Source organism: Microbacterium sp. MM2322 (assembly GCF_964186585.1).
GTDB lineage: Bacteria > Actinomycetota > Actinomycetes > Actinomycetales > Microbacteriaceae > Microbacterium.
The window spans coordinates 848,477-906,147 of sequence record NZ_OZ075067.1; the positions used below are offsets into that span (position 1 = coordinate 848,477).

Annotated in this window: 49 protein-coding genes and 2 tRNA genes (2 of these 51 running past the window's edge); 36 read left to right on the plus strand and 15 right to left on the minus strand. The window is 69.9% G+C overall.

The window, feature by feature from the left end; all coding sequences use genetic code 11:
- Positions 1-610 carry the 3' portion of a FadR/GntR family transcriptional regulator gene (locus ABQ271_RS04105; protein ID WP_349310255.1) on the plus strand. It extends 80 nt beyond the left edge of the window, so the window shows 610 of its 690 coding nt (coding positions 81-690); its start codon lies off the left edge, out of view; it ends in the stop codon at positions 608-610.
- Here the strand turns inward: ABQ271_RS04105 and ABQ271_RS04110 are convergent.
- On the minus strand, positions 570-1,973 hold the full coding sequence (locus tag ABQ271_RS04110; RefSeq protein ID WP_349310256.1) for an aspartate ammonia-lyase: 1,404 nt from the start codon (positions 1,971-1,973) through the stop codon (positions 570-572). The genes ABQ271_RS04105 and ABQ271_RS04110 overlap by 41 nt on opposite strands.
- A gap of 187 nt (positions 1,974-2,160) precedes the next feature.
- On the opposite strand from ABQ271_RS04110, the gene ABQ271_RS04115 reads away from it, so the two are divergent.
- The 4 genes from ABQ271_RS04115 to recR are packed head-to-tail and all read left to right on the plus strand — an operon-like array spanning position 2,161 to position 7,312.
- The gene (locus ABQ271_RS04115; RefSeq protein ID WP_349310257.1) at positions 2,161-3,663 is read left to right on the plus strand and encodes an amino acid permease; all 1,503 of its coding nucleotides are present in this window, start codon (positions 2,161-2,163) and stop codon (positions 3,661-3,663) included.
- Complete coding sequence (locus ABQ271_RS04120) at positions 3,660-4,622, plus strand: asparaginase domain-containing protein (RefSeq protein ID WP_349310258.1); 963 nt, start codon at positions 3,660-3,662, stop codon at positions 4,620-4,622. Before ABQ271_RS04115 ends, ABQ271_RS04120 begins: the two co-directional genes overlap by 4 nt.
- Positions 4,619-6,715 carry a DNA polymerase III subunit gamma and tau gene (locus tag ABQ271_RS04125; RefSeq protein ID WP_349310259.1) on the plus strand — a complete coding sequence of 699 codons (2,097 nt, stop codon included), beginning with the start codon at positions 4,619-4,621 and terminating at the stop codon, positions 6,713-6,715. Before ABQ271_RS04120 ends, ABQ271_RS04125 begins: the two co-directional genes overlap by 4 nt.
- A gap of 3 nt (positions 6,716-6,718) precedes the next feature.
- Positions 6,719-7,312 carry a recombination mediator RecR gene (gene recR / locus ABQ271_RS04130; RefSeq protein WP_349310260.1) on the plus strand — a complete coding sequence of 198 codons (594 nt, stop codon included), beginning with the start codon at positions 6,719-6,721 and terminating at the stop codon, positions 7,310-7,312.
- 3 nt (positions 7,313-7,315) lie between these two features.
- Here the strand turns inward: recR and ABQ271_RS04135 are convergent, their stop codons facing one another.
- Both ABQ271_RS04135 and ABQ271_RS04140 read right to left on the minus strand, forming a co-directional pair.
- Positions 7,316-7,714: a hypothetical protein gene (locus tag ABQ271_RS04135; protein ID WP_349310261.1), complete on the minus strand. Its 399-nt coding sequence runs from the start codon at positions 7,712-7,714 to the stop codon at positions 7,316-7,318.
- A 37-nt stretch (positions 7,715-7,751) separates the two neighbouring features.
- Positions 7,752-9,143: a threonine/serine exporter family protein gene (locus tag ABQ271_RS04140; RefSeq protein WP_349310262.1), complete on the minus strand. Its 1,392-nt coding sequence runs from the start codon at positions 9,141-9,143 to the stop codon at positions 7,752-7,754.
- 143 nt (positions 9,144-9,286) lie between these two features.
- Here ABQ271_RS04140 and ABQ271_RS04145 point away from each other — a divergent pair, with 143 nt between their 5' ends.
- The 4 genes from ABQ271_RS04145 (at position 9,287) to ABQ271_RS04160 (ending at position 14,060) form a co-directional block, all read left to right on the plus strand.
- The gene (locus ABQ271_RS04145) at positions 9,287-10,573 is read left to right on the plus strand and encodes an aspartate kinase (RefSeq protein WP_349310843.1); all 1,287 of its coding nucleotides are present in this window, start codon (positions 9,287-9,289) and stop codon (positions 10,571-10,573) included.
- A gap of 84 nt (positions 10,574-10,657) precedes the next feature.
- Positions 10,658-11,728: an aspartate-semialdehyde dehydrogenase gene (locus ABQ271_RS04150; protein ID WP_349310263.1), complete on the plus strand. Its 1,071-nt coding sequence runs from the start codon at positions 10,658-10,660 to the stop codon at positions 11,726-11,728.
- Positions 11,729-11,861: 133 nt separating this feature from the next.
- Positions 11,862-13,412 (plus strand): malate:quinone oxidoreductase, encoded by a 1,551-nt coding sequence (locus ABQ271_RS04155; RefSeq protein ID WP_349310264.1) that lies wholly within the window; start codon positions 11,862-11,864, stop codon positions 13,410-13,412.
- A 9-nt stretch (positions 13,413-13,421) separates the two neighbouring features.
- Positions 13,422-14,060, plus strand: coding sequence for a thymidine kinase (locus tag ABQ271_RS04160; protein ID WP_349310265.1), 639 nt, complete (start codon positions 13,422-13,424; stop codon positions 14,058-14,060).
- A gap of 12 nt (positions 14,061-14,072) precedes the next feature.
- On the opposite strand, the gene ABQ271_RS04165 is transcribed toward ABQ271_RS04160, so the two are convergent.
- The 4 genes from ABQ271_RS04165 to ABQ271_RS04180 all read right to left on the minus strand — a co-directional run bounded on the left by ABQ271_RS04165 (position 14,073) and on the right by ABQ271_RS04180 (position 18,672).
- Complete coding sequence (locus tag ABQ271_RS04165) at positions 14,073-14,837, minus strand: HAD-IIB family hydrolase (RefSeq protein WP_349310266.1); 765 nt, start codon at positions 14,835-14,837, stop codon at positions 14,073-14,075.
- Positions 14,838-14,923: 86 nt separating this feature from the next.
- A tRNA-Pro gene (locus ABQ271_RS04170) sits at positions 14,924-14,997 on the minus strand.
- Positions 14,998-15,013: 16 nt separating this feature from the next.
- A complete protein-coding gene (locus ABQ271_RS04175) occupies positions 15,014-15,976 on the minus strand; it encodes a metallophosphoesterase (protein WP_349310267.1) in 963 nt (320 codons plus the stop codon).
- Complete coding sequence (locus ABQ271_RS04180) at positions 15,973-18,672, minus strand: transglycosylase domain-containing protein (protein WP_349310268.1); 2,700 nt, start codon at positions 18,670-18,672, stop codon at positions 15,973-15,975. The genes ABQ271_RS04175 and ABQ271_RS04180 overlap by 4 nt, the downstream gene beginning before the upstream one ends.
- 97 nt (positions 18,673-18,769) lie before the next feature.
- Between ABQ271_RS04180 and ABQ271_RS04185 the strand changes: the two genes are divergently transcribed.
- The 3 genes from ABQ271_RS04185 (at position 18,770) to ABQ271_RS04195 (ending at position 20,510) form a co-directional block, all read left to right on the plus strand.
- Positions 18,770-18,988: a DUF4177 domain-containing protein gene (locus ABQ271_RS04185; protein WP_036313401.1), complete on the plus strand. Its 219-nt coding sequence runs from the start codon at positions 18,770-18,772 to the stop codon at positions 18,986-18,988.
- On the plus strand, positions 18,988-19,455 hold the full coding sequence (locus tag ABQ271_RS04190; RefSeq protein WP_349310269.1) for a RidA family protein: 468 nt from the start codon (positions 18,988-18,990) through the stop codon (positions 19,453-19,455). Before ABQ271_RS04185 ends, ABQ271_RS04190 begins: the two co-directional genes overlap by 1 nt.
- Positions 19,456-19,529: 74 nt before the next feature.
- A complete protein-coding gene (locus tag ABQ271_RS04195) occupies positions 19,530-20,510 on the plus strand; it encodes a nuclear transport factor 2 family protein (RefSeq protein WP_349310270.1) in 981 nt (326 codons plus the stop codon).
- Positions 20,511-20,515: 5 nt separating this feature from the next.
- On the opposite strand, the gene acs is transcribed toward ABQ271_RS04195, so the two are convergent.
- Complete coding sequence (gene acs, locus ABQ271_RS04200; RefSeq protein WP_349310271.1) at positions 20,516-22,486, minus strand: acetate--CoA ligase; 1,971 nt, start codon at positions 22,484-22,486, stop codon at positions 20,516-20,518.
- Positions 22,487-22,850: 364 nt separating this feature from the next.
- Here acs and ABQ271_RS04205 point away from each other — a divergent pair, with 364 nt between their 5' ends.
- From ABQ271_RS04205 to ABQ271_RS04260, 12 genes are all read left to right on the plus strand, one after another.
- Positions 22,851-23,840: a TadA family conjugal transfer-associated ATPase gene (locus ABQ271_RS04205; RefSeq protein ID WP_349310272.1), complete on the plus strand. Its 990-nt coding sequence runs from the start codon at positions 22,851-22,853 to the stop codon at positions 23,838-23,840.
- Positions 23,837-24,730: a type II secretion system F family protein gene (locus ABQ271_RS04210; RefSeq protein ID WP_349310273.1), complete on the plus strand. Its 894-nt coding sequence runs from the start codon at positions 23,837-23,839 to the stop codon at positions 24,728-24,730. Before ABQ271_RS04205 ends, ABQ271_RS04210 begins: the two co-directional genes overlap by 4 nt.
- A gap of 41 nt (positions 24,731-24,771) precedes the next feature.
- Entirely contained in the window at positions 24,772-24,975 is a 204-nt protein-coding gene (locus tag ABQ271_RS04215) for a DUF4244 domain-containing protein (protein WP_307468277.1), read from the plus strand.
- On the plus strand, positions 24,972-25,310 hold the full coding sequence (locus ABQ271_RS04220; RefSeq protein WP_349310274.1) for a TadE family type IV pilus minor pilin: 339 nt from the start codon (positions 24,972-24,974) through the stop codon (positions 25,308-25,310). The genes ABQ271_RS04215 and ABQ271_RS04220 overlap by 4 nt, the downstream gene beginning before the upstream one ends.
- Positions 25,310-25,636 carry an Rv3654c family TadE-like protein gene (locus tag ABQ271_RS04225; RefSeq protein WP_349310275.1) on the plus strand — a complete coding sequence of 109 codons (327 nt, stop codon included), beginning with the start codon at positions 25,310-25,312 and terminating at the stop codon, positions 25,634-25,636. Before ABQ271_RS04220 ends, ABQ271_RS04225 begins: the two co-directional genes overlap by 1 nt.
- Before the next feature lie 77 nt (positions 25,637-25,713).
- Positions 25,714-28,377: a type I DNA topoisomerase gene (topA, locus tag ABQ271_RS04230; protein WP_349310276.1), complete on the plus strand. Its 2,664-nt coding sequence runs from the start codon at positions 25,714-25,716 to the stop codon at positions 28,375-28,377.
- Entirely contained in the window at positions 28,374-29,009 is a 636-nt protein-coding gene (tmk, locus tag ABQ271_RS04235) for a dTMP kinase (protein WP_349310277.1), read from the plus strand. Before topA ends, tmk begins: the two co-directional genes overlap by 4 nt.
- A gap of 30 nt (positions 29,010-29,039) precedes the next feature.
- Positions 29,040-30,194, plus strand: a complete 1,155-nt coding sequence (locus ABQ271_RS04240) for a DNA polymerase III subunit delta' (protein ID WP_349310278.1) — start codon at positions 29,040-29,042, stop codon at positions 30,192-30,194.
- Complete coding sequence (locus ABQ271_RS04245; protein WP_349310279.1) at positions 30,191-31,744, plus strand: alpha/beta hydrolase; 1,554 nt, start codon at positions 30,191-30,193, stop codon at positions 31,742-31,744. The genes ABQ271_RS04240 and ABQ271_RS04245 overlap by 4 nt, the downstream gene beginning before the upstream one ends.
- A gap of 68 nt (positions 31,745-31,812) precedes the next feature.
- Positions 31,813-31,888 (plus strand) — tRNA-Thr (locus tag ABQ271_RS04250).
- Positions 31,889-31,905: 17 nt separating this feature from the next.
- Positions 31,906-32,295, plus strand: coding sequence for a hypothetical protein (locus ABQ271_RS04255; RefSeq protein ID WP_349310280.1), 390 nt, complete (start codon positions 31,906-31,908; stop codon positions 32,293-32,295).
- A gap of 53 nt (positions 32,296-32,348) precedes the next feature.
- Positions 32,349-34,583: an efflux RND transporter permease subunit gene (locus tag ABQ271_RS04260; RefSeq protein ID WP_349310281.1), complete on the plus strand. Its 2,235-nt coding sequence runs from the start codon at positions 32,349-32,351 to the stop codon at positions 34,581-34,583.
- A 6-nt stretch (positions 34,584-34,589) separates the two neighbouring features.
- Here the strand turns inward: ABQ271_RS04260 and ABQ271_RS04265 are convergent, their stop codons facing one another.
- Complete coding sequence (locus tag ABQ271_RS04265; protein WP_349310282.1) at positions 34,590-34,976, minus strand: DUF3054 domain-containing protein; 387 nt, start codon at positions 34,974-34,976, stop codon at positions 34,590-34,592.
- Between the two features lie 72 nt (positions 34,977-35,048).
- On the opposite strand from ABQ271_RS04265, the gene ABQ271_RS04270 reads away from it, so the two are divergent.
- From ABQ271_RS04270 to ABQ271_RS04290, 5 genes are all read left to right on the plus strand, one after another.
- Positions 35,049-35,648 carry an isochorismatase family protein gene (locus ABQ271_RS04270; RefSeq protein ID WP_349310283.1) on the plus strand — a complete coding sequence of 200 codons (600 nt, stop codon included), beginning with the start codon at positions 35,049-35,051 and terminating at the stop codon, positions 35,646-35,648.
- Complete coding sequence (locus ABQ271_RS04275; protein ID WP_349310284.1) at positions 35,645-36,268, plus strand: DUF2510 domain-containing protein; 624 nt, start codon at positions 35,645-35,647, stop codon at positions 36,266-36,268. Before ABQ271_RS04270 ends, ABQ271_RS04275 begins: the two co-directional genes overlap by 4 nt.
- Positions 36,269-36,330: 62 nt before the next feature.
- Positions 36,331-37,518, plus strand: a complete 1,188-nt coding sequence (locus ABQ271_RS04280) for a glycosyltransferase (protein WP_349310285.1) — start codon at positions 36,331-36,333, stop codon at positions 37,516-37,518.
- A 105-nt stretch (positions 37,519-37,623) separates the two neighbouring features.
- Complete coding sequence (locus ABQ271_RS04285) at positions 37,624-41,502, plus strand: Pls/PosA family non-ribosomal peptide synthetase (RefSeq protein ID WP_349310286.1); 3,879 nt, start codon at positions 37,624-37,626, stop codon at positions 41,500-41,502.
- Complete coding sequence (locus ABQ271_RS04290; RefSeq protein ID WP_349310287.1) at positions 41,499-42,878, plus strand: M1 family metallopeptidase; 1,380 nt, start codon at positions 41,499-41,501, stop codon at positions 42,876-42,878. Before ABQ271_RS04285 ends, ABQ271_RS04290 begins: the two co-directional genes overlap by 4 nt.
- Here the strand turns inward: ABQ271_RS04290 and ABQ271_RS04295 are convergent.
- On the minus strand, positions 42,853-43,392 hold the full coding sequence (locus ABQ271_RS04295) for a hypothetical protein (protein WP_349310288.1): 540 nt from the start codon (positions 43,390-43,392) through the stop codon (positions 42,853-42,855). The two genes, ABQ271_RS04290 and ABQ271_RS04295, sit on opposite strands and share 26 nt — an antisense overlap.
- A 90-nt stretch (positions 43,393-43,482) precedes the next feature.
- On the opposite strand from ABQ271_RS04295, the gene ABQ271_RS04300 reads away from it, so the two are divergent.
- Together ABQ271_RS04300 and ABQ271_RS04305 are read left to right on the plus strand one after the other, a co-directional pair.
- Entirely contained in the window at positions 43,483-45,294 is a 1,812-nt protein-coding gene (locus ABQ271_RS04300; protein ID WP_349310289.1) for a glycoside hydrolase family 15 protein, read from the plus strand.
- Between the two features lie 37 nt (positions 45,295-45,331).
- The gene (locus ABQ271_RS04305; protein WP_349310290.1) at positions 45,332-46,228 is read left to right on the plus strand and encodes an SDR family oxidoreductase; all 897 of its coding nucleotides are present in this window, start codon (positions 45,332-45,334) and stop codon (positions 46,226-46,228) included.
- 57 nt (positions 46,229-46,285) lie between these two features.
- Here ABQ271_RS04305 and ABQ271_RS04310 read toward each other — a convergent pair whose 3' ends face one another.
- Genes ABQ271_RS04310 through ABQ271_RS04320 form a run of 3 tightly spaced genes read right to left on the minus strand, consistent with a single transcriptional unit; the run spans position 46,286 to position 49,375 of the window.
- A complete protein-coding gene (locus ABQ271_RS04310; RefSeq protein ID WP_349310291.1) occupies positions 46,286-47,815 on the minus strand; it encodes a tripartite tricarboxylate transporter permease in 1,530 nt (509 codons plus the stop codon).
- 1 nt (position 47,816) lies between these two features.
- Entirely contained in the window at positions 47,817-48,410 is a 594-nt protein-coding gene (locus ABQ271_RS04315) for a tripartite tricarboxylate transporter TctB family protein (protein WP_349310292.1), read from the minus strand.
- Positions 48,407-49,375 carry a tripartite tricarboxylate transporter substrate-binding protein gene (locus ABQ271_RS04320; RefSeq protein WP_349310293.1) on the minus strand — a complete coding sequence of 323 codons (969 nt, stop codon included), beginning with the start codon at positions 49,373-49,375 and terminating at the stop codon, positions 48,407-48,409. The genes ABQ271_RS04315 and ABQ271_RS04320 overlap by 4 nt, the downstream gene beginning before the upstream one ends.
- A 198-nt stretch (positions 49,376-49,573) precedes the next feature.
- On the opposite strand from ABQ271_RS04320, the gene ABQ271_RS04325 reads away from it, so the two are divergent.
- Together ABQ271_RS04325 and ABQ271_RS04330 are read left to right on the plus strand one after the other, a co-directional pair.
- On the plus strand, positions 49,574-50,839 hold the full coding sequence (locus tag ABQ271_RS04325) for an ATP-binding protein (protein ID WP_349310294.1): 1,266 nt from the start codon (positions 49,574-49,576) through the stop codon (positions 50,837-50,839).
- On the plus strand, positions 50,836-51,549 hold the full coding sequence (locus tag ABQ271_RS04330; RefSeq protein ID WP_349310295.1) for a response regulator: 714 nt from the start codon (positions 50,836-50,838) through the stop codon (positions 51,547-51,549). Before ABQ271_RS04325 ends, ABQ271_RS04330 begins: the two co-directional genes overlap by 4 nt.
- Before the next feature lie 45 nt (positions 51,550-51,594).
- Here the strand turns inward: ABQ271_RS04330 and ABQ271_RS04335 are convergent, their stop codons facing one another.
- On the minus strand, positions 51,595-52,239 hold the full coding sequence (locus tag ABQ271_RS04335; protein WP_349310296.1) for a TetR/AcrR family transcriptional regulator: 645 nt from the start codon (positions 52,237-52,239) through the stop codon (positions 51,595-51,597).
- A 125-nt stretch (positions 52,240-52,364) separates the two neighbouring features.
- Between ABQ271_RS04335 and ABQ271_RS04340 the strand changes: the two genes are divergently transcribed.
- The 3 genes from ABQ271_RS04340 to ABQ271_RS04350 are packed head-to-tail and all read left to right on the plus strand — an operon-like array spanning position 52,365 to position 55,472.
- A complete protein-coding gene (locus tag ABQ271_RS04340) occupies positions 52,365-53,645 on the plus strand; it encodes an extracellular solute-binding protein (RefSeq protein WP_349310844.1) in 1,281 nt (426 codons plus the stop codon).
- 5 nt (positions 53,646-53,650) lie between these two features.
- Positions 53,651-54,577, plus strand: a complete 927-nt coding sequence (locus ABQ271_RS04345; RefSeq protein ID WP_349310297.1) for a sugar ABC transporter permease — start codon at positions 53,651-53,653, stop codon at positions 54,575-54,577.
- 1 nt (position 54,578) lies between these two features.
- Positions 54,579-55,472 carry a carbohydrate ABC transporter permease gene (locus tag ABQ271_RS04350; protein ID WP_349310298.1) on the plus strand — a complete coding sequence of 298 codons (894 nt, stop codon included), beginning with the start codon at positions 54,579-54,581 and terminating at the stop codon, positions 55,470-55,472.
- On the opposite strand, the gene ABQ271_RS04355 is transcribed toward ABQ271_RS04350, so the two are convergent.
- Positions 55,473-57,671, minus strand: the 3' portion of a protein-coding gene (locus ABQ271_RS04355) for a glycoside hydrolase family 3 N-terminal domain-containing protein (protein ID WP_349310299.1). 45 nt of this gene lie beyond the right edge of the window; the window shows 2,199 of its 2,244 coding nt (coding positions 46-2,244); its start codon lies off the right edge, out of view; the stop codon is at positions 55,473-55,475.

Sequence of the window (57,671 nt, forward strand, 5' to 3'; positions counted from 1 at the left end):
CACGGTGGGGGAGCGGCTTCCCTCCGAAGCCGCTCTCGCCGAGCAGTACGGCGTGAGCCGTCCGAGTGTCCGCGAGGCGATCCGTTCCCTGCAGGCCCTCGGCCTCACCCGCACACGCACCGGGAGCGGGACCTACGTCGCCTCCGACCGGCCCGCGCTGTCGCTCGGCTACGGGGACTTCTCGGCGCGTGACCTCAGCGAGGCGCGTCCGCACATCGAAGTCCCGGCGGCGGGTCTCGCCGCGGAACGCCGCACCGACCAGCAGCGTGCCGATCTGGTCGACCTCTGCGATCGGATGGATGCCACGACCGATCCCGCGGAGTGGGTCGAGCTCGACTCCCGCTTCCACGTGCTCGTGGCCGAGGCATCCGGGAATGCGGTCTTCGCGCGCGCCGTCGGCGATATCCGCGATGCTCTCAGCCACCAATCCGGCGTCGTGAACCTCATCGCCCACCGGCGCGAACCGTCGTCGCGCGAGCACCGCGCCATCGCCGAGGCGATCGGCATCGGATCGGCGATCGAAGCACGCGAGGCGATGCGCGCACACCTCGGCGCCGTCGAGCGGGTCGTCAGCCCGCTGACGCCGTCGGAACCAGGTTCGCGGGACTGAGGGCCGCCGCCAGCGCCTCCGGCGACAGCAGCCCGCGCTCGAGCACGACCTCGGGGACGGTCCGCCCGGACAGGAGCGCTTCGCCCGCGACCTCGGTCGCCGCGCGGTAGCCGATCAGCGGGTTCAGCGCGGTAGCGAGACCGATCGAGTCGGTGACCCGCGCGGCCATGACGTCGGGACGGGCCTGGATGCCGCTGACGCACCGTTCCGCGAGAAGGTGGCACGCGGCGGTCAGGTGCGCGATGCTCTGCGACAGGGCGCGGACGATGACGGGCTCGAACGCGTTCAGCTGCAGTTGCCCGGCCTCGGCGGCGAGGGTCACGGCGAGGTCGTCGGCGATCACCGTGTAGGCGACCTGCGTGACCATCTCGGGGATGACGGGGTTCACCTTGCCCGGCATGATGCTCGACCCCGCTTGCAGGGCGGGGAGCGTGATCTCGCCGAGACCCGCCCGCGGGCCCGAGGACAGCAAGCGGAGGTCGTTGCACGTCTTGGAGAGCTTCACGGCGATGCGCTTGAGCATCCCCGACAGGTGTACGAACGCGCCGGGGTCCTGCGTGGCCTCGACGAGGTCGGTCGCAGACGTGAACGGGCGGCCGGTCAGCTCGGCGAGGTGTGCCACGGCGACCGGTCCGTACCCCGCGGGAGCGTTCAGGCCCGTGCCGATGGCGGTCGCGCCGAGGTTCACCTCGAGGAGCAGACGGGCGGATTCCCGCAGTCGGTGCCGGTCCTCGTCGAGCATGACCGCGAACGCGCCGAACTCCTGACCGAGCGTCATCGGCACGGCATCCTGCAACTGCGTGCGGCCGATCTTCACGTATCCCGAGAACTCCGCCGCCTTTGCGGCGAAGGCCTCGTGCAGAACGCCCATCGCGGCGTCCAGCCCGTCGACGCCTTCGATCAGCGCGACGTCGATCGCGGTCGGGTAGGCGTCGTTGGTCGGCTGGCTGAGGTTGACGTGGGCGTTGGGGTGCAGGTGCGCGTACTCGCCCTTGGCGTGGCCGAGGATCTCAAGCGCCCGGTTGGCGATGACCTCGTTCGCGTTCATGTTGGTCGAGGTGCCCGCACCGCCCTGGATGACGTCGACGACGAACTGGTCGGCGAGGGCGCCGCCCCGGATCTCGCGGCAGGCCGCGGCGATGGCGTCGGCCCGCGCGATGTCGAGGAGTCCGAGGTCGCGGTTGGCGAGCGCCGCAGCCTCCTTCACGTAGGCGAGGCCCCGCAAGAGGAACGGGTACGTGCCGATCGGCACACCGGTCACGGGGAAGTTCGCCCGGGCGCGGGCGGTGTGGACACCCCAGTAGGCGTCGGACGGGATCTCGGCCGGCCCCAGCAGGTCGTGTTCGATGCGCGTGGTCGTCATGTCGCTCTCTTCCTCGAGGTGGACGAACGGCGCAAACCTATCAGACAGATTTGCGGCAGGGGCGACCAACTTCCCGCTAAAACTTGACGGAAGCCGCACTTCGGGTGTTCAGTGTTCCCAAACCTGTAAGGCAGATACCACATCCCCTCACGGCGACGGTGCCGACGAGACGAGAAAGCGAGTTCCCATGACAACGGAGTCGACTCCGACGGAGACGGATGCCGCACTGCTCCGCACAGCCTCGATCGCGCAGGCCGAAGGTGCGGGGTTCCACAAGGGCCTCCGGCCCCGTCAGATCCAGATGATCGCCATCGGCGGTGCGATCGGCACCGGCCTGTTCATGGGCGCGGGCGGCCGGCTCGCCGAGGCGGGACCGGCCCTCGTTCTGGTCTACGCCGTCTGCGCCGTGTTCGCGTTCCTCGTGATGCGCGCCCTCGGCGAGCTCATCCTCCACCGTCCCTCGACGGGGTCGTTCGTCTCGTACGCCCGCGAGTTCTACGGCGAGAAGATGGCGTTCGCCGCGGGGTGGATGTACTGGCTCAACTGGGCCATGACCTCCGTTGCCGACGTCACCGCGGTCGCGCTGTACATGAACTTCTTCAAGCAGTACGTGCCCGCCTTCGCCGGCATCCCGCAGTGGGTCTTCGCGCTCGTCGCCCTCGTTCTCGTGCTGGCGATGAACCTCGTGTCCGTCAAGGTCTTCGGCGAGCTCGAGTTCTGGTTCGCGATCATCAAGGTCGCGGCCCTCGTGACCTTCCTCGTCGTCGGCATCTTCTTCGTCGTCACCGGCACCCCCGTCGCCGGGACGACGCCGGGCTTCCACCTGATCGCTGACAACGGCGGTGTGTTCCCCAACGGCATCCTGCCTGCGCTCATCGTCGTGCAGGGCGTCGTCTTCGCCTACGCGTCGATCGAACTCGTCGGCACCGCCGCGGGCGAGACCGAGAATGCCCGGACGATCATGCCCAAGGCGATCCGCGCCGTCGTCTTCCGTCTCGCGGTCTTCTACGTCGGATCGGTGCTGCTGTTCGCGCTCCTCATGCCGTACACGAGCTACGAGTCCGGCGTCAGCCCGTTCGTCACTTTCTTCGGCTCCATCGGAGTCCAGGGGGCCGACGTCATCATGAACCTCGTCGTTCTCACCGCCGTCGTGTCGTCGCTCAACGCGGGGCTCTACTCCACCGGCCGCATCCTCCACTCGATGGCCGTCACGGGCTCCGCTCCCGCACCGCTGATGCGCATGAACCGCGCCGGCGTTCCGTACATGGGCATCGCCGTCACGGCGGTCGTCACGGCCATGGGTGTCGTGCTCAACGCGCTCTACCCGTCGGACGCGTTCGAGATCGCCCTCAACGTCTCGGCGCTCGGCATCATCAGCGCGTGGGCCGTCATCATCCTCTGCCAGATCAAGCTGCAGCGACTGGCCCGGGCCGGCGTCATGGAACGCCCCTCGTTCCGGATGCCGGGAGCTCCCTACACGGGATGGGTGACCCTCGTGTTCCTCGCCTCGGTCATCGTCCTCATGGCGCTCGATTACCCGATCGGCTCCTTCACCGTCGGCTCCCTGATCGTGATCGTGCCCGCGCTCATCGGCGGCTGGTTCCTCATGCGCGACCGCATCCGGATGCTGGCCGCGCAGCAGACCGGCACGATCGCCGCCCTGCAGCGCAGCGGCGAGGGCGGCGCGTGACGAGGGGACACCTCGTCGTCATCGCGACCGGCGGCACCATCGCGAGCCGCCGGTCGCCGGACGGATCGAGCGCTCCCGTCCTCGGCGGGAATGCTCTGCTCCACGGCCTCGCGGCCGACGACGACGTCCGCGTCGTGGACGCGCTCGCGGCGGACTCGGCGACGTTCACCCTCGCCGACATGCAGCACATCGTCGACGCCGTGGCCGAGGCGGTGGCCGATGACGCCGTCCGCGGAGTGCTCGTCCTCCACGGCACGGACTCGCTCGAGGAAACCTCGCTGCTCGCCGCGATCCAGGTGGGTCCACCTCGCATCCCCGTGGTCTTCACGGGCGCGCAGTTCACCGCGGACGACCCGGCGTCGGACGGTCCCGACAACATCAGGGTCGCGCTCGCAGCCACCCGGGCCGCCGTCCCCGGCGTGTGGGTCGCGTTCGGCGGCCGCATCCTCTCGACGTGGGGGCTCTCGAAGGTGACGACCGACCGCGCCGACGCCTTCGGTCACTCGCGGCGGGATGCCGCCACGGTGCCGCACCTGCCCGGCGACGTGTCCCGCCTGCGGGTCGACGTCGTGGCCCTGCCCCCGGGCGCCGACGACGTGCATCTCCGGGCCAGCCTCGCCGCCGGTGCCGACGGTCTCGTCCTCGAGGCGCTCGGGTCGGGCAACACGACCCCCGCGGTCGTCGCGGCCGTCCGCGACGCGGTAGCCGCCGGCATCCCGGTCATCGTGTCGAGTCGGGTGCCGCGGGGGCTGCTCGTCCCCTCGTACGGCGGGGGAGGGGGCGGCGCGGACCTGGCCGCGGCGGGCGCCCTCCACTCGCCGACGCTCCGTCCGGGGCAGGCGCGGATCCTCCTGGCGGCGCTTCTGGTCGCGGGTGCCGACCGAGACGCGATCGCCGCAGCGGTCGAGGGACGAACGCCGGATCGGATGTCGGCCCCACGCCGTAGTCTGTTGTGGTGACCACCGCTCTGTACCGCCGCTATCGCCCGGAGACCTTCGGCGAGATGATCGGGCAGAGCCAGGTGACCGAGCCGCTGATGACGGCGCTCAGGAGCGACCGCGTGGGCCACGCCTACCTCTTCTCCGGTCCTCGCGGCTGCGGCAAGACGACCTCCGCGCGCATCCTCGCCCGCTGCCTCAACTGCGCACAGGGACCGACCGACACCCCGTGCGGCACGTGCGACTCGTGCGTCGAGCTCAGCCGCGGCGGCGGGGGTTCGCTCGACGTCGTCGAGATCGACGCGGCATCCCACAACGGTGTCGACGATGCCCGCGACCTCCGCGAGCGCGCCGTCTTCGCCCCCGCGCGCGACCGGTTCAAGATCTTCATCCTCGACGAGGCCCACATGGTCACGGCGCAGGGATTCAACGCGCTCCTCAAGCTCGTCGAGGAGCCGCCGGCGCACGTCAAGTTCATCTTCGCGACGACCGAGCCCGAGAAGGTCATCGGCACGATCCGCTCGCGCACCCACCACTATCCGTTCCGTCTCGTTGCGCCCGCCGCGATGCTCGAATACGTCGAGCAGCTCTGCACGACCGAGGGTGTGACGGTGCAGCCCGGCGTGCTCCCGCTCGTCGTGCGCGCCGGCGGCGGGTCGCCCCGTGACACGCTGTCGCTGCTCGACCAGCTGATCGCCGGTTCCGAAGACGGCGCCGTCGCCTACGAGCGCGCGGTCTCTCTCCTCGGCTACACGCACGCCGAGCTCCTCGACGAGGTCGTCGACGCGTTCTCCTCGCACGACGCGGCCGCCGCGTTCGGTGCTGTCGACCGCGTCGTGCAGACCGGCCAGGACCCGCGCCGCTTCGTCGACGACCTGCTCGAGCGTCTTCGCGACCTCATCATCGTCGCCGCGACCGGAGAGGGCGCGCGCGCCGTGCTCCGCGGCGTCCCGGTGGACGAGCTCGAGCGCATGGCGCGTCAGGCGGCCTCGTTCGGCACCGACCGCCTGTCGCGCATCGCCGACCTCGTCGTCACGGCTCTCGACGACATGACCGGCACGACCTCGCCGCGCCTGCAGCTCGAACTGCTCGTGGCCCGCGTCCTGGCCGCGACGACGGATGCCGGTGAATCCGCGCCGGCCGTCCCGGCCGCCGCTGCCCCCCGAACCGAGGCCCCCCGTACCGAGGCCCCCCGCACCGAGACGACGCGCGTCGCTCCTGCACCGGCTGCTCAGACGCCCGCTCCCGCGGTGCCGACTCCGGAGCCCGCTCCTGCGACCCCCATCGCGTCGTCCGAACCCGCCCCGGCCGCGTCGCCCGAACCGCCGCTTCCGACCGGCCCGGTGACGTTCGAGCAGATCCGCGACTCGTGGCCCGAGATCCTGCGCCGGCTCGAAGACCTCAGCCGCACCTCGTGGATGATCGCGACGGCGTCACGACCGGTGGCGTACGCCGAGGGCGACATCCTCACGCTGTCCTTCCAGAGTCACGCCGATGTGCAGTCGTTCAAGAAGCTGACGGCCGGCAAAGGCCCGAGCGAGGACCTGCGGACGGCGATCCTCGCCGTCCTGGGTGTGCGGGTGAAGTACCTGACCCGCCACGACACCGACCCCACCCCGCCGCCCCCGGGTGGTGTGGGCCCCGATGTCCCGCCCGAACCCGACGCTCCCGAGGGCGGTTACGGGCTTCCCGCCGCGGCATCCCCTCCCGCATCGGCGCCGCGTTCTGCGCCTGCTGCGGCAGCGCCCGTCACGGAGTGGGCGGTCGCGCCGATTCCTACGGACGATGCCGCGCCCGCGGCCCAATTCGCCGTGGACGACGAGCCGGAGGATGCCGCGCCCGCCCCTATCCGGACGCTGACCGTCCAGCGCGAAGGCGATGTGCTCCCCGCCGACGCGCCCGATGACGACGACGACGAAGACGACGTGCCGCCTCCGGTGGATGCCGACGCGCCGATTCCCGTGCGGACGGCCCCGCCCCGCCTCGCGCCCGAGCCGCAGCGAGGCCCCCGTCCCGGTGGGATCGAGCGCGTCGGCGAGGCCGCCGTCCGCCAGCTGCTGGGTGCGCGCTTCGTGCGGGAAGAGCCGTATACCCCTCCGACGAGGTTCAACTGACCCATGTATGACGGCATCGTCCAAGACCTGATCGACGAGTTCGGCCGCCTTCCCGGCATCGGTCCGAAGTCGGCCCAGCGCATCGCGTTCCACATCCTGCAGACCCCGTCGTTCGACGTGTCACGGCTCGCGGTCCTGCTCTCGGAGCTCCGCGAGCGCGTGCGGTTCTGCGAGATCTGCGGCAACGTGTCCGAGCAGGAGCAGTGCTCCATCTGCCGCGATCCTCGCCGCGACCGGACTCTCATCTGCGTGGTCGAGGATGCGAAGGACGTGTCGTCCATCGAGCGCACCCGCGAGTTCCACGGGCTCTATCACGTGCTCGGCGGGTCGATCAGCCCGATGGCGGGGATCGGCCCCGACGACCTCCGTATCACGCAGCTCATGCAGCGCCTCGCCGACGGCACGGTGACCGAGGTCATCCTCGCCACCAACCCCAACCTCGAAGGCGAAGCGACCGCGACCTACCTCAGCCGGTTGCTCCGCACTCTCGAGATCAGCGTCACCAGGCTCGCGTCCGGCCTGCCGGTCGGCGGCGACCTCGAGTACGCCGACGAGGTCACCCTCGGGCGCGCTTTCGAAGGCCGTCGCGCGATCTGACGGTCAGCTCGTTGGGGCGAACAGCTCCGGCTCCTGCGCGAGCGTCCGCTCGATCGCCGCAGCGATGTCTTCCTCTTCGATGCGGTAATCCTCGTTGACACGCTCTTCGGCTTCGCCCCATGCGTCGTCGTCGCCGATGCCGGCCGTCTGCTCGTATTCGGCCGCCGCGCGGTCGACGGCTTCTGCGGTGGCCTCCAGCCCGAGCGCGCGGTAGCCGTCGGCGATCGCGTCGAGGGGGAACTCCTCATCGGCGGCGTGGGTCTCGATCGCGTCCCAGAGCCCGGCGTTCTGAACCACGCCGTGGAAGGTCAGGACCCGGCGGACCGCGAGATCGCCCGGCTGGGTCACGGGAACGTCGTACTCGAGGGCGCGGTTCCAGATCTCGTCACCGGGGGAGCTCATACCGTGAGCCTATTGCGTGCGCGGCGCCGCCACCTGGTCAGGACCGCTCGCGGGCGCGGGCGCGGATGACCGTGCCGAGCGATGCGCGCAGGGGTTGCCCGACGTAGATGCCGAGCGACGCGCCGACTGCCAGCGCGATCCCGACGGTCGCCGCCGAGGCGAGGGTCGTGAAGCCCGTGAGCAGCGTGACCGTGCTCTGCCCGGACTCGACGACGCCGAGGAGACCGCGGAATACCGCCGCCCCCGGGACCATCGGCAAGATGGCGGCCGTCGTGATCGCGACGGAGGGCACGTGCAGGCGATACGCGGCGACGATCCCGACGAGGCTGCCGACGAACGCACCGACGCCGCTCGCTGCCGCCGTGTCGAATCCGAGAGTGGATGCCGCGGTGTACCCGGCCCACGCGACCACGCTCAACCCGACGCTGACCGCGACGACGCGGAGTCCCGCACCGTTGTAGATCGTCACGGAGACGGCGATGAGGGCGGCTCCCGCGAATTGGAGCGGAAGCGCTCCGAAGGGGAGGGAGTCGTTGGGGACGTCCATTCCCGCGCCGACGACCCGCGCCGTCTCGAGGCCGGCGAGGATGCCCAGGACGACGCCGAGGGTCTGAGTGGTGAGTTCGAGGATGCGGCCCGTCGCGGTCAGGGCGAACCCGTCGATCGCGTCCTGCGCCGCGCCGACGACCGTGAGCCCGGCGAGCATCAGGACGATGCCCGACGCGACGATGACCGTCGGGCGGATGTCCTGTGCCGCCGACCACCCGGTCGCTTCGAGACCGGGTGCGGCGGCGGCGATGAGGGTGAGGACGAAAGCGCCCGCGATCTGGCTGAAGAAGAAGGGCACGTGGGCGCGGCCGAGGAGGAACTGGGTGACCGCCGCGCCGCCCGCCGCGATGAAGGAGAGCAGGATCACGAGCCAGTTGGCCCCGAACATCAGGGCGACGCCGACGGCGAGGAGCGCCTGCGCGCCGACGATGACCGGCGGGTGGTACGCGAACGGGGTGCGACGCACGATGCGGAACTCTGCGCGGGCGGCGTCGACGGGCATCCCACTGCGGATCTCGGCGACGAGGGCCTGCAACCGCTGCAAGCGAGCGTGGTCGGGAGCCTGGCTGCGGACGACCCGCATGAGCGTGATGGGGCGGTCGGCGCCGCTGCGGTGATGCGCGACGGTGATCGAGTTGTAGCTGACGTCGACGTGGACCGGGTCGAGCCCGTACACGCCGGCGACCCGGACGATCGTGAGGGTCACCTCGCTCGCGGGCGCTCCCGAGGCGAGCATCGATTCGCCGATCCGGATGCCGAGGTCCAGCACTCCGACGGCGAACGCGTCGTCGATCACCGGCAGCATCTCGGTGTGCGGCGCCGAGTTCTCGGGGGAGCGGACGAGGGCCTGCAGCGACGTGAAGAACTGGCGTCGTCCCATGCTTCCCAGCCTAGGTGAGCGCTCCGACGCGGCCGGTCCCTGCGTCACATGGCGGTGACGGCACGGGGCGCTCCGTAGGATGGTGCCCAGGCGTGAGTCACCGCCCGCCGGCTCTGCCCGGCATCCACCCGGGAGTATCCGACATGGCCCTGATCGTCCAGAAATACGGCGGTTCGTCCGTCGCCGACGCCGAAAGCATCCGGCGCGTCGCGAAGCGGATCGTCGACGCCCGCCGCGGCGGCAACGACGTCGTCGTCGCCGTCAGCGCGATGGGCGACACGACCGACGAACTGCTCGACCTGGCCTCCCAGGTCTCGCCGCTGCCGGCGCCGCGCGAACTCGACATGCTGCTCTCCAGCGGTGAGCGCATCTCGATGGCTCTGCTGGCCATGGCCATCAACTCGATGGGCTTCGAAGCGCGCTCGTTCACCGGCAGCCAGGCCGGCATGATCACCGACAGCTCGCACGGATCCGCGCGGATCGTCGATGTCACCCCGGTCCGGGTGCGCGAGGCCCTCGATGAGGGTGCGATCGTCATCGTGGCGGGCTTCCAGGGCTTCAGCCGCGACACCCGCGACATCACCACGCTCGGTCGCGGGGGATCCGACACGACCGCGGTCGCACTCGCAGCCGCCCTCAACGCCGACGTCTGCGAGATCTACAGCGACGTCGACGGCATCTTCACCGCCGACCCGCGCGTCGTGCCGAAGGCGCGCAAGCTCGCGACCGTCACGTCCGAGGAGATGCTCGAACTCGCCGCCAACGGGGCGAAGGTGCTCTACATCCGCGCCGTCGAGTTCGCCCGACGTCACGGCGTCATGATCCATGCCCGCTCGACCTTCAGTTCGGGCGTCGGCACCTATGTTCTCGGTGCGGGGATGACCGCCCCAAACCACGAAGAGGGAGAAGAGATGGAAGAGCCCATCGTCACCGGTGTCGCCACCGACCTCAGCCAGGCCAAGATCACGGTCGTCGGCGTCCCCGACGTTCCCGGCAAGGCCGCCGACATCTTCAAGATCGTCGCGAAGTCCGGCGCGAACGTCGACATGATCGTGCAGAACGTGTCGGCCGCGGCGACCGGTCGCACCGACATCTCGTTCACCCTCCCCAAGGCCGAGGCGTCGACGGCACTGCGGGCCCTGTCGGTCGAACAGAGCGCGGTCGGATTCGACAGGGTCGTGCACGACGACCAGATCGGCAAGCTCTCGGTCGTCGGCGCCGGCATGCGCACGCACTCGGGTGTCTCCGCGACGCTGTTCGAGGCGCTGTCGACGACGGGCGTCAACATCGAGATGATCTCGACATCCGAGATCCGCATCTCGGTCGTGGTGCGCGGCGACGACCTCGCGGGCGCGGCCCGCGTCGTGCACACGGCCTACGGCCTCGACGGCGACGCCGAGGCCGTCGTCCACGCCGGCACCGGCCGCTGACGCGGCCGCTAGAATCGCCGGAACCCGCTCTTCCCGCGCTCGACGTCCGTCGCGCGCGGCGCCGCACCCTCGAGGAACCGCACCATGACCGTCTTCTCCGAATCGGGATTCTCCGTCGCCGTCGTCGGCGCCACCGGCCAGGTCGGGACGGTGATGCGCGACATCCTCGTCGACCGGGCGTTCCCGATCCGTGAGCTGCGCCTGTTCGCCACGGCCCGCTCCGCCGGCTCGACCATCGAGGTCGATGGCCGCGAGATCGTCGTCGAGGACATCGCGACGGCAGACCCCACCGGCATCCAGATCGCCCTCTTCTCGGCGGGGGCCACCGGATCCCGCGCCCACGCTCCGCGCTTCGCCGAGGCCGGCGCGGTCGTCATCGACAACTCCAGCGCGTGGCGCATGGACCCCGAGGTGCCGCTCGTCGTCAGCGAGGTCAACCCGCACGCGATCGAGGACCTGCCCAAGGGGATCATCGCGAACCCGAACTGCACGACCATGGCGGCGATGCCGGTGCTGAAGCCGCTGCACGTCGAGGCGGGGCTGGTCCGGCTCACCGTCAGCACGTACCAGGCGGTCTCGGGCTCCGGCCTCGCCGGCGCCGAGGAGCTCCTGGGCCAGGTCGAGTCCGTGGTCGCCCAGGGCGGCGCCATAGGGCTCGTCCACGACGGTGCCGCGGTGGACTTCCCCGAGCCGCAGAAGTACGTCGCGCCGATCGCGTTCAACGTCATCCCGTTCGCCGGCAGCCTCGTCGACGACGGCGACAACGAGACCGACGAGGAGAAGAAGCTCCGCAACGAGAGCCGCAAGATCCTCGAGCTGCCCGACCTCCGTGTCGCCGGCACGTGCGTGCGCGTCCCCGTGTTCACGGGCCACTCGCTCTCGATCCACGCCGAGTTCGACCGCGACATCACCCCCGATCGTGCGCGCGAGATCCTCGCCGATGCGGCCGGTGTCGCCCTGGCCGACGTCCCGACCCCGCTCGCGGCGGCCGGAGCCGACCCGAGCCTCGTCGGACGCATCCGCGCCGACCAGTCCGCGCCCGAGGGGAAGGGCCTCGTGCTCTTCATCAGCAACGACAACCTCCGCAAGGGCGCAGCGCTCAACGCGGTCCAGATCGCTGAGCTCGTCGCGGCGAACCTGGCCGCCCGCGTCTGAGGACGGATGCCGGGGCCCGGCCCGCGCGCCAGCCGCCCCGGCATCCGCCTTTCACCTGGGGAAAGAACCTCCTTTCCTGCCGCTGGAACGGCCCTGAGACGGCGTCCTCGCCCACGGCGGCGACGTAGACTGGATGACCGTGACTGACAAATCCGGAGCAGACGATCACGCAGCCGAGAACGCCGCAGCGGCCAGTTCCGCGTCCGTGAGTCCGACGAAGACCTATGACGCCCTGCTGATCGGCGGGGGCATCATGAGCGCCACCCTCGGGACCCTCTTGCAGCAGCTCGAGCCGGACTGGAAGATCGGTGTCTTCGAGCGGCTCTCGGAGGTCGCACAGGAGTCCTCGAACGCCTGGAACAACGCCGGCACGGGTCACGCGGCCCTTTGCGAGCTGAACTACACGCCCGAAGCCTCCGACGGCACGATCGATCCCGCGAAGGCCATCGGCATCAACGAGCAGTTCCAGCAGTCGCGGCAGCTGTGGAGTGCGCTCATCGAGCAGGGCGTCCTCGACGAGCCCGCCACCTTCATCAACGCAACCCCGCACATGACGTTCGTCCGCGGTGAGAAGGATGTCGCTTTCCTCAAGAAGCGCTACGAGGTCCTCAAGCAGCAGCCGCTGTTCGCCGGCATCGAATACTCCGAGGACTCGCGCGTCATCCACGAGTGGGCACCGCTGCTCATGAAGAACCGCCGCAAGGGCGAGCCCTTCGCGGCGACCCGCGTGCCGGCCGGCACCGACGTCGACTTCGGCGCCCTGACCCGCCAGTTGTTCGCCCACCTCGCCGAACAGGGTGTCGATGTCGAGACCAACCGCGAGGTGCGCAACCTCAGCCGCCAGAAGGACGGCACCTGGGAGGTCACCTACCGCCACACGGTCGGCAAGACGCCCGGCAAGGTCAGCGCCCGCTTCGTGTTCGTGGGCGCCGGCGGTTGGGCGATCAAGCTGTTGCAGCGTTCCGGCATCCCCGAGATCTCCGGCTACGGCGTCTTCCCGATCGGCGGTCAGTGGCTGAAGACCTCGAAGCCCGAGCTCGTCGCGCAGCACAAGGCGAAGGTCTACTCGCAGGCATCCGTCGGCGCGCCGCCCATGTCGGTGCCGCACCTCGACACCCGCGTCGTCGACGGTGAGGCGTCGCTCCTGTTCGGTCCGTTCGCGACGTTCAGCCCGAAGTTCCTGAAGAACGGCCGGATGACGGACATCGTCGCGCAGGTGCGTCCGGGCAACATCCTCCCGATGCTGAAGGTCGCGATCGACAACCCCGGTCTCATCAAGTACCTCGTCAGCGAGCTGCTGAAGGGGCACGCGAAGAAGGTCGACTCGCTCCGCGACTTCATGCCGAGCGCACGCGACGAGGACTGGGAGCTGTTGCAGGCCGGCCAGCGCGCGCAGGTCATGAAGAAGGACCCGAAGAAGGGCGGCGTACTGCAGTTCGGCACCGAGGTCGTCAGTTCCGCCGACGGCTCGATCGCCGGGCTCCTCGGCGCATCGCCGGGTGCCTCGACGGGCGCCTCGATCATGCTCGGCCTCCTCAAGACGTGCTTCCCCGACCGCATCGCGACGTGGGAGCCCACGTTGAAGACCCTGATCCCGACGTACGGGCAGACGCTGAACAGTGCACCCGAGACGGCGCACGAGGTCGTGCAGAAGACCGCAGCCGCCCTGCAGATCAACGTCTGAGTCGCGCCCGTGGCGAAGCTCTACTTCCGCTACGGCGCGATGAATTCCGGCAAGTCGACGGCTCTGCTGCAGGCCGCGTTCAACTACGAGGAACGCGGCCAGCACGTGTTGCTGGCCAAGCCCGAGATCGATACGAAGGGCGCCGACCAGATCTCGAGCCGCCTGGGCGTCGAGCGAACGGTCGACTTCCTCATCGGACCCGAGGACGACGCCCGCGAGCTGTTCGCCGTGCATCGCAGGCGCGTGCAGCGAGAGGCCGAGGCGGCGCTCGTGCCGGACGTCCAGACGGATGTCGCATGCCTGCTCGTCGACGAGGCGCAGTTCCTGCAGCCGGAGCAGATCGACGACCTTCTGCGGGTCGCGGTGAGCGACGGCATCCCGGTGCTGGCCTACGGCATCCGCACCGACTTCCAGACCCGTGCGTTCCCCGGGTCGGCGCGACTCATGGAGCTCGCCCACAGCCTCGAAGAGCTCAAGACCATCTGCCGCTGCGGCAGTAAGGCGCTCTTCAACGCGCGCCTCGTGGGCGGCCGGTTCGTCTTCGACGGTGACCAGGTCGCGATTGACGAGCTGTCACCCGACCGGGTCACCTACGAGTCGATGTGCGCGCGCTGCTACCTGCGCGAGTCGGGGGAGCGGCTGCGCTGAGGCCCTGACGCGTCAGCGCGCGGGAAGGGTAGGGATCAGCTCGTCGAGGAACTCTGCGGTGTCCTCCCAACCCTCCACGGCGTGACAGGTGACGCCCATCGCCAGGACGGGGTAGTCGTTGCCGTGCTCGTCGAGCCGGTCGCCGACGAACAGCATGTCGTCGAGGGAGATCCCGGTCTGCTCGGCGAGCTTCTTCATGCCGTACGACTTGTCGATACCGCGGTGAGTGATGTCGACCGACGTCGACCCGCCCGAGCGGACCTCGAGATCCGGGATGCGGGCGGCCACCGCGTCGCGGAGGGTGTTCTTCTTCTCGCCCGTCGGGTCCCACGCGGTCTTGGCTTCGAGGGGAGCGGACTGGCCGAGAGCGGAGAAGGTGATCTGCGAGCCGCGGTCCTCGAGGATCGGACCCCACGTCTCGCTCTCCCACAGGCCGAGGCGCTTCGCCTCCTCCTCAACGGCGGCCAGGGCGCGGGCCTTCTCATCGTCGGTGAGCGACAGGGCGTAGACCGTCTCGATCCCGGCCTCGGTGAGCCGGTAGTACTGCGTGCCGCAGGTGGGCATGAGGTGCAGGCGGGCGAGGGTCGCGGCATCCGTCTCGGGAAGGCGATCGACCACCTGTGTCTGGAACTGCTGCAGCTGCCCGCCCGAGATGATGGCGACCTCGACCCGGTCGGCGAGTCGCAGAAGCAGGTCGCCCATCCGGGGATCGATCGCCGTCTTCGACGGGGCGAGCGTGTCGTCGAGGTCGAAGGCGACGAGGCGGGGAGAGGTCATGATGCTCCGTTTCGCGGGAGGTGCGATGGCCCCTCCGAGGAGGGATGCGAAAGGCCCCGCCGGTATCCGGCGGAGCCTCTCTGCAGTCGGGGTGACAGGATTTGAACCTGCGGCCTCGTCGTCCCGAACGACGCGCGCTACCAAGCTGCGCCACACCCCGTGGCAACCCTCCGAGTCTACCCTGCCGACTGCCTCTCGGGCGAATCGGCCGCACGTCGAGCCCGCAGGACGAGGACGGATGCCTCGGGTCGACAGCCGAAGCGGATGGGCGCGTAGATCGAGTGTCCGAGGCCTGCGCTGACGTTCAGCGGGACGCTCCGACCGTCGTGGGTCCAGAGGCTCCGACCGCGTGCCTGGTCGAGGGGGATGTCGCAGTTCGAGACGAGTGCCTTCTTCGCGAACGGGATGCGGACCTGGCCGCCGTGCGTGTGACCGGCGAGGAGCAGGTCGGTGCCGACATCCGTGAAGGCGTCCAACACCCGTCGGTACGGTGCGTGGGTGACGCCCAGACGAACTCGGGCGGTGTCGTCGCCCAGGGCACGGAACGCGGCCGTGGCGGCAGGAAGGTCGTCGAGCTCGCGGTGAGCGTCGTCGACACCGAGCGCGTCGATGCGCACTCCGCCGATTCGGACGCTGGCCGCTGTGTTGTCGATCTGGGTCTCGCCGAGGCCGGTGAGGAACTCGTCGAGTGCGTCCGTGTCGAGCGACGGGGTGAACTCCACATCCGTGGACGGCCCGGAGAAGTACTTGAAAGGGTTGCGGGCACTGGGGGCGATCTTGTCGTTCGAGCCGTGGACGAAGAAGCCCGGCACGCCGCGGAGAGGGGAGAAGGCCGTACGGAGGCCATGAAGACCGTCGGGGTGCCCGAGGTTGTCACCCGTGTTGATGACGAGGTCGGGTTGCACGCGGTCGGTGATGTCCGCGATCCACCGCTGCTTGCGGTGCTGCCAGGGCGCCATGTGCGCGTCCGACAGGTGGAGGACCGTCACGGACGGACTGCCCGGGGGCAGGACCGCGAGCTCGTGCCTGCGCAGCGTGAAGAGGTAGCGCTCGATGCCGACGCCCCAGACACCGGCGGCGACGCCGACCGCCCCCACCGCGCCGAGCGTAGTGAGGGCGGTCTGTGCGGCGGGCCTCACGGGCCGTTGCCGTTGCCGGGGCCGTTGCCGCCGTTGCCGGGCTTGTTGCTGTCGTCGCCCTCGCCGCCGTCGCAGTTCTTCGACTGGTAGTTGACGGTGATCGGGGTGTCGCGAGACACGGTCTCACCGGCGGCCGGATCCGTCCCTGTGACGACGCCCTGGTCCGGGGCGCCCCCGTTGTCCTCGCAGCTCTGGGTCACGTTCGTGAATCCGGCGGCTCTGAGCGCGGAGGTCGCGTCTTGCGGGGTACCGCTGACTCCCGGGACGACGACGCCTTCCCCGTCACTGGGGTTGATCGTGACCGTCGTTCCCGACACCACGCGGCCGGCGCCGGGCGACTGCTCGACGATCGTGCCTTCGGCCTCGGGGGACGGCACCGGGTCGCCGACCGTGACGCTGAAGCCGGCGTCCTCGATCCGCTCGGTCGCGGCGTCCACGTCGAGCCCGATGACGCTCGGCAACTGTGCGAACGAACGCTTCGTCAGCTCCGCCGACGGCTTCGGGAACGCCCCGCCGCCGAACTCCGCATTGGCGGCGCGTTGCATGGCGGGCCAGATCGAGTTTCGGATGCGGGAGAGCTTGTATCCGCTCTCCACATGCTCAGAGAGGCGCACGTTCACACGCTTGCCGTTCTTCTTCACCGCATCGACGTTGCCCACCCAGACGGCCGTCGTCACCTTGGTGCTGGAGCCGATCATCCAGGTGTGGATGTATTCGTGAATGCCCGTCTTCCCGAAGATCGGCACGCCGTCGAACGTGCGGGCGCCGCTGCCGGTTCCGCTCGCCGTCATGACGCCCTGGAGGACGAACGCGGCGGTGGCGGCGACGTCTTCGCTGAGCTTCCGTTCGCACTTCGTGTCGGGGATCGGCCGCTCGTTGCCGTCGGCGTCGACCACACGGTCGATGGCCTTGGCCGCGCAGAGCGTTCCGTTCGAGGCGATCGTCGCGTACGCGTTGGCCATGTCGATCGGGGCGACCGCGGACGAACCGAGGACGTTGTAGGGCCGGTTCGGCAGGTCGGCCGAGTAGCTCGGGACCTCCGTCAGAGGTGTCCCATCGCCCCACGTCACGCCGAGCTGGCCTGCGACCTCATTCGTGCTGCAGACCGAGATCTTCTCCGCCATCGACAGGAAGCCGGAGTTCAGGGAGTCCTTGGTGAAACGCGCCACGGTGCCGGTGTAGCCGCGGTTGTTCTCGAAGTTGTTTACCTTGTTCGAGCCGTCGGGCGCCTTGCCGGAACCGGTCCAGACTGTCTCGGTGTTCCCGTCGCACGTCTCCACCGTCTTCTTGCCGACGCGTCCGTTGACCATCTCGTTGACCGAATGCCCCTGCTGCATCCAGTTGATGAGGCTGAAGACCTTGTACGTCGACCCGGCCGAGTGACCGCCGCCGCCGTTCTTGTTGCGGACGTTGTAGTTGACCTGCGTGTTCGTGACGTTGTCGGGCTGGTCGCTCCACGGCCGGTTCTGGACCATGGAAAGGACACGGCCAGTACCGACCTCCACCTGCACCCCGGACGCGCCGAGGTTCATGTACGGCACATCGGCGGGCACGACGCTGATCGCCTTGTTCGCGGCCTTCTGCAGGGAGGTGTCGAGCGTCGTGTAGATCTTCAGCCCGCCTCGGCGGAGGGCGGCGATCCCTTCCTCCGGGGTCTTGCCGAAGGCGGGGTCGCTCCGGATGATCGAGGTGACGTAGGCGCAGAAGAACTCCGAACCCTTCGCCTCGGAGCATCCCTGCGGACGCGACGTGATCTTCGGCGTGATCGGCGCGGCCACGGCTTCGTCGTGCTCGGCCTGCGTGATCTTCTTGTCCTTCAACATGCGGTCCAGCACGTAGTCCTGGCGGACCTTCGTCAGCTTGTAGCCGTCGCCTGCGCCGTTGAGCGGCGTACCGTCCTTGGCAGTCGTCGACCCGGCCGGCTTGTCGATGCGCAGCACGTTGGGTTCCTGCACCATGCCCGCGATCGCAGCGGCCTGAGCGATGGTGAGCTTGTCCGGAGTGGTGTCGAAGTAGTGCCGCGCTGCGGCGCCGATCCCGTACGCCGACCCCCCGAAGTGAGCGATGTTGAGATACCCGATGAGGATCTGGTCCTTCGAGTACTCCTTTTCGAGCTGGATCGCGTAGCGCATCTCCTGGATCTTGCGCTGGTACCCCGACGTCCCCTGGTTGGCCGTGGACTCCTTGTAGCAGGCATCCACCTGGTCCTGATCGGTGGCCTGGGCCTCGCACGTCTGCTGCAGCACGTTCTTGACGTACTGCTGCGTGATCGAGGATCCACCGCGGTTCGAGCCGGAGCTGGCGTTCCGCGCTAGCGCACCAAGGGTGCCGAGGAGGTCGATTCCGCCGTGGGTGTAGAAGTTCTTGTCCTCACTCGAGAGGATCGCGTCGTACATCGCGGGAGCGACCTGATCGAAGGTCACCGGGATGCGGTTCTGGTCGTAGAACTCGGTGAGCTTGACGTCTTTGCCCGCGCTGTTCTTCGCGTAGATCGTCGTCGGCAGCATGAGCTTCTCGATCTTGAGGTAGCTCGGCATGTCCTCGAACATCTGGATCGCGCTCGACGCGGAATATCCGGTCACCGCGATCGCGGGAGTGATGGTCGCCGTGACGAGGAGACCGGCCACGGTGCTGAGACCGACGAGGCCCATGAGGCCTCCGAGCACACCGGTGGCCGTACGTTTCGAGTGGGGCATAGGCTGATGGTAAAGGAGATAACTGGGGGATGCCTCGGTGACGCTCCCTGTGTCGAGCCCGCCAGGGCCGCGCCGCGACGACCTCTGGGAGACCCGAATGATCACGTGGGAGTACATGACCACGCCCCTGCTCATCCACAACACCGCCGCCATCCTCAACAGCTGGGGCAAGCAGGGGTGGGAGCTCGTGCAGGTGGTGACCGGTCCCGAAGGCGGCCTCGTCGGCTACTTCAAGCGCCCCTCGGGTGGTGACGGCTCCGCGAACGCCGGGCTGGGTGCTGCGGCGGTCGCCGCACGTCAGTTCGGTGAGGGCTGATGTCGGTCACCGCACGTCTCGCCGAGCTCGGCATCGAGCTGGGCGAGGTCGTCCCGCCTCTCGCTGCGTACGTGCCCGCGAAGGTGCACGGCGATCTCGTCTACACCTCCGGTCAGCTCCCCATGGTCGAGGGGCGGATGCCGGCGACCGGAAAGGTCGGCGACGGTGAGGGCCTCGTGTCCGTCGACGACGCCGCCTCGCTCGCGCGTCAGTGCGCCCTCAATGCCATCTCGGCCGCTGCGGCCGCCGTCGGCGGGGTCGACCGGCTGACCGGTGTCGTGAAGGTGACGGGGTTCGTGGCATCCGTGCCCGAATTCACCGGCCACCCCACAGTGATCAACGGTGCGAGCACGGTGCTGGGCGAGATCTTCGGCGAGGCCGGTCGTCACGCGCGTTCCGCCGTCGGCGTCGCCGCGCTGCCGATCGACAGTCCCGTCGAGGTCGAGGTCGTTTTCTCCCTTTCTTGAACCGGGTGCACATTCTCAGCGAGCTGATACCCGGTCGGTGATCGGCCCACAGGTGCCATCGCCACGCTGAGGGCATGACCAGCACACGCGTCTCATCGCCCCTGCTTCTGCGCACCGCGGTCGTCTTCGCGGGTGCCGCCTTGCTGACCGGATGTGCCGCCGGCGTGCCCGCGGCATCCGCCCGCAGCACCCCGCCGGATTCACCCGCCGCCGTCGCCGCATCGGAGGCGACCGGTGGTTCGACCGTGGGTCGCGGGGACACCGCGACGGAACAGGCAAATTTGGCCGTTGTGACGCGGCTGTTCTCCGTCGCGTTCGACGATCCCGATTCCGCGGAGGCGCAGGCGGCGGCCGCGACGAGTATCGCGAAGGATGCCGTCGCCCACGGAACCGGCTCCGCGGCCGGACCCGCGGGCCTGCTCGCCCAGTTCGCGGCGGATCACCAGCGAGTCACGGGTGCGCAGATGGTCACCAAGCACACGGCGGCGGACGGGGACCTCGTCGCGATCCACTACCAGATCACCGCCGACCCCTCGGATGAACGAACGGGGGAGGCTGCGGCCGACGTGTTCCGCCTGTCGAGGGGCAAGATCGTCGAACGCTGGACCTTCGACCAGCCGGTCCCGCGGGGAAAGGCCGCGAGCGGCAACACGAACACGATGTTCAGTGACCTCTACACGCCGGCGAAGCCGTCACCGGCGCCGACCGAGGCTCAGGAGGAGAAGAACCGGGTCTTCGCGGTGAACGCGTACGACACTCTGTTCCGCGACCGAGATGTCAGCATCCTGGATCGAGCGTTCGACCCGGCTTACCTCCAACACAACCCGGTCGCACCGAACGGGACGGCGGCTCTCAAGGGCTTCTTCAGCGGCGGAGCGTCCTTCCCGGCGATGGAATCGACCGTCTCTCTCGCCGACGGTGACCTCGTGTGGACGCTGTCCCAAGCCGAGGGCGCGAAAGCGGACGACCCGTACAGCGCCCTCGACATCTTCCGTGTCGACGGGGGCCTCATCCGCGAACACTGGGATGTGGTCCCCGCCACCCCGGCGAGCTGAGCGACTTACTTCTTCGTCACCTGCCCCGAGATCGTCGACATCACCATCGTGTCGGCGAGGGTCGTCGTGTCGCCGACCTCTCGACCCTCCGCGACGTCGCGGAGGAGACGTCGCATGATCTTGCCGCTGCGGGTCTTGGGGAGTTCCGTCACGATGTAGACGTCCCGCGGACGGGCGATGGGGCCGATCTGCTCCCCGACCCAGGCGCGCAGCGTGTCGACGAGTCCGTCGAGGGAGTTCGCCTTCATGTACGACTCTTTGATGACGCAGAACGCGACGACCGCCTGGCCCGTCGTCTCATCCGATGCGCCGACGACCGCTGCCTCGGCGACGGCCTCGTTGCCGACGAGGGTGGATTCGATCTCGGTCGTCGAGAGGCGGTGCCCCGAGACGTTCATGACGTCGTCGACGCGTCCGAGGAACCAGACGTCGCCGTCCTCGTCGAGGCGAGCGCCGTCGCCCGCGAAGTAGTACCCCTGGGCGGCGAACTTGTCCCAGTAGGTCTCCTTGAACCGTTCCGGGTCGCCCCAGATGCCGCGCAGCATGCTCGGCCAGGGCTCGGTCAGTACGAGCAGACCACCGTTGCCGTTGCCGACCTCCTGACCCTGATCGTCGACGACGTCGAGGCTGATTCCGGGAAGCGGCACCTGCGCGCTGCCGGGTTTCGTCTCGGTCACGCCCGGGAGGGCGGACACCATGATGGCCCCGGTCTCGGTCTGCCACCAGGTGTCGACGATGGGGGCCCGATCGCCGCCGATGACGTGGCGGTACCACATCCATGCCTCGGGGTTGATGGGTTCGCCGACGCTACCCAGAAGTCGCAGCGACGTCAGATCGTGCTGCTCCGGGATGCTGCGGCCGAGCTTCATGAACGAACGGATCGCGGTCGGTGCGGTGTAGAGGATCGTCACGCCGTACTTCGCGACGATCTCCCACCACCGGCCCGGATGCGGGGTGTCCGGCGTTCCTTCGTAGATCACCTGCGTCGCGCCGTTGGCGAGGGGCCCGTACGTGACGTACGTGTGCCCCGTGATCCAGCCGATGTCGGCCGTGCACCAGTACACGTCCGTCTCGGGCTGCAGATCGTGGACGACCTTGTTCGTGAACGCCGCCTGGGTCAGGTACCCGCCACTCGTGTGCAGGATGCCCTTCGGCTTCCCGGTCGTCCCCGACGTGTAGAGGATGAAGAGGGGGTTCTCGGCCGGGAACGGCTGCGCGACGTGATCGGCGGATGCCGCGGGCACGACCTCGTGCCACCAGAGGTCACGGCCCTCCTGCCAGCTGACCTCGTTCTCGGTGCGCTGGACGACGAGGACGTGCTCGACAGTCTCCTGCGGGCCGTGTCCGCGGTCGGCGAGGGCCTGGTCGACGGCGGGCTTGAGCGGGGATGCCTTGCCCTTGCGGTAGCCGCCGTCGCTCGTGATGACGAGCTTGGCGCCGGCGTCGTCGATGCGGGATCGGAGGCTGTCGGCCGAGAAGCCGCCGAAGACGACGGAGTGGATCGCGCCGATGCGGGCGACGGCGAGCATCGAGGCGACGGCCTCGGGGATCATCGGCAGGTAGATGGCGACACGGTCGCCGGCTTCGACCCCGAGATCGGTCAGGACGTTCGCGAGGCGTTTCACCTCGTCGGTGAGTTCGGCGTAGGTGACGCGCCGCTCATCGCCTGGCTCACCCTCCCAAAGAAGGGCGACACGGTCGCCGAGTCCTGCCTCGACGTGCCGATCGAGGCAGTTGTAAGCGACGTTCAGTTCGCCGTCCTCGAACCAGGTCGCGAACGGCGGGTTCGACCAATCGAGAACCTTGGTGAACGGCGTCTGCCAGTGGAGGGTGCGGGCCTGCTCGGCCCAGAACGCTTCGCGGTCGGACGATGCGGCCTCATAGAGGTCGACCTGGGCATTTGCTCGAGCTGCGAAGTCCGCCGACGGCGCGAAGCGTCGGGTCTCGGTGAGGAGGTGGTCGATCTGGCTGCTCATGCGGCGCTCCTTTGCGTCAGGCCTCCGTGGCCGTGTGCGGCGATGCGGCAACTCTAGATTTTTCGGCAGCGGCCCGACTACCTCCGATAGTGGGTGCGGCGACCGAAGAGCGCAACGGGCACTCGGGCGCGACGGATGAGCGTAAGATCGTTACCGCCCGAACATCGATTCGGCTTCGCGGTCGCGCTGATCCCCCCTGAAGCGCGATCGCGTGGGCGGCACCCTTTCCCCCAATGGGTGCCGCCCTCCTCTTTTATCCGACGCCCCGTCGTCGTTTCCTGCACACGCGCAGCTGCCGCCCGGTCATTCACCGTGGGCGTTCCGGCGGGGCCGTCGATCCGACGCCCCACCTAGCGTCGTGGGCATGTCGCACCCGTTCATCGTCGCCCCTCGAGGCGGAGCCACCGCCGCCGCGCCGCGAGCGGTGCCGCGGCATCCCGTGGTGTCACCTCTCCGTCGGTACCTCGCCGATCCCGCCGTGACGGATGTCTTCGTGAACGGTACCGAGGGGTTGTACGTCGACCGCGGCGGTGGCGCGGAGCGCGTGGCGGAGTGGACGCTCGGCGAAGAGGCCGTGCGTGAGCTCGCGGTCGGACTCATCGCGCTCGGCGGGCGCCACCTCGACGACGCCACCCCGTGTGCCGACGTGCGGTGGGAGCACGGCGTGCGTGTTCACGCGGTCCTTCCGCCGATCTCGTGCACGGGAGCGACGATCTCCATCCGGCTGCCGGGGACGGGGATGCCCGATCTCGACGACCTCGGCCGCCGCGGCGCGTTCGACGCGGCCATGGGCGCCCGGCTCGAAAGGCTCGTCGACGAACGCGCGAACGTGCTCGTGACGGGGGCGACCGGAGCGGGGAAGACCACCCTGCTCGCAGCCCTCCTCGGTCGCGTCCCGGTGTCGGAGCGGATCGTGACGATCGAGGACGTCGCCGAGCTCCGTATCGCCCACCCGCATCACGTCCGGCTGGAAGCGCGTCAGGCGAACCTCGAGGGGGTCGGCGCGATCGCGCTCGGGCGACTCCTCCGGGAAGCGTTGCGGATGCGACCGGATCGCCTCGTGGTGGGGGAGTGTCGAGGTGAGGAAGTCCGCGAACTTCTCACCGCGCTCAACACCGGCCATGACGGCGGCGCGGGAACGGTGCACGCCAGTGGCCTCGCCGACGTTCCGGCGCGACTCGAGGCTCTCGGCGCACTCGCCGGAATGGACGACCGTGCCCTCGCCCGCCAGACCGCCAGCGCCATCGGTGCCGTCGTCCACATCGAACGCGGTCGCGACGGTGTTCGCCGGGTCACCGGGATCGCGCGTCCCGTCGTGCGGGACGACCGACTCGGTATCGAGGTGGTCGCGTGAGGTTACGCAGACGTACGGATGCCGCTCCGCCCCCGGACGCGGCAGCGGTCGCCACGGTCGTGCAGCGCCTCGCTGTGCTGCTGCAGGCCGGTATCGCACCGACCGCAGCGTGGCGGCATCTGGCTGACGCCGGGGACGACACCGCGGCGGCCGTCTGCGAACGACTGGATGCCGGGGGCACGGCAGCTTCGGCGCTTACCGACCGGGGCGGCGCGTGGCAGCAGATCGGGGTGGCGTGGCAGGTGGCGAGCGTCGTCGGCGCACCGCTCGCCGTGAGCCTGAGAGGCCTGGCCGAGGCGCTCCGCGACGCGCACCAGGCGCGCGACGACGTCCGCACGGCGCTCGCCGAGCCTCAGACGACAGCACGATTGATCGCCTGGCTTCCGTTGGTGGCCCTCGGTCTGGGCGCCGCGCTCGGGTTCGACCCGTTCTCCGCTCTGGCGACGCCGGCCGGGGCTGTCTGCCTCATCGCCGGCGGACTCCTGATGCTGGCGACTCACCGCTGGACCCGCGCCCTCGTCGCCCGTGCGCAACCGGGGCAGGAGATCCCCGGGCTCGACGCCGAAGTGATCGCCATCGCCCTGTCGGGCGGCGTATCCATCCCCCGGGCACTCGATGTCGTCTCCACAGCGTCCGGGATCGAGCCCACTGCCGGGACGACCTCGGTCCTCGCGCTCTCCCGTTCCGCCGGTGCGCCTGCCGTCGAACTGCTGCGAGCGGATGCCGCGGCCCGGCGCCAGGCAGCGCGGACAGAGGGGCGGCTCCGGGCCGCATCCCTCTCCGGGCGCCTCCTGCTTCCGCTGGGGGTCTGCACCCTCCCGGCGTTTCTGCTGCTCGGAGTCGGACCGATGTTGCTCTCGGTCCTCACCACCACCCCGCTCACGCTGTGAGCCCAGACGTGCCCACCATTCCCAACCCATCGGAGGAGATCATGACAACCCACGACCTGCCCACGCTGACCCGCCGCCGCGCGGCGGAGCTGTTCGCCGACGAGTCCGGCGCCGCGACCGCGGAGTACGCCATCGCGACGATGGCCGCCGTGGCCTTCGCTGGACTCCTGGTGATCATCATGCGCTCGGACGAGGTGCGCGGCATCCTCACCGACCTGGTCCGGCGCGCCCTCACCGTCTCATGAGGCGGGACGAGCGGGGATCGGTCGCGGCGGAGTTCGCCGTGACGGTCCCCGCCGTCGTCCTCGTGATCGTCCTTGCGGTCTCGGCGCTCTCGGTGGGAGGGCGGCAGGTGCGGCTCGAACATGCCGCCGCGCAGGCTGCGCGGCTCGCGGCGCGTGAGGAGCCCGCCGATCGGGTGCGCGCAGCGGCCACCGCGCTCGCCGCGGGGGCGTCGGTGACGACGCGACGCGACGGTGATCTGGTGTGCGCCGACCTGGTTGCGGCGGCCGGCGTTCCGCTGCCGCTTCCCGAACTCCGCGCGTCGTCGTGCGCGCTCACCGCACCGGAGGTCGGCTGATGGCGGGTTCGGCGACGACGGTCGGGGTTCTCGCCGTCACGGCCACGCTCGCGGTCGGCTTCGTCGCGGCCGGGGCTGCCGCGGCCTCCTCGGCTCGGGCGGCCGGAGCCGCCGACGCCGCGGCGCTCGCGGCAGCAGACACGGCGTCGGGCCTCGTGGCGGGGGAGCCGTGTGCTCAGGCGGCGGACGTGGCAGGGCGTGTCGGCGCGTCGCTCACCGCGTGTCGCATCGAGGGTCTCATCGCCACGGTCGAGGTCTCCCTCGACGTCGGCCCCCTGGCCGCGCGGGCGCGCGCTCGCGCGGGGCCTCCGCCGGGGGCGCCCTGACCGGCACCGGGGCGAGGGCTCTCAGCGTGCTCTTGACAACTCGGTGTGTATGGTGTGCAACGAAGAAAGGACGCCACGTGGCACAGGGCAAGAAGCTCGTCATCGTCGAGTCGCCGACGAAGATGCGCTCCATCCAGGGATACCTGGGTGATGGATACGAAGTCATGAGTTCGGTCGGGCACATCCGCGATCTCGCCGACAAGAAGGACATCCCCGCGGAGCTGAAGAAGACCTCCGTCGGGAAGTACTCCATCGACATCGAGAACGACTTCACCCCTCTTTATGTGGAGAGCGATCGAGGGAAGAAGACGGTCTCCGAGCTCAAGCGCGCTCTGAAGAACGCCGACGAACTCCTGCTCGCCACTGATGAGGACCGCGAAGGCGAAGCCATCGCGTGGCACCTCCTCGAGACCCTGAAGCCGAAGGTCCCCGTCAAGCGGATGGTCTTCCACGAGATCACGAAGGACGCCATCCAGGCCGCGGTGAAGAACACCCGCGAACTCGACCACGCCCTCGTGGACGCGCAGGAGACCCGTCGCATCCTCGACCGCCTCTACGGGTGGGACGTCTCCGACGTCACGCGCCGCAAGGTCGGCCAGGGCACCAGCGCCGGCCGCGTGCAGTCCGCCGCGACCCGCATGGTCGTCGAGCGTGAGCGCGAGCGCATGGCGTTCGTCTCCGCCTCGTACTGGGACGTCGACTCGACCGCGGTCAAGGGAACGGATGCGTTCGCCATCCGCCTCGCCCGCCTCGACGGCGCACCCCTCGCCCGCGGCACCGACTTCGACGACACCGGCTCGCTCAAGAAGGCCGTCGTGGTCCTCACCGAAGAGCAGGCCCGCGAGCTCGCCGCCGCGCTCGAGGCGTCGGCTGCGGCATCCGTCGTCAGCGTCGAGGCCAAGCCCGGCACGCGCAGCCCCAAGCCGCCCTTCACCACCTCGACCCTCCAGCAGGAGGCCGGTCGCAAGCTCTCGATGAGCGCCAAGCACGCCATGGGCGTCGCGCAGCGGCTCTACGAAAAGGGCTACATCACGTACATGCGTACCGACTCGACCGCGCTGTCGGCGCAGGCGGTCACTGCGGCACGCACGCAGGCGGTCGCCCTCTACGGCGACAAGGCCGTGCCGGCCAACCCGCGCAGCTACCGCAACAACGCGAAGAACGCGCAGGAAGCGCACGAGGCGATCCGTCCTTCGGGCGAGCACTTCCGGACTCCGCAGGAAGTCACCTCCGGACTCGACCGCGACGAGCTGCGTCTGTACGACCTCATCTGGAAGCGCACCGTCGCCAGCCAGATGGCCGATGCGAAGTACGAGACCACGACCGTCACGATCGACGCGGATGCCGCCGGTAAGACGGCGACGTTCACGGCATCCGGCACCGTCTACACCTTCAAGGGCTTCCTCGAGGCCTACGAAGAGGGCCGCGACGAGAAGCGCAGCGACAACGACCGCGCCGACGAGCAGGCGTTGCCCGCGCTCGCGGTCGGCGACGCCCTCCGGCTGACCGACGTCGAGCCGAAGGGTCACGCGACCAGCCCGAAGCCCCGCTACACCGAGGCATCCCTCGTGAAGGCGCTGGAGGAGCACGGCATCGGTCGCCCGTCGACCTTCGCGAGCATCATCGATGTGATCCTCGACCGCGGGTACGTCTCGAAGCGCGGTCAGGCGCTCGTGCCCAGCTGGCTCGCCTTCAGCATCGTGCGCCTGCTTGAAGAGCACTTCGCCGACCTGGTCGACTACGACTTCACCGCCGCCCTCGAGGACGACCTCGATTCGATCGCCCGCGGGGAGCAGAACCGGGCAGCCTGGCTGCGCGAGTTCTACTTCGGGTCGGAAGGCCATGTGGGCCTCCGCAACATCGTCGACAACCTCGGTGACATCGACGCCCGCGAGATCAACTCGACGAAGATCGGCGACGTCGCGGTCCTCCGCTTCGGTCGCTACGGTCCGTACCTCGAAGTCGTCGGCGACGACCCCGAGACGCCGCGTCGCATCAACGTTCCCGAGGACCTCGCACCCGACGAGCTCACCCCCGCAAAGGCGCGCGAACTGATCGACGCGCCCGTCGGCGGTGATCGCGTGCTCGGCCAGAATCCCGAGACCGGCCGCGATGTCGTCATCAAGGACGGCCGGTTCGGGCCGTATCTCGAAGAGGTGCTCCCCGAAGAGGAGGCGCCCGCCGAGGACGTCAAGCCGAAGCGCGGTGCGAAGAAGGTCGTCGCCCCGAAGCCCAAGCGCGCCTCGCTGTTCAAGAGCATGTCGCCCGAGACGATCGACCTCGACACCGCGCTGAAGCTCCTGTCGCTGCCTCGCGAAGTGGGGGCGGACCCGGAGTCGGGAACCGTCATCACGGCGCAAAACGGTCCCTACGGCCCGTACATCAAGAAGGGCACCGACTCGCGGAGCATCGAGAGCGAGGACATGATCTTCGACATCACCCTCGAACAGGCGCTCGAGATCTACTCGCAGCCGAAGTACGCGAACCGTGCCGCGACCTCGATCAAGGAATTCGAGCCCGATCCGGTCAGCGGCAAGCCGATCCGCATCAAAGACGGCCGGTTCGGTGCCTACGTCACCGATGGCACGACGAACGTGACGATCCCGCGCGGCCAGACCGCCGACGACATCACGTTCGAGGTCGCCGTGCAGATGCTCGCCGACAAGCGTGCGAAGGGGCCCGCGCCCAAGCGCACGACCCGCAAGCCCGCGGCGCGTAAGCCGGCGGCGAAGAAGAAGTGACCTCCGGGCTCTGGATCACCCTCGAGGGTGGCGACGGGTCGGGCAAGACGACGCAGGCGGCCCTGCTGGAGCAGTGGCTCCGAGAGCAGGGCCGCAGCGTCGTCCGCACGCGCGAGCCAGGGGGCACCGACGTCGGCGTTCTGATCCGCGACATCGTCCTGCACCACCGGGGAGACATCGCGCCGCGCGCCGAGGCCCTGCTGTACGCGGCCGACCGCGCGCATCACGTCGCGACCCTCGTGCGTCCGGCCATTGCGCGCGGTGACGTGGTCATCCAGGACCGCTACCTCGACAGCTCCGTCGCGTACCAGGGCGCCGGACGTGTGCTCGACGGCGACCAGATCCGCGACCTCTCGCTCTGGGCTGCGGAAGGCGCTCTTCCCGACGTCACCGTCCTTCTCGACGTCGACCCGGCGACCGCGCGGCAGCGGCTGGATGCCGCCGAAAAGCCGTTCGACCGGCTCGAGGCCGAGAAGGGCGCGTTCCACGAACGGGTGCGCGCCGCGTTCCTCGCGCTGGCCGACGCCGAGCCCGAGCGTTTCCTCGTCGTCGACGCGACCCAGCCGGTCGAGGCCATCGCCGAGGCGATCCGAACGCGAGTCGCCGAACGCCTGTCCACACCCTCGTCCTGAGGGTCGCCGGCACCTCGTAGGCTGAACGGCATGACCGCCACCACTGTCGACGTGCTCCCGTGGGGCGAGGTCTGGGGCCAGGATGAGGCCGTCGCCCAGTTGCGGGCCGCGGCATCCGACCCCTCGCAGATGTCGCACGCGTGGCTCATCACCGGTCCGCCCGGATCCGGACGATCGACCCTCGCCTACGCGTTCGCCGCTGCGCTCATCGCGGAGCCCGGGGATGAGAACGCAATGCGTCAGGTGATGGCTCGGACCCACCCCGACCTCGCAGCGCTCCGCACCGAAGGCGTCATCATCTCGATCAAGGACGCCCGGTCGCTCGTCGAGCGGTCGTACTTCTCGCCGTCGCTCGGCCGATACCGCGTCATGATCATGGAGGACGCCGATCGCATGGTCGAGCGGACGAGCAACGTCCTCCTCAAAGCCCTCGAAGAGCCGCCCGAGCAGACCGTGTGGATCCTCTGCGCCCCGAGCGACGCGGATCTCCTTCCCACGATCCGCTCCCGCGTCCGGATCCTCCGGCTGCGGGAACCCGACGTCGCAGACGTCGCCCGACTGATCGTGCAGCGCACCGGCGTCGACGAGGCGGTCGCCGAGCAGTCGGCGCGCCTCGCGCAGCGCCACATCGGCATGGCGCAGCGGTTGGCGACGGATGCCGCATCCCGAGAGCGTCGTGAGCGCACCCTCCGGGGAGTCCTGCGCGTCCGCGGCGTCGGCGACGCCGTCGAGGTCGCCGCGACGATCGTGCAGTCCGCCACCGACGACGCGAAAGCCCTCACCGCGGCGCGCGACGAAGGTGAGCGCGACTCGCTCCTCCGAACCCTCGGCGTGCCGCCCGGGAGTGCCGTGCCGCCTGCCGTGCGCAGTCAGCTGAGCGCCCTGGAGGATGAGCAGAAGCGGCGCGCGACCCGCAGCCTGCGGGACGGGATCGACCGGGTGCTGACGGACCTCGAGTCCCTCTACCGCGACACGCTGATGCGTCAGTTCGGTCGCGACACCGACCTCATCAATCGCGAGTTGACGGCTGAGATCGAGGCGCTCGCGGCGGCCTGGACCCCGCAGCACACCCTGACGGTGCTCGACTCGATCGCTCTGACGCGGACCAACCTGCAGGGCAACGCCGCCCCCGCCCTCGCTCTCGAGAGCATGCTCATCACCGTCGCGACGGGACGCACCCAGTGATCCGCGGAGCCTGGCGCCGCGCGGCGGCCGCTCTCTTGGCCGCAGGCACGATCGCCGCCGTGCTGGTCGGGTGCACGCCGAAGGCGAATACGGATGCCGCGCCGCACCGCACGCCGATCACCAAGGGTGCCCCGGCCGGTTTCGAGGAGTACTACGGCCAGAAGGTCGCCTGGGAGAAGTGCCGTGGGATCGGCGAGGGCGACTACTACTGCGCCTCGATCACGGCGCCTCGCGACTGGACCGACGCGGCGGGTGGCGACATCGAGCTGTCCATCATCGTGCGCCTCGCGTCGGGCGGGACGTCGCAGGGGTCGCTCTTCGTGAACCCGGGCGGGCCCGGTGCCAGCGGCGTCGACCTCGTGCAGCAGTCCGCCGGATTCGCCGTCGGGAACGAGCTCCTCCAGAGCTACGACGTCGTGGGCTTCGACCCGCGGGGCGTCGGACGATCGACCGCCGTCCGCTGCCTCGACGCCACCGCCATGGACGACTACCTCTTCGATCTGCCTGCGGCCCCCCGCGGCACACCCGAGCGGGAGGGCGAACAGCGCGCCGCCGCTGAGGCCTTCGCCCGCGCGTGCGAGGTCAACAGCGATGGGCTCCTGCCGTTCGTCACGACCCAGAACGCCGCTCGCGATCTCGACCTCCTGCGCGGCGTGCTCGGTGACGAGAAGCTGTCCTACCTGGGCTACTCGTACGGCTCGTTCCTCGGGGCGACGTACGCCGAACTGTTCCCTCAGAACGTCGGCCGTGTCGTGCTCGACGGCGGACTCGACCCGTCGATCCCCAGCGCGGTCGTCGGGGCGCGGCAGGCCATCGGGTTCCAGTCGGCGCTCGATGCGTACCTGACGAGTTGCGTCGGCGGATCCGACTGCCCGTTCGACGGCCCGCTCGCGACCGCCGAACAGCAGCTCTCCGATGCGATCGCCGCGGTCGACGCGTCTCCGCTGACAGCGAGCGACGGCCGGATGCTGGGGGGCGATGCCCTTGTGATGGGGATCATCTCGGCGCTCTACAGCGAGGGCAACTGGTCGCCGTTGTCGTCGGCGCTCACCGCAGTCCTCGAGGGGGATGCCGACGAGATGTTCGGGCTGGTCGACCGGTATTACAACCGGTACGACGGGAGGTACCTCGACAATTCGACGGAGGCATTCTCGGCATACAACTGCATGGACTACCCCGCCGATCCGGACGACGTGGTCGCCGCAGCGAACGCGGAGGTGGCAGAGAAGGCGCCGACATTCGCGCCCTACTGGACATCGGATGTCTCGCTCTGCGACGCGTGGCCGTACCCGCCGACCGGCACACGGAGCGAGATCCACGCCGACGGCGCGGCCCCCATTCTGGTCATCGGCACGACGAACGACCCCGCGACCCCGTACGAGTGGTCGGCGGCCCTCGCGAAGCAGCTGAGCTCCGGCATCCTGCTCACCCGGGTAGGGGAGGGGCACACCGGTTTCAACAAGGGGAACGCCTGCATCGATGACGCTGTCGTCGCGTACTTCGAGGACGACAAAGTCCCGGCTGGCGATCTCCGCTGCGAGGCCGGTTGAGTCCCGCGTTCGCCGCATCCCTCCGGACCCTGTAAGATCGATAATCGTGCAACGCGCGAGCGAAGCGCGCCACCTTAGCTCAGACGGCAGAGCGATTCACTCGTAATGAATAGGTCAAGGGTTCGATTCCCTTAGGTGGCTCCAGAACAGAGGACACACGGGTGACACAAGCCCTCGATGCGATTCTCGAGATCTTCACCTGGGTCGGATTCGGTGCGGCATTCGCCCTCGGAATCGTCTCGGTGATCGTGTGGGCAGCGGACGGCAGTTGGCTGTCCGCGGAGGCGTACCTCGACGAGGACGGCCACACGCTTCGCTGGATCGACAGCGAGGGCGACGTGAACTCGGCATCCCTCTCGGAGGCAGACCGGGCCCGTGTGGGCGCCGATCACAAGGCGCAGATCTGGTACCGCCACGGATGGCACGACCGGATGCGGTTCACGCGCCGCCCGCCCGTGCTGCGCCTGCTCGTGGGGCTCACCATCGGCGGGGCTGCGCTGGGTCTCGCGGCGACGGGGGCGTCCATCGTCGCGTACTTCGTCCGCGCCTGATCGCTCGATGACACATATTGCTGAAAAAGCGTATATCTAGATAATCTAGGTATATGTCTCCTGCATCGACGCCTTCCCGATGGTTGCGCATCGCGCTGCCGCTCGTCCTCGTCGTCATCTGGCTGGCCGGTGGCTCGATCGGCGGACCGTACTTCGGCAAGGTCGACGAAGTCTCGACCAACGATCAGTCGAGCTTCCTGCCGCAGAGCGCCGAGTCGACGCAGGTGCAGGAGCGCCTGGACGACTTCCTCGGCGGCGATGCGATCCCCGCCCTCGTCGTCTTCGACGCCGGTCGCGCGCTCGACGACGCGCAGCTGCAGGACGTGCAGGCTCTCACCGACAAGATCGGTGCCCTCGACGGCGTGCAGGAGGTGTCCCCGGCGATCCCGTCCGAGGACGGAGAAGCGGCGCAGGTCGTCGTCTCGATCGATGCCTCGGGCGAGGTGACCGACATCGTCGGAGAGGTTCGAGAGCTGGTCGCTGCAGATGCACCCGACGGCGTGAAGGCCTGGGTGACCGGCCCCGCCGGCTTCACCGCGGACCTCGCGACCGGTTTCACCGGCATCGACGGGCTGCTGCTGCTCGTCGCGCTCGGTGCCGTCTTCGTGATCCTCGTGATCGTCTACCGCTCGCCGCTCCTGCCTCTCCTCGTGCTGCTGACCTCGGTGTTCGCCCTCTGCGTCGCGCTCCTCAGCGTGTGGTGGCTCGCCAAAGCCGAGATCGTCGTCCTCAACGGCCAGGTCCAAGGCATCCTCTTCATCCTGGTCATCGGCGCCGCGACCGACTACGCGCTTCTCTACGTCGCCCGCTTCCGTGAGGCGATCGGGGAGGGGAGGAAGAGGTGGGATGCCGCGACCACCGCCTGGAAGGGGGCGGTCGAGCCGATCCTCGCCTCCGGCGGCACCGTCATCGCGGGGCTCCTCTGCCTGCTGCTCAGTGACCTCGCGAGCAACCGCGCCCTCGGCCCCATCGCCTCGATCGGGATCGCGTTCGCGATGCTCTCGGCGCTCACGTTCCTCCCGGCTCTCCTCGCCCTGGTGGGGCGCGCGGCATTCTGGCCGTTCATCCCCAAGGCGGGCATGACAGAGCTCCCCGTCGACTTGACCCAGCCCACCCGAGGCCTCTGGGCGAGGCTCGCGCGGTTCGTCGCGCGCCGCGCGCGGATCGTCTGGATCGTCTCCACGGTCGTGCTGCTCGCGGCATCCGTCGGTGTGACGCAGTTGAAGGCCGACGGCGTTCCCGCGAGCGAGCTCGTTCTCGGGGCGTCTCAGGCCCGCGACGGGCAGGCCGCCCTCGCCGAGCACTTCCCGGCGGGATCCGGCAGCCCGCTCTATGTCATCGTCCCCGAGGCCGAGGCGCCCGATGCGGCGGAGCTCATCGCGGATCAGGCCGGCATCGAGTCGGTGGGTGTCGTGTCGGCCGATGCGCCTGCCGGCCAGGCCGACGTCGCCGTCGAGGGCGGCCAGCTCGTCCTCACCGCGCAGGGACCTCCCGGAACGGCCGCGCCGGCACCCACCGTCGACGGCGGCGACGTCATGCTCGTCGCGACCCTCTCGGACGCCGCCGACTCGATCGCGGCGGAGGACACCGTGCGGGACCTGCGCGAGGCGATCTCCGGGACCTCGCTCGACGCCGTCGTGGGCGGCACCACGGCGGTCGACCTCGACACCAACGACACGTCGATCCGCGACCGGACGGTCATCATCCCCGTCATCCTCGTGGTGGTCCTGCTGATCCTCATGCTGCTGCTGCGGTCGATCCTCGCTCCCGTGCTCCTGATCCTCAGCGTCATCGTCTCGTTCGCGGCGGCACTCGGAGTCAGCGCACTCGTGTTCAACGACGTGTTCGGCTTCCCTGGCGGCGACCCGGCGGTGCCGCTCTACGGTTTCGTCTTCCTCGTGGCGCTGGGGATCGACTACAACATCTTCCTGATGTCGCGCGTGCGCGAGGAGTCCGTCCGCCACGGGACGCGTCGCGGCATCCTTCGCGGGCTGGTCGCGACGGGCGGCGTGATCACCTCGGCAGGGCTCGTGCTGGCGGCGACGTTCGCTGCACTCGGCGTCATCCAGATCCTGTTCCTCGTCCAGCTCGCGTTCATCGTCGCGTTCGGCGTGCTGCTCGACACGTTCATCGTGCGCTCGCTCCTCGTGCCGGCGCTGGCGTACGACATCGGAAAGGCCATCTGGTGGCCGTCGAAGCTGTCGCGGGTCGACGCTGACGAGGCGCCGGAGGCTCCGGTCGCGGGGGAGATGACACGAGCCGAGTACCGACGGACGCTCGACGCGTGACGACGGTCAGCGCCGTCGGCGTCCGACCAGCGCGGCGATCGCCCGCCAGCCGACCAGCATCACGAGCAGGGTGATCGTCGCGACGATCACGAACGCGACCTGCACCCCCTGGCCCGACAGCGCCCGCAGGATCATGCCGCCGGCGACCGTGACGATCCACACCGGGATGCCGGTGCGGACGATCGCCCTCGGCGACCGCCACGCCAGCGACACGAGCCACCCGATGACGAGTGCCGCGAGGAACGGCCCCGCCGTCGTCGCGAGCCCGGCGAATACCGCCTCGGTGTGGCTGGCGCGTCCGATCGCCGCGAAGACCGTGACGAGGACGACGTCGAGTGCGAAAGCGGCGAGGATCCCGCCGGTGGTGTGGGTGTGGGCGACGGGGGCGGCCATCCCGCCAGCGTAGTCGGAGCCGACGGTGACGCAGGGCTGACTGCCGACCTCATCTGGTCGTACTCTCGAGACATGACCCGAGCCCTGTTCATCGTCGATGTGCAGAACGATTTCACCGAGGGCGGCGCCCTGGGCGTCGACGGTGGTGATGCCGTCGCTGCGGCGATCACCGACCACCTGAAGAACCACGCCGACGACTACGACGTGATCGTGGCCTCCCGCGACTGGCACGACGGCGACGGTGACAACGGCGGGCACTTCTCTGCCGCCCCCGACTTCGTCGATTCGTGGCCGGTGCACTGCGTCGCCGGCAGCACCGGCGCGGACTACGACCCGGGACTCGACACCTCCGCCGTCACCCACCACGTGAAGAAGGGGCAGGGCATCCCCGCCTATTCGCTCTTCGAGGGCGTGACGGATGCCGGTGAGACGGTCGCCGACATCCTCACCTCCCACGGGGTCGTCGAGGTCGACGTCACCGGTATCGCGACGGATCACTGCGTCCGCGCGTCGGCGCTCGACGCGATCGCGCACGGCCGACACGTGCGGATCCTCACGGACCTCATCGCCGGGGTCGCCCCGGCGCCGAGCGAAGCGGCTCTCGCCGAACTCGCCCACGCCGGAGCGGAGCTGGCCTCGGCCGCCGGCATCGGCGACGAGGACGGTCGGTGAGCCGCCAGGCGCCGGCAGGCTGGTACGCCGATCCCGGCGAGCCGGGGCAGCTGCGCTGGTGGGACGGCACGGACTGGGCGACCGACACGGTGGCCCCGGCAGCGGGCGAGGCCGTGGCGGACGCTCCGGATCCCGCGCCCGCTGCCGTCGCCGCAGCGCCCGCCCGTCCGGGTACCGTCTGGATCTGGGCGGCCATCGCGGCATCCGCTCTGCCGCTCTACACGGGAGTGTTCCTCGACGCCGCGGCCTTCGCCCGGCTCGGCGGGCCATCCTCGGGGCTGACCCCGGCCGGCGGGATCGTCGCCGGTCTCGCCTCCCTCATCGTCGTCGACCTCGTCCTCGTGGCGTTCGCCGTGCTGTTCGCGTGGCTCGATCACCGCACGCTCCGCCGACGCGGGATCGAGGCGCCGTTCGCGTGGGGGTGGTCGGCTCTCGCCGCTGTCCTCACCCTCGGCGTCTACGTCGTCGGGCGCACCGTCATCGTCCACCGTCGCACCGGGCGCGGCCTCGCGCCGCTCTGGGCATGGCTCGCTGTCACCCTCGTGGGTCTCGTCGTGTTCGCGGTGTGGATCACGGCGTTCTCGGACGCGGCCTGGGTGGCGGTCACGACCTCACGCTGATCTTCACGTGATGGTCATCTGCGGTTCATCGCCGTCGCGAGATGCCCCCTGAGCATGGGGGAATGAGTCGTCCTCGCATCCTCTCGCTCTACGAAGGTCTGTTCGCCGGCGGTGCCCGGGTGCTCCACACGAACGTCGTGACCGGACTGCATCTCGACGGTTCGCACGACCATGCGGTGCTGTCGATCGCCTCGCAGGCCCGTCGCGAGGGCGCGATGCAGCCCATGACGGACGACCCGAGGTACCGCTGGCTGCGCGAGGCCGGCATCGACGTCTCGGATCTCGGCCGAGAGGCGAGCGCCGTCGCCCCCGATCCCGAGAGCTTCACGCCCGCAGAGCTCGAGGTCGCAGCCGCCGCCGTCGCGCAGGCCGACGTGATCCTCACGCTCAAGGAGCAGCCCCTCGGGCTCCTGCTCGCCCTCGATGCCCACGGGCTGCTGCCGGACGTACCCATCGCGGCGTGCCTGCACCGCTCCGACCCGACCCACTCGGGCGCAGCCATGCGCTGGTTGGGGGAGCTGGCGGCATCCGGTCGTCTCACCTCGACCATCTCGTGCGCCGAGTCGACGAGCGACGCGTACGCGCGGTTCACCCCGCCGTCCGTGCAGCGCCTCGTGATCCCGAACGGGATCGACCTCGCGCGTTACCGTCCGAAGCCGAACGAGCGGATGCCGCTGCGCACCCGCCTCGGCATCGCGCCGACCGCTCCTGTCGTCCTCTTCGCGGCGCGCTTCGACGCGATGAAGGACCCGGGGCTGTTCCTCCGCGCGGTCCGGGCGCACGCGGCGAAGGACAGCCGTGCGCAGTACCTCATGTGCGGAGCGGGAATGACCGACGACAACGCGGCGCTGACGGCGGCGATCGCCGAGGCGGGCGCCCCTGCCGAGCGCATCCACCGCCTGGGTATTCGCGACGACATGCCGCGCGTCTACCGCGCGGCCGACATCGTCGCGCTGACGAGCGCGTTCGGCGAGGCGTCGCCCCTCTGCCTCATCGAGGGCGCCGCGAGCGGGGCGACCCCGGTCACGACCGCCGTGGGGGATTCGGCGCACGTCGTGGCGGGGATCGGGCTGGTCACCCCTCACGACGCGGAGGCCATCGCGGGGGCATGGGCGAAGGTCATCGCCCGCCGTCCGGACTATCGGGCCGCAGCGCTGGCCGCCCGGCCGCGGATGGGCGCGGACCGCATGCTCGATGAGTACCGGGGAGCGATCGACGGTCTCGCGGAGCGGGTCGAAGCGGCCGCCTGAGCGGATGCCGGTGGGGCGGGCACGGGCTGTTTCTTTCGACCCGCTACCCTGTGTGGCCTCGGCACTCCGTGCAGAGACACCGGCCCCCACCCGAACGGCGACGCTGTGCACGATGTTTTCGACCGATCGAGCGAGGCTCCCGAGCCCCGCACACTGATCGACATCCTCCGGGCGACCGCGGCGCGGCATCCCGAGTCGTCCGCCCTCGAGGACGCCGCCGGTGCGCTCAGCTACGCCGAGGTCCTCGCCGAGGTCGTCCGTCGCGCGTCGCGCTTGCGTGCCGCCGGAGTCCGTCGCGGCGATCGCGTCGGAGTGCGGATGCCGTCGGGATCGCGCGAGCTGTACCTGTCGATCCTCGCGGTGCTCGCCGCGGGCGCCGCGTACGTCCCCGTCGACGCGGACGACCCGCAGGAGCGCGCCGACCTCGTGTTCGGCGAGGCGCGCGTCCGCGGCGTGGTGGGTCTCGACGGACGTTTCGTCGCCTCGGACGGTGACCCGGTCGGGGAACCCGGCGCGGAGGAGCCGCCGCGGCCCGAAGACGACGCGTGGATCATCTTCACCTCGGGCTCGACGGGAGTGCCCAAGGGCGTCGCGGTGAGCCACCGCTCGGCGGCCGCGTTCGTCGACGCCGAGGCGCGCCTGTTCCTGCAGCACGCGCCGCTCGGACCGGGCGATCGGGTGCTCGCGGGGCTGTCGGTCGCCTTCGACGCCTCGTGCGAGGAGATGTGGCTCGCGTGGCGCCACGGCGCCTGCCTCGTCCCCGCGCCGCGCGCGCTCGTCCGCTCGGGGGAGGACCTCGGGCCGTGGCTGGTGGGGCACGGCATCACGGTCGTCTCGACCGTGCCCACGCTCGCGGCGCTCTGGCCGCAGGACACGGTCGAGAACGTTCGCCTCCTGATCTTCGGCGGCGAGGCGTGCCCGCCCGAACTGGTCGCGCGGCTCGTCGGCGAGGGACGCGAACTCTGGAACACCTACGGACCCACCGAAGCGACCGTCGTCGCGTGCGCGGCGCTCCTCGGCGGCGAGGGGCCGGTCCGCATCGGGCTGCCCCTCGACGGCTGGTCGCTGGCGGTCGTCGATGCCGACGGGATGCCGGTGGCTCCCGGTGCGGTCGGCGAGCTCATCATCGGCGGGGTCGGGCTCGCGCGCTACCTCGACCCGGCCAAGGACGCCGAGAAGTACGCCGCCATGCCCACCCTCGGCTGGGAGCGGGCGTACCGCTCCGGCGACATGGTGCGGGCGGACCCCGAGGGCCTCGTCTTCCAGGGGCGCGTCGACGATCAGGTGAAGATCGGCGGGAGGCGCATCGAGCTCGGCGAGGTCGAGGCGGCCCTGCAGGACCTCGACCTCATCGCCGGCGCCGCCGTGGTCGTGCAGAAGACCGACTCGGGGGCGGCCGTCCTCGTCGGCTACGTCGTGCCGCGCGACGGGTTCGACCGGGTCGCCGCGCGCGCCCAGCTCGCCGAGGCGTTGCCGGCACCCCTCATCCCGCTCCTCGCCGAGGTGCCCGACCTGCCGGTCCGCACCTCGGGCAAGGTCGACAAAGCCGCCCTGCCGTGGCCGCTCGAGGACACCGGCGCAGCCGACTCGCACCTCTCCGGCACGGCGGCCTGGCTCGCCGAGCAGTGGTTCGCCGTCCTCGGTGCGCGCCCGGGCGACGAGGATGCCGACTTCTTCCAGCTCGGCGGCGGATCGCTCGCCGCCGCGCAGCTCGTGTCGCGGATCCGCTCGCGCGCACCCGAGTTCACGATGGCCGACGTGTACGACCGGCCGAAGCTCCGGCGCATGGCCGACGCCGTCGACGACGCCTCCGACGACGGGGCGGATGCCGGAGGTCACAGCTCCGCCCGGCCCACCCCGCGTCGCATGCAGCTGCTGCAGACGCTTCTCGGCTTCCCCCTGTTCGTGTTGAGCGGGGCGCGCTGGATCACCTGGTTGCTGACCGCCAGCGTCTTGCTGCAGCTCGGCCCGGGCTTCGACTTCCTCCCCGAGACCTCGCCGGTCGCCGTCATCCTCCTGCTCCTCGTGTTCGCGACTCCGTTCGGGCGGATGGCGATCTCGGCCGCCGCCGCGCGGCTGCTGCTCGCCGGGGTCCGAGCGGGGGACTACCCGCGCGGCGGCGGCGTGCACCTGCGGCTGTGGCTCGCGGAGCAGATCGCGCACCAGATCGATCCGGTCGGCCTCGCGGGGGCACCCTGGGTCGTCTACTACGCCCGCGCGCTGGGCGCGAAGATCGGCACGAACGTCGACCTCCACACCCTGCCGCCGGTGACCGGCATGCTCCACATCGGTGCCGGCGCCGCGATCGAACCCGAGGTCGACCTGGCCGGGCACTGGATCGACGGCGACACGGTCCGCATCGGATCGATCCGCATCGGCGCCGGCGCCACGGTCGGCGCCCGCAGCACGCTCGCGCCGGGCACGAAGATCGGGCGCGGCGCCGAGGTCGCCCCCGGCTCGGCCGTGTTCGGCCGGGTCCGCGCCGGCCAGCGATGGGCCGGCTCGCCGGCCGCGCGCATCGGCGGCACGTCGACGCCGTTCGCCCCCTCCCCGCCTCCGCCCGGGCGCCGGTGGCTCTGGGCGTACGGCGTGTCCTCGGCGTTCCTGGGCGCTCTCCCGTTCCTCGCGTTCGCCGCGGGTGGCGCCGTCGTCACGGCGGGCGCCCGCGAGGCCGACACGATCGCTGAAGCCGTGCCGCCGCTGCTGGCGATGCTCGTGCCCGGCGTCCTCACGGCGGGCGTGCTGTTCGCCGGCGCCGTCGTGCTCGTCGTGCGGCTCCTCTCGCTCGGGATGACCCCGGGCGTCCACCCCGTCCGCAGTCGCGTCGCTTGGCAGGCGTGGACCACCGAGCGCATCCTCGACTCGGCGCGGGTTCTCCTCTTCCCGCTCTACTCGAGCCTCTTCACACCCGTCTGGCTCCGGATGCTGGGCGCCAAGGTCGGGCGGGAGGTCGAGGCATCCACTGTTCTCCTCATCCCCGCGATGACGACGATCGACGACGGAGCCTTCCTCGCCGACGACACGATGGTCGGCACCTACGAGCTGAACCGGGGGTGGATGCGGCTGGGTCCGGCCCGCATCGGCAAGCGCGCGTTCCTCGGCAACTCGGGGCTCGCGGCGGGAGGCCACCGGGTGCCGAAGGACGGTCTCATCGCCGTCCTGTCCGTCGCGCCCGAGAAGGCGAAGGCCGGCTCGTCGTGGCTGGGGTCACCGGCCGTGCGTCTGCGCCGCGTGGTCAACGAGGCGGACCTCGAACGAACGTATCGACCGCACCCGCGGCTGCGTGTCGCCCGGACGCTCTGGGAGCTCCTCCGCTTCGTGCCCGTCGTCGTCACGTGTGCGCTCGGCCTCGCGGTGCTGCTCGTGTTCGCAGCCATCGTCGAGGTCGCGGGCCTCGGCGTCGCGCTGGCGGCGTCGGGGGCCGTGCTCCTCGCGGCAGGCGCGGTCGCGGCGGGCATCACCACCGTGGCGAAGTGGGTGCTGGTCGGGCCGATCCGCCCGGGGGAGCACCCCCTCTGGTCGAGTTTCGTGTGGCGGACCGAGGTCGCCGACACCTTCACCGAGATGGTCGCCGCCCCCTGGTTCGCCTCGCCGGCGTCGGGGACCCCGGCGCTCGCCGTGTGGCTCCGGACCCTCGGGACGAAGATCGGCCGCGGCGTCTGGACCGACAGCTACTGGTTCCCAGAACCCGACCTCGTCACCCTCGGCGACGGCGCGACGGTCGGCCGCGGATGTGTGGTTCAGACGCATCTGTTCCATGATCGTGTGATGAGCATCGACACCGTGACCCTCGAACCGGGGGCGACCCTCGGGCCGCACTCGGTGGTCCTGCCCGCGGCCACGATCGCCGCGGACGCGACGGTGGGCCCGGCATCCCTCGTCATGCGCGGCGAGACCGTGCCCGCCGGAAGCCGCTGGAGCGGCAACCCCATCGGACCGTGGCGTGCGGTCAAGGTCCGCGCGTACCAGGACGCGGAAGGATGATCGTCGACCCGTACACACCGGTCAGCGGCGACAGCTCCTATGCCGCGGTGCACTACGACCTCGATCTCGATTACAAGCTCGCCGGCAATCGTCTGACGGCGACGGCGACCATCGACATCCGTGCGCGCGAGGAGATCCGCTCCGCCGCGTTCGACCTCGTCGGACTGCGCGTCAGCCGCGTGAAGGTGGCGGGCGATACGCGCGCGTCGTTCCGGCAGACGGATCGCAAGGTGCGCGTGACGTTCTCGACCCCGCTGGCAGCGGGCGACACGGCACGCATCGCGATCACCTACGCGGGAGCACCGCAGCCGCGTCGGACCCGCTGGGGTCTCCTCGGCTGGGAGGAGCTCGAGGACGGCCTCATCGTGGCCTCGCAGCCGACCGGAGCGCCCACCTGGTTCCCCTGCAACGACCTGCCGTGCGAGAAGTCGACGTACGCGCTCCGGGTCGCGACAGACCCCGGGTACGCAGTGGTCACGGGTGCGACCGGCACCCGCGCGCGAGCCGGGCGGCGCGACGCCTGGTCGTTCACGATCGACACCCCGACGCCCTCGTATCTCCTGACGCTCCAGATCGGGCCCTATCGAGAGACCGCGGTCGACCTCGCCGGGGTCCCCGGCCGGCTCTTCCACCCGGCGGGCCTCGAGAACCGCGCCGCGGCCGACTTCTCCCTGCTCGGCGACATGATGAGCGCGTTCGCGGAGTCGTTCGGCCCCTACCCCTTCCCGCAGTACACGATCGTCGTCACGCAGGACGAGCTCGAGATCCCGCTCGAGGCGCAGGGCATGGGCATCTTCGGGTCGAACCACATCGACGGCGCCGGGTCGCTCGAACGTCTCGTCGCCCACGAGCTCGCCCACCAGTGGTTCGGCAACAGCGTCGGGGTCGAGGGCTGGCAGCACATCTGGCTCAACGAGGGCTTCGCCTGCTACGCCGAGTGGGTCTGGTCGGAAGCGTCGGGCAAGGCGACCGCCCACGGGCTCGCCCTCGCCCACCACGCCCGGCTCGCAGCGCTCCCGCAGGACCTCCGCGTGTCCGACCCGGGTCCCGACCTCATGTTCGACGACCGCGTCTACACCCGCGGCGCACTGGCCCTACACGCGCTGCGGCTGACCGTGGGCGACGACCCGTTCTTCTCGCTCCTGCGCGAATGGACGACCCGGCACCGGTTCGGGGTCGTCACGACCGCAGACTTCACCGCGCTCGCCGAGGAGCAGACGGGCGCCGCTCTCGGCCCGCTGTTCACGGCGTGGCTCGACGACACTGCTCTGCCGGACCTCCCGAAGGGCGGAAAGCGGGGGGCGCGTCCCGCGTCCATCACCGAGCGGGTCGGGCTGATCGACGCCGTGTTCAGGCGGGATCGATCGCGAGGCTGACGACGTAACCCGCCGGCCCCGTCACGCGGTGGACGGCGATCGTGCGGTCGTTGTCCGGAACCCGCGCACGCCCGTCCGCGACGACGACGGTGGCAGGGTCGACCCGGAGGCCGCGACCGTCGGCCTTGAGCGCCGCCTCGATGGCGGTCCACCCGCCCGCGTCGGGCGGGGGTGACGGCGCGAAGAGGGCGTCGAGGCCGGGGAGAGTACCGGCATCCCTCTCCACATCGATTCCGATCGCCCGGGCGTGAGCCGCCGCGGCGACGACCACCCCGGGAGCGTACGCGACGCTGATCGCGGCGTCGTCGCTCCGGAGCGGGCCGTGGTCGACGCCCCCGCACACCTCGCATCGCTGGCGGATGCCGGTGTCCGCCACCCCGAGCAGGCTCAGCGCCTCGCGGAGCAGGTGCCGGCCGGCGACGCGCGCCTCGGCAGTGCGACCGCTGCCGGCCGTCTCCGGCACGGTCCGCCAGCCGACGACGACGCCGTCGGGGTGGGAGAGGCGGACGAGCACGGGGCCAGGCTACCCGCGCCGGGCGTCACACATCGTCGGCAGGGTGTCAACCGGCATCCCCTTCGTCGGCATCGGGGTGACACTCGAGCGATGCCTCCCCTCGACGACTCCGCACCCGGTCAGGACCTGCGCAGCTACGCGCCGATCGGCGACGGGCGGACGGTCGCCCTCATCGGGTTGCGCGGCCAGATCGACTGGATGCCGCTCCCCGGCATCGACGACCTGCCGATCTTCGGGCGACTGCTCGACGACGACGCGGGCGGGTGCATCGAGATGGAGCCGGTCGAGGAGTACGAGGTGCGCCGCCGGTATCTGCCGCGCACGAACGTGCTCGTCACGACCTTCACGACCTCGTCGGGGAAGGCGACGGTCACCGACGCGCTCGTCACGGGCGTCGCGGGGCGATTGCCGTGGTCGGAACTCGCGCGCCGCGTCGACGGTGTCGAGGGCGAGGTCGCCTTCCGGTGGCGGGTGCAGCCGGGCACGTCGCTGAAGACCGCGGCGCCGTGGCACGACCGGGCGAACGGTCGCAGCATCCTGCGCTCAGGACTGACGACGATCGGTGTCACCGGCCGCGACCATGGTCCGGAGCCGGCAGCGTCGGCCGACGGGATCGCGACAGGACTCGCGGGCGGTTTCACGACGGGCGCGGGGACTCGGCACCTGCTGATCGTCGTCGGCACGCACGACGAGCCGATCCACTTCCCCGATCCCGACAACGTCGACCGCGGCATCGACCGCACGATCGAGGCCTGGCGCGCGTGGTCGCGGGAGTTCTCGTACGAGGGCCCCTGGGCGACGGATGTGCAGCGGAGCGCGCTGATGCTGAAGCTCCTGATCCACAGCCCCACCGGCGCTATCGCGGCCGCCGCGACGACGTCGCTGCCCGAGAACCTCGCCGGTGGCAAGAACTGGGACTATCGACTCGCCTGGGTGCGTGACCTGGCCTACACCGTCGACGCGCTCATCGGCTTCGGTCTGCGTGAAGAGACCCACGCCGCCATCTCGTGGCTGCTGCGGACGATCCGCCGTCACGGTCCGGAGCTCCACGTCATGTACACCCTCGACGGGGAGCTCGACGGGCACGTCACGGAGTACGACGTGCCCGGCTGGCGGGGCATCGGTCCGGTCGTGACCGGCAACCCCGCGCGCGAGCAGGTGCAGCTCGGCGTGTACGGCGATCTGTTCGCCATCTGCCGCGCCTACGTCGAGGCGGGCAACGCTCTCGACGTCGAGACCGGACGGATGCTGTCGATGTATGCCGACCAGGTGTGCGACGCGTGGCGGAACCCCGATTCGGGCATGTGGGAGCTCCCCGAGGAGCGGCACTACGTGTCGTCGAAGATGGGATGCTGGCAGGCCCTCAACGACGCCGTCACCCTCGCGGAGCTGGGGCAGATCCCCGGCAGCAGCGAGCGCTGGGCGGCCGAGGCGACACTCGTCCGCGAGTGGGTCGATGAGCATGGCTGGTCGGAGTCCCGCGGCGCGTACGTCATGGCGCAGGGCAGCCGCGACCTCGACGCATCCGTTCTGCTGCACTCGCTGAGCGGGTTCGACCGCGGCGAGCGGATGTCGCGCACGATCGATGCGCTCACGGGAGAACTCGGCGAAGGGCCGCACCTGTACCGCTACACCGGCATGCGCGACGAGGAGGCGACGTTCGTCGCGTGCGGCTTCTGGCGGGCAGCCGCGCTCGTCTGCGTCGGACGTCACGACGAGGGCATCGCCGCGATGGACGAGCTGGTGAAGACCGGCAACGACGTCGGGATGTTCGCCGAGATGATCGACCCCGACGACGGGGCGTTCCTCGGCAACCTCCCGCAAGCGCTCAGCCACCTGGCGCTGATCCGCGCCGCCCTCACGATCCGGGAGCTCGTGGGCGACGACGCCACCGGCTCCTGACGACCTCACGACGACCACCACGAAGAAGGAGAGCACGATGTCACGCGACCAGTACACGTTCACGAACCCGGTGGAGCTCTACTCCGAGATCGAGCCCCAGAAGGGCCACCAGCAGGAGCCCGGCCTCGACGCCGACCTCGCGCCGAAGGCCGACCTCGGCGAAGACACCTACCGCGGCACCGGCCGCCTGGCGGGCCGTAAGGCCCTCATCACCGGCGGCGACTCGGGCATCGGCGCGGCCACGGCCATCGCCTTCGCCCGCGAGGGCGCCGATGTCGCCCTGTCGTACCTGCCCGAAGAGGAAGAGGACGCGCAGCGCATCGCCGGCATCCTCCGCGAGGCCGGCGCGACCGTCCTCACCTTCCCCGGCGACCTGAAGCAGAAGGACTACTGCGTCGAGCTGGTCTCGAAGACCGTCGACGCGCTCGGTGGACTCGACATCGTCGTCAACAACGGCGGAAAGCAGATCTACAACGAGGATCTGGCGACGCTCGACGACCAGCAGTTCGACGACACGTTCACGACGAATGTCGACGCCATGTTCTGGATCACGAAAGCCGCCCTGCCGCACCTGCCCGCCGGATCGACGATCATCAACACGACGTCGATCCAGGCGTACTCGCCGTCGGAGACGCTCGTCGACTACGCCTCGACGAAGGCGACGATCAACGCCTTCACGAAGGCGCTGGCCCAGCAGCTGGCACCGAAGGGGATCCGCGTCAACGCGGTGGCGCCCGGACCGATCTGGACGCCGCTCCAGGTCACCGACGGTCAGCCGCCCGAGAAGCTCGAGTCGTTCGGTGAGCAGACCCCGCTCGGGCGCATGGGCCAGCCCGCGGAACTCGCTCCGGCCTACGTGTTCCTCGCCTCGGCCGAATCGAGCTACGTGCTCGGCGAGACCCTCAACGTCAACGGCGGGATGCCGACTCCCTGACGCCCGCATGACGAAGGCCCCGGCGCATCACGCGCCGGGGCCTTCTGTCGTGGGAGATCAGGCGCCCACGAGCTCTTTCGTGGCCGCCTTCTCGCGCTTGCGGGCGACGACCTTGCTGCGGACGGAGAACACCAGCACGAGCGCGAGCAGGGCGTACAGCGTGATCGAGATGGGGCCCTGCACGAGCACCGAGAAGTCGCCGTTCGCGCTCATCGCGGCATCCCGGAGGCTCGTCTCCGCGAGAGGGCCGAGGACCATCCCGATGATGAGCGGTGCGAGGGGAAAGTCGAGCGCCCGCATGAGGAAGCCGAGCAGGCCGATGGCGAGGAGCATGACGAGGTCGAACGTCGACCCCGACGTCGCGTAGATGCCGAGTCCGCAGAAGACCGTGATGCCGGCGTACAGGTAGGGGCGGGGGATCAGCAGGAGCTTCGCCCACACCATCGCGAACGGCAGGTTCAGGATGAGGAGCACGACCATCGCGATGAAGAAGCTCGCGAGCAGCGACCAGACGAGGTCGGGAGCCCGATCGAACAGCAGCGGCCCCGGCTGGAGTCCGTACTGCCGGAACGCGGCGAGCATGATCGCGGCGGTCGCCGAGATCGGCAGGCCCAGAGCCAGGAGCGCGCCCATCGCCATACCGGTCGTCGAGTTGCCGGCAGCCTCCGGGGCGGCGAGGCCGCGGATGGCGCCCTTGCCGAACATCGGGTTCTTGCGCCGCTTGTCGAGACGCTTCTCGAGGCCGTACGCGAGGAACGTCGGGATCTCCGAGCCGCCGGCGGGGACGACGCCGAACGGCAGCCCGATGGCGGTTCCGCGCAGCCAGGCGGGGGCGGCTTCCCTGAGCTCGCGCCTGCTCAGCCACGGGCGACCGGTCGGCTTGATGAGCGCCTTGTCCTTCATGTGCCGCTCGAGGCAGGCCACGTAGATCACTTCGCCGAGAGCGAGGATCGCGACGGTGACGGTGACGAGGGAGATGCCGTCGAAGAGGTTCGGGGAGTCCATCGTGAAGCGGGGAGCGCCTGAGACGCCGTCGATGCCGATGACCGCGATACCGAGGCCGATGAGGAGCGACGTGAGCCCTTTGACGGCGCTGTCGGCGACCACCGAGGAGGTTGCCGCGAAGGCGAAGACGGCGAGGGCGAAGAACTCGGCGGGACCGAAGCGGCTCGAGAAGTCGGCGAGGGCCGGAGCGACGAACACGACGACGACCGAGGCCACCATGCCACCGATGAACGCACCGATGGCGGCCGTGGCGAGAGCCTGGGCGGCCCGACCGTTCAGCGCCATCTTGTGGCCCTCGAACGTCGAGGCGATGGCGGATGCCTGCCCCGGCGTGTTCATCAGGATGCCCATCGTCGAGTCCCCGAACAGGCCACCGAAGTAGACGCCGGCGAACATGATGAATGCGGCGGTCGGGTCGAGCGAGAAGGTGACCGGCAGCAGCAGCGCGACGGCCATGGACGACCCGAGGCCGGGGAGGACGCCGACGGCGGTGCCGAGGAGGCATCCGATCAGGACCCACAGCAGGTTCGCGGGAGTGAGGGCGCCGGCGAAGCCTTGGCCGAGAAGTGTCAGGACGTCCATGTCAGAACCCTCCGAGGAGACCGGACGGGAGGGGCATCCCGAGGGCCATGTCGAAACCGATGTAGGCGAGCGAGCTCAGCGTGAAGCCCACGATGAGGCTGTGCAGGGACCGCGTCGCGCCGAAGGCCTTGGCCACGCACCAGAAGAGGAGGCCCGCGGCGATGATCCAGCCGAGGACGTCGAGCAGGAACGCGAACGCGAGGAAGGGAAGCGCGACCCAGGCGAGCGAGCGGAGGTCGACGCGGACCGGCCGCGCGGGTTCCTCGCCCTCGGCGGCGGCACGCTCGGCCTCGATCTCGGCGGTGAGGGCGTCGGGGGTCGCGCGGATCTCTCGGATCGCGGTGACGGCGAGCGTCACGGCGAAGATGTACAGCCCGGCCGCGATGATGCCGGGGAAGAACTGCGGCCCCGGGAAGTCCGTGCCCTCCGGGACGCGCATCGTGATGATGCCGACGACGAGGTACGTCGCGAAGGCCACGAGGATCACGGGCATCGTGAGGCCCTTGAGTAGGGCGGCGGCGCCGGGGGCGGAGACCAGGCGCAGACGCTGGCCGACGACGGCGGATGCCGAGGTGGGGTTGGCGGGGAAGGTCACAGGCCGATCTCCTCGTAGAGTGCGCGGATGCGGGTCTCCTCGTCCTTCAGGAAGGTGTCGAGGTCGTCACCCGTGATGATGCGTTCGGTCCAGTGATAGCGCTCCATCGCATCGGCCCATTCGGGGGTCGCGACGCTCTCGAGCACGAGCTCGGTGAGCGCGTCGCGCTCGCCGTCGGTGAGGCCGGAGGGCGCAGACAGCGAACGCCAGTTCGTGAGCGTGACGTCGTAGCCCTGCTCCACGGCGGTGGGGATGTCGATGCCGTCGACAGGCTCCTTGGCGACGAGCGCGAGGGCGCGAAGCCGGCCAGCCTCGATCTGATCGATGTTGTCGGGGTATCCGCCGGCCGCGGCCTTCGCCGTGCCGTTGAGGAGCGCCTGGATGGCCTCGCCACCGCCATCGGAGGAGATGTACGTCGTGTCGACGGGGTCGATGCCCGCGGAGATCGCGAGGTCGGTGACGACGAGCTGATCGAACGATCCGCCGCCGGTCCAAGGGAGCGCCTTCGGGTCTTCCTTCCACCCGGCGACCAGGTCGTCGAGCGTCTTGTAGGGGGAGTCGGCGGGGACGACGATGACGTCGTACTCCTCGACGACGACCGCAAGCGGAGTCACGTCGTCGAGGGTCGCTGCGGAGTTGAACTGGATCGTCGCGGCGAGAAGACCTGTTCCGCCGACGAGCATGTTGTTCGGCTGACCCTCGAGCACAGAGACGTTGCCGAGGGCGATCGTGCCGCCGGCACCCGGCATGTTCACGACCTGCACGTTGTTGACGAGACCGTTCGCCTTCTGCGCCTGCTGCAGTTCGCGGGCGACGCCGTCCCAGCCGCCACCGGCGGCGGCGGGAGCCACGATCGTCATCGACGCATTGATGTCGTTGCCGGTGCTCGCCGAGGCGATCGAGCCGGCCGCAGCAGTGCCGATGGCCGCGGCGGCGATCACGCCACCGACGACGCGGCCGATCACGGTGCGGCGCCGACTGGGCGGCGTCTGGGGGATCTGTCTGGGTCATCATTGCTCCATTCGCGCGGACATCGTCGTCTCCGCGAGATCGAATTAGGATGACAGCGCGCGGTGCGGGACCGGCATCCTTCGGCACTTGTTCTCTTAAACGCTCACGCGTCTAAACGCTCACGCGTCGCGCACGGACGGGAATGGTGAACGATGGCGTCTCCGCGGCGGCCCCGTGTGGCCCGGCTGGTGCTGCTCGTGCTGCCCTCCGTCGTGACCCTCGCGGCCCTGTCGGTGACGGTCGCCGTGGCGATGGCGGTGCAGGAGCGCACGATCCGCGAGGCGACCGCCGAGCGCGTGATGGGTGTCGCGCGGAGTCTCGCCGCCCTCGCCGACGTGCGCGCCACGCTGTCGACGGTGACGGATGCCGGGACCCCCGGCGACCTCGCGGACTCCGATGACCTCGCCGCGGCGACGACGGCGCTGCAGCCCATCGCTGAGCTCGTGGCGGAGTCCGCGGGCGTCTACTACGTCGTGATCACCGACGACGAAGGCGTCCGGATCACGCATCCGCTCGCGACGGAACGCGGGGTGCAGGTCGAGACGACGAACTCCTCCGTGCTGCTCGGCGAGACGTTCCTCGGCACCGAGCGGGGCGCCTCGGGGCCGTCGCTGCGGGCGAAGGTGCCGGTGCGAACGAGCGACGGAACCGTGGTGGGAATGGTCGCCGTCGGGGTGCTCGAATCGAGCATCGCGGCCGATCGGGATGCGGCGCTCGCCGCTCTCCTCCCGTGGGGGATCGGCGCCCTGGTGGTGGCGTCGCTCGCGAGTTCCGCGCTGACAGCGTCGGTCGAGCGCCGATTCCGACGAGCGGATGCGGTCGCGGTGGAGAACGCGCAGATGCGCCGCACGACAGCCGCCCTTCGAGAGCAGGCGCACGAGTTCGGCACGCGACTGCACGTGGTCCACGGACTCGTCTCGCAGGGCGACACCGCCGCGGCGCTCGGCTACATCGAAGAGGTGTCGTCGGTCCGGACAGTCGGCGACGCCGCGGAGGTCGGCGGGCCCGTCGCATCGGCCGCCGTGCACACGGTGCGCGCGGAGCTCCTCGAGCTGGGGGCGCAGGCGGAGTTCGATTTCACTCTGGACGGCGACCTCGACGAGGGGGCGGTCTCGGTCGTGGCCAACCTGTGCCGCAACGCCGGCGAGGCGGGCGCGACGCGGGTGCGATGCGTGCTCCGGGATGCCGAGGGGCGCCTCCTCGGCGCCGTCGAGGACGACGGCCCCGGGATCGATCCGACGCTCGCCGGTCGCATCTTCGCGCAGGGCTTCTCGACGAAGGACGACGCGTCGGGCTTCGGTCGGGGCTACGGCCTCGATACGGTGCGGCGGACGGTGACGTCGCGCGGCGGCACGATCGAAGTGGGCGCGTCGGCCCTCGGCGGGGCACGATTCGGCTTCGAGATGGAGCGGGTGTGAACGGGCGGTCGATCAGGGTGCTGGTCGTCGACGACGATCAGGGCGCGCGCGCCCTGCACAGCCGGTTCGTGGACGCCGCGCCAGGGTTCACGGTCGCGGGCGCCGCCGGGACCGGCCGGGACGCTCTCGCGCAGAGCGCGTCGGGCGTTGACCTGGTTCTCCTCGACATGCGGCTCCCCGACATCAGCGGCGTCGAGGTCCTGCACCGGTTGCGCACCTTCGGCGATGCGGGCCCAGATGTGCTCGTCATCAGCTCGTCGCAGGATCAGACGACGGTGCGCCAGGCGCTCGCCGCCCGGGTGGTCGGGTACCTCGTGAAGCCGTTCACCGAGGCTGCGCTCCGCGAGCGGTTGGAGCGGTATCGCGAAGAGCGGCAGGCGCGATCGGATGCCGGGCGTGAGCGCCCCCTCGCACAGGGCGAGATCGATCGCCTGCTGGCGACCGGCGGCATCCGGACCGTGTCCTCATCGCGGGCGGGGTCGCGGGCACTGCCGAAGGGGCTCGCGGCGACGACGCTGGAGCGCGTCCTGGCGGCGCTGGACGCCGCGACGGGGCGGTCCGTCGTCGAGGTCGCGGCGGCGTGCGAGATGTCGCGCGCGACGGCCCACCGGTACCTGACGCATCTCGCCGGATCCGGCGCCATCGCCGTCTCGCACCGGTACGGCAGGCGCGGCCGCCCCGAGGTCCTGTACCGCCTCGCGCCCGGCTGACCCGTGCGGTGCGCCGCCGGGCTGCGCTCGGGACGGCGCCCGACCTCAGGCGTCGTCGTCGCGTGCCGGGATCTCGAGGAGGCGCAAGAAGTCCTCGAACAGGCCCGCCATGTCGACGGCCTCCGGGTCGAGCAGCCATTGCAGCTGCAGGCCGTCCATCATCGCCGTGACGAGCTGACCGATCCGCTTCGCGTCGAGGTCGGTGCGGAGCTGCCCCTCGTCCTGCAGTCGCGTGAAGGATTCGTCATCCTGGTGGCGAATGGCGCGGTATCGGTCGCGGAACGACTCGTGGGCGGGATGCTGCGGGTCGGTGGCCTCGGCTGACAGCACGACGTGCAGGGCGACGAGGCCGGGGGAGCCGGTGTTGCGGGCGACCTGCTCGCGCATCGTGTCGACGAAGCTGACGCCGGCGGCCTCCGCTTCTTCGCGGCGAGCACGGTCGATGTCGTCGCGCGCGGCGATCGTTGCGGCGAGCAGCCCGACCTTCGACCCGAAATGGTGGAGGAGGCCCGCATCCGAGATGCCGACGCGGCGCGCGATCTCGCGGAGCGATGTGCCCCGATACCCCTGCTCGCCGAACACCTCGACGGCGGTCTCGAGGATCGTGGTCCGTCGTTTGTCGCCTCGCACGCGGCGCAGATCGGGGCGTTCGGGAAGGTCGGGCGAGGTCTCTTCGGATGCGTTGCTCATGGCCTGCTCTCTTGCGAGGTGGGGTGGCGCCAGTCTATGCTCAACAAACTAAGCGAGCAGTTGCTAAGTTACTTTTCCTTTCACCTGCCGTGGCGTCAAGACTCGATGAGGAGGATCCCGTGAAGATGCGGAAAAAGGCACTCGCGTTCAGTGCCATCGGTGTGGTCGGAATGCTCACCCTCGCCGGGTGCGGTCGGGCGGATGACGCCGGTCAGGGTGGCGGTGGCGAGGCCGCGACCGTCGACGAATCGCCGGCGAAGGGGGCCATCGAGGTGTGGGCGATGGGTGAAGAAGGCGAGAACCTCGCCGACTTCGCCGATGGGTTCGTCAAGGACAACCCCGACGCGAAGGTCACCGTGACCTCGATTCCGTGGACAGACGTCATGACCAAGTACCAGACGGCTGTCGCCGCCGGTACGGTGCCCGACGCGATCATGATCGGTTCGTCGCTGCTGCCGTCGATGGTCGCTGCAGGTGGCCTCGCCAAGGTGCCGGACGACCTGGTGGATGAGGACTCCTTCAACGAGACCGCTCTCGAGTCGACCGAGGTCGAAGGCACCTCCTACGCCGTGCCGTGGTACGTCGAGACGCGCGTCATGTACTACCGGGAGGACCTCGCCGAGAAGGCGGGCGTCGAAGCGCCGAAGACGTGGGACGACCTGACGGCGTTCGCAGCCGCGATGAAAGCGAACGGGGCGGATTACGGCATCCAACTCCCCATGGGTGACGCTGAGGACTCGACCCAGGTGATCCTCCCGTTCTATGCGCAGGCCGGTGGAGAGGTCTTGAACGACGCAGGTGACGCGTACGCGTGGGATGAGGCGGCGCTGACCGACGCGCTGGAGTACTACGGGTCGTTCTTCACCGACGGGCTCGCGCCGATGTCGGGGTACGGCGACGCGCAGACCGCCGCGTTCGCCGACGGCTCGAACCCGACGTTCATCTCGGGCCCGTGGATGGTGGGCGTGCTCGGCGACCAGGAGTCGGCCCAGTGGGTCGATGAGAACGTGGGAACCGCGCCGGTCCCGGCGGGCACCGACAACAACGATTCCTATCTCGGTGGTGGGCACCTCGGTGTCTTCGAGGACGCGAAGAACGCCGACGGCGCCTGGAAGCTGGTCCGTTGGCTGTCCGAGCCCGAGACCCAGCAGAAGTGGTTCGAGACGGTGAACGCCCTGCCGGCGGTGACCTCGGCGCTCGACTCCGAGCCGTTCACCTCGGATCCGCGGCTGTCGGTTCTCAACGCGCAGCTCGAGAACACCGTCGCCCCGCCGTCGGTTCCCAGCTGGAACGAGATGTCGGCGTTCATCGAGACCGAGGCCGAGAAGGTCGCCAACGGCAGCAGCGCCGAGGAATCGGCATCCGCCATCGTCGCGAAGGCCGAGTCTCTCGGCACGGGCTGGTAAGGATCGTGGCGCTCGCTGCGACGGGCACGACTGGGCGGCGAGGAGGATTCGCCGCCCAGCGACGCCGAACGGCGGTGGTGGCGTGGGTTTTCGCGCTGCCCTTCCTCGTCATCTTCGCCGTGTTCATGCTGGGCCCGCTCGTGGGGTCGTTGGCGATGTCGTTCACCGACCTCGGGGTGCGGGACCTCCGTTCGCCGTTCTCGGTGAACGTGATCGGGTTCGACAACTTCGTCGCGCTGTTCCAGGACGAGCTGTTCGTGAAGTCGATCGTCAACACGTTCTACTTCGTCGGCGTCGGCATCCCGCTCACCATGGCACTCGGTCTGTTGCTGGCCGTCGCCCTGAACTCGGGGATCGAGAAGTTCCGGAGCGTCTTCCGCGTCGGGTTCTACACGCCCGTCGTGACATCGATCGTCGCGGTCGCGGTGGTCTGGAAGTTCATCCTGCAGGACTCGGGTCTGCTGAACACCGTGCTCTCGTGGGTCGGGATCAACGGTCCCGACTGGCTGAACGATCCGTTCTGGGCGATGCCGTCGATCATCCTGATGGGCGCCTGGCGCAACATGGGCACGCTCATGATCATCTTCCTCGCGGGGCTGCAGGCGATCCCGCGGGACGTCTACGAGGCAGCCGAGGTCGACGGCGCGAGCGCGTGGCGCCGGTTCACGAACATGACGCTTCCGCTGATGCGCCCGACACTCCTGCTCGGTGCGGTGCTCCTGTCGGTGGGGTTCCTGCAGGTGTTCGAGGAGCCGTTCGTCATGACCCAAGGCGGCCCGCTGAACTCGACCCTGACCATCAGCTATTACGTCTACAACCAGTTCGGATACGGCGACTACTCGCTCGCGTCCGCGGCGGCCTACGTGCTGTTCGCGTTCATCGCAGCGTTGTCGGCGGTGCAGTTCCGGCTGCTGCGATCGAAGGACAACTGACATGGCACTCACGACGGTGACCGAGCCCGAGAACGCAGCGGTGACGACGGATGCCGCGCCGCGCCGGCGCCGGCGCTCGCCCGGCTGGTCGCGGAGTCTCACCTACCTCGCGCTCACCATCGGGTTGATCATCACGCTGGCCCCCTTCATGTGGATGCTGCTGGGCAGCTTCAAGACGCAGGGCGAGCTCTTGCAGCGTCCCATCACGTGGTGGCCCGAGCAGGCGACGTTCGACAATTACTCGCGCTGGCTCACGCAGCTCGACTACGGACAGTTCTTCCTGAACTCGGTCGTCGTCGCCCTCGTCGTGGTCTTCGGGAACATCGTGTTCTGCTCGATGGTGGCCTACGCGCTCGCGAAGCTGGAGTTCCCCGGAAAGAAGGTCTTGTTCGGCCTGGTGTTGCTCACGCTCATGGTGCCGGGTGTTGTGACGCTGGTCCCGATGTTCGTCCTCGTGGCCAACATGGGGCTCGTCAACACGTATCCGGCGCTCATCCTGCCGTTCCTCGCGGGACCGCTCGGGGTGTTCCTCATGCGGCAGTTCATCATGGGCGTCCCCGATGCGCTCATCGAGGCGGCCCGCATCGACGGCGCGGGGGAGTTCCGCATCTTCCTGCGAGTCGTGCTGCCGCAGTGCGGCCCGCCGATCGCGACTCTCGCGATCCTCACGTTCCTCGGCTCGTGGAACAACTTCCTCTGGCCGCTGGTGATCGCCCAGACCGAGCAGATGTACACACTGCCTGTCGCGCTCTCGCTCTACTCGGTCGGCTCGAACGGTACGTACTACGGGCTCCTGATGGCCGGGTCCGTGCTCGTCGTCACTCCGATCCTGCTGCTGTTCCTCTTCCTGCAGCGCTACTTCGTGCAGGGCATCACGATGACCGGGCTCAAGTAGTCAGCGGATCTCGAACGAGACCGCCTGCAGCACCTCGTTGCGGGACGACGGCCCGATGAGGAGCTCGAACTCCCCGGGTTCCACGATGCGGCGGCCGGCCGCATCCACGATCGTGCACTCCGACGCCGGCAGGTCGATCTCGACCGTGGCGCTGTCGCCTGCGGCGATGTCGACGTGGCGGAACATCTTCAGCTCCTTGTCGGCCCAGCTGACCGACGTCACCGTGTCGCGGACGTAGACCTGCACCACCTCGTGCGCCGGGCGCTCGCCGGTGTTCCGCAGCGTCAGACGCGCCCGCACGGTGTCGCCGGCCGAAACGACGGGCGTCAGGACCTCCGCGTCGCCGTACTCGACGGTCGTGTACGAGAGCCCGTCGCCGAAGGCGAACGCCGGCTCCTGCGTGAGGTCGGCGTAGCGGTCGCCGTGCTGGCCGCGGATCTGGTTGTAGTACGTCGGCTGCTGGCCGGCGTGGCGGGCGAACGAGATCGGCAGACGCCCTGCGGGATCGATCTCGCCGAGCAGCAGCTCCGCGATCGCGCGTCCGCCCTGCATCCCCGGGTTCGCGACCCAGATGACGGATGCCTTCCGCACCGACTCCGGCAAGATGAGCGGCTTCGACGCCATCAGCACGACGACGAGCGGCGTGCCCGTCGCCGCCAGGGCGTCGAGGAGAGCCCGCTGCCCGCCGATCAGATCGAGCGTCGCGGTCGAGCGACCCTCGCCGACGAGCTCGATGCGATCGCCGACGACCGCGACGACGACGTCCGACCGCTCCGCGAGAGCGACCGCCTCGGCGATCTCCGCGGCGTCCGGTTCCTCGGGTGCGACGACGGGCGGTCGTGGCTGCCCGTCCGGGAACACACCTGCGGGGTCGTCGGCGAGGGTCAGGATGCCGGCGCCCCGCGCGTGCTCGACGGTGCTGCCCTCGGGGGCGAGCTCTCGCAGCCCGTCGAGGACGGTCGTGATCTGCGCGCGCGGGTGGCCGTCCGGCATCCAATCGACCTGCCCGGAGGAGCCCGCCCAGTCGCCGAGCTGCGTCTGCGCGTCGTCGGCGAGCGGGCCGACGAGGGCGATGCGGCGTGTGGCGGGCGCCAGCGGCAGCGTGCCGTCGTTGCGGAGCAGCACGAGCGAGCGCCGGGCGATCTCGAGGTTGAGGTCGGTGTGGTCGTCCCGCGCGACGACGGCGGCGATGCGCTCCCGGTCGGGCAGGCGCGGGTTCTCGAACAGTCCGAAGCGGAACTTCAGCGCCAGGATGCGCGAGACGGCCTGATCGATGTCGGCCTCGGACAGCATCCCGCGGTCGACCGCTTCGAGGGCGCCCGCGAAGAAACCGGGCGTCGTCATCACCATGTCGTTGCCCGCCTTCACAGCGGCGGCGGCAGCGTGGGCGTAGTCGGGCTGAACCTTCTGCTCCCACACCATCCGGCCGATGTTGTCCCAGTCCGTGATGAGCGTGCCGGTGTAGCCCCACTCGCCGCGGAGCACGTCGCTGAGCAGCCAGTCGTTCACCGTGATCGGCACGCCGTCGGTGGTCTGGTAGCCGAGCATGAAGGTGCGGCATCCCTCCCGCGCGACGCGTTCGAACGGCGGCAGGAACCAGGACCGGAGCTTGCGGCGCGAGATGTCGGCTTCGCTCGCATCGCGGCCGCCCTGCGTCTCGGAGTAGCCCGCGAAGTGCTTGGCAGTCGCGAGGATCGCGTCGGGGTCGTCGAGGCCGTCGCCCTGGTAGCCGCGCACCATCGCCGAGGCGAGCTCGCCGATGAGGAACGGGTCCTCGCCGAACGTCTCGCCGACGCGGCCCCAGCGGAGGTCGCGCGCGATGCAGAGGACGGGGGAGAAGGTCCAGTGGATGCCGGTGGCCGCCACCTCGGCCGCGGTCGCCTTGGCGACGCGCTCGACCAGGGTGGGATCCCACGACGCCGCCATGCCGAGCTGTGTCGGGAAGATCGTCGCTCCCTCCCAGAACGAGTGCCCGTGGATGCAGTCCTCTGCGACGAGGAGCGGAATCCGCAGCCGGGTCTGAGCGGTGAGCTCGGCGGCGCGGAGCACCTTCTCGGGGGACGTGTGGAGGATCGAGCCGGCGTGGCGCTCGTTCACGATGTGCTCGAGGTCCTCGCGGGCGTCGAACTGCATCATCTGCCCGATCTTCTCGGGCAGCGTCATCCGTCCGAGGAGGTCGGCGACGCGGTCGTCGACGGA

Excerpts from the sequence above, each read along its gene's own strand:
- ABQ271_RS04150 (WP_349310263.1), top strand. The coding sequence starts at position 10,658 with ATGACCGTCTTCTCCGAATCGGGATTCTCCGTCGCCGTCGTCGGCGCC.
- ABQ271_RS04260 (WP_349310281.1), top strand. The coding sequence starts at position 32,349 with ATGTCTCCTGCATCGACGCCTTCCCGATGGTTGCGCATCGCGCTGCCG.
- ABQ271_RS04340 (WP_349310844.1), top strand. The coding sequence starts at position 52,365 with ATGCGGAAAAAGGCACTCGCGTTCAGTGCCATCGGTGTGGTCGGAATG.
- ABQ271_RS04165 (WP_349310266.1), bottom strand. The coding sequence starts at position 14,837 with ATGACCTCTCCCCGCCTCGTCGCCTTCGACCTCGACGACACGCTCGCC.
- ABQ271_RS04185 (WP_036313401.1), top strand. The coding sequence starts at position 18,770 with ATGATCACGTGGGAGTACATGACCACGCCCCTGCTCATCCACAACACC.
- ABQ271_RS04270 (WP_349310283.1), top strand. The coding sequence starts at position 35,049 with ATGACCCGAGCCCTGTTCATCGTCGATGTGCAGAACGATTTCACCGAG.
- ABQ271_RS04115 (WP_349310257.1), top strand. The coding sequence starts at position 2,161 with ATGACAACGGAGTCGACTCCGACGGAGACGGATGCCGCACTGCTCCGC.
- ABQ271_RS04350 (WP_349310298.1), top strand. The coding sequence starts at position 54,579 with ATGGCACTCACGACGGTGACCGAGCCCGAGAACGCAGCGGTGACGACG.
- ABQ271_RS04145 (WP_349310843.1), top strand. The coding sequence starts at position 9,287 with ATGGCCCTGATCGTCCAGAAATACGGCGGTTCGTCCGTCGCCGACGCC.
- ABQ271_RS04300 (WP_349310289.1), top strand. The coding sequence starts at position 43,483 with ATGCCTCCCCTCGACGACTCCGCACCCGGTCAGGACCTGCGCAGCTAC.
- ABQ271_RS04290 (WP_349310287.1), top strand. The coding sequence starts at position 41,499 with ATGATCGTCGACCCGTACACACCGGTCAGCGGCGACAGCTCCTATGCC.
- ABQ271_RS04140 (WP_349310262.1), bottom strand. The coding sequence starts at position 9,143 with ATGGGACGACGCCAGTTCTTCACGTCGCTGCAGGCCCTCGTCCGCTCC.
- ABQ271_RS04215 (WP_307468277.1), top strand. The coding sequence starts at position 24,772 with ATGACAACCCACGACCTGCCCACGCTGACCCGCCGCCGCGCGGCGGAG.
- ABQ271_RS04240 (WP_349310278.1), top strand. The coding sequence starts at position 29,040 with ATGACCGCCACCACTGTCGACGTGCTCCCGTGGGGCGAGGTCTGGGGC.
- ABQ271_RS04195 (WP_349310270.1), top strand. The coding sequence starts at position 19,530 with ATGACCAGCACACGCGTCTCATCGCCCCTGCTTCTGCGCACCGCGGTC.
- ABQ271_RS04190 (WP_349310269.1), top strand. The coding sequence starts at position 18,988 with ATGTCGGTCACCGCACGTCTCGCCGAGCTCGGCATCGAGCTGGGCGAG.
- ABQ271_RS04220 (WP_349310274.1), top strand. The coding sequence starts at position 24,972 with ATGAGGCGGGACGAGCGGGGATCGGTCGCGGCGGAGTTCGCCGTGACG.
- ABQ271_RS04135 (WP_349310261.1), bottom strand. The coding sequence starts at position 7,714 with ATGAGCTCCCCCGGTGACGAGATCTGGAACCGCGCCCTCGAGTACGAC.
- ABQ271_RS04205 (WP_349310272.1), top strand. The coding sequence starts at position 22,851 with ATGTCGCACCCGTTCATCGTCGCCCCTCGAGGCGGAGCCACCGCCGCC.
- ABQ271_RS04155 (WP_349310264.1), top strand. The coding sequence starts at position 11,862 with ATGACCGTGACTGACAAATCCGGAGCAGACGATCACGCAGCCGAGAAC.
- ABQ271_RS04225 (WP_349310275.1), top strand. The coding sequence starts at position 25,310 with ATGGCGGGTTCGGCGACGACGGTCGGGGTTCTCGCCGTCACGGCCACG.
- ABQ271_RS04280 (WP_349310285.1), top strand. The coding sequence starts at position 36,331 with ATGAGTCGTCCTCGCATCCTCTCGCTCTACGAAGGTCTGTTCGCCGGC.
- ABQ271_RS04265 (WP_349310282.1), bottom strand. The coding sequence starts at position 34,976 with ATGGCCGCCCCCGTCGCCCACACCCACACCACCGGCGGGATCCTCGCC.
- ABQ271_RS04305 (WP_349310290.1), top strand. The coding sequence starts at position 45,332 with ATGTCACGCGACCAGTACACGTTCACGAACCCGGTGGAGCTCTACTCC.
- ABQ271_RS04335 (WP_349310296.1), bottom strand. The coding sequence starts at position 52,239 with ATGAGCAACGCATCCGAAGAGACCTCGCCCGACCTTCCCGAACGCCCC.
- acs (WP_349310271.1), bottom strand. The coding sequence starts at position 22,486 with ATGAGCAGCCAGATCGACCACCTCCTCACCGAGACCCGACGCTTCGCG.
- ABQ271_RS04310 (WP_349310291.1), bottom strand. The coding sequence starts at position 47,815 with ATGGACGTCCTGACACTTCTCGGCCAAGGCTTCGCCGGCGCCCTCACT.
- recR (WP_349310260.1), top strand. The coding sequence starts at position 6,719 with ATGTATGACGGCATCGTCCAAGACCTGATCGACGAGTTCGGCCGCCTT.
- ABQ271_RS04325 (WP_349310294.1), top strand. The coding sequence starts at position 49,574 with ATGGCGTCTCCGCGGCGGCCCCGTGTGGCCCGGCTGGTGCTGCTCGTG.
- ABQ271_RS04110 (WP_349310256.1), bottom strand. The coding sequence starts at position 1,973 with ATGACGACCACGCGCATCGAACACGACCTGCTGGGGCCGGCCGAGATC.
- ABQ271_RS04180 (WP_349310268.1), bottom strand. The coding sequence starts at position 18,672 with ATGCCCCACTCGAAACGTACGGCCACCGGTGTGCTCGGAGGCCTCATG.